The following is a 48,919-nucleotide window of genomic DNA, read 5'->3' on the forward strand; positions in this document are numbered from 1 at the left end:
AACCGATGTTCTCGATCAAACCGATGTAGGTGATCGAACCAATGTAGGTAGCATCAGCGTTAGCGAGGAAATATAAAGAAACTCTTCAAGTTTCTTACTTTAAGATCGAGAGATAGTAGAAAGTGTAGTCAAGGACATCAGCAATCGGTGAAGTTGGCCCTTCCCGATCGACTAAAACAAGTCTGGTGTGTAGATAAGCGGACATTTTTGATGACAGGCGCACTCTAAACACAGGCGGTATCTTAGGCTCTCGTTTTCATGAGAAAGCCTGCATTTACAAGGTTAGTTCTATTGCCTGTTTTGTTCTTTCACACTCAGCGCAGAGCATCCGCAAACCATGACATCCAAAGTTTTAGGCATAGACATCAGTAAAAAAGACTTTCATGTCGTTTTACTGAAAGAAAGTGGTGGCACCAGACTCAAAAAATTCACCAATAATAGCGCAGGTTTTGAGAGTTTACATTCTTGGCTCAAACAACTTGGTGTTGAGGAAGTTCATGCTTGCATGGAAGCCACCAGCATCTATGGAGAAGCCTTGGCAGAATTTCTCTACCAAGCCGGATATCAGGTCAGTATAGTCAATCCAGCTCGGATTAAAGGGTTTGCTAAAAGCGAACTCCTGCGTACCAAAACAGACTCCGTAGATGCAGCACTGATTGCCCGTTTTTGTGCGGCTGTTAAACCCTCATTCTGGACGCCTACGGCACCAGAAGTTAAAGAATTACAAGCCCTGTTGCGACGACTAGATTCCTTAATGGAAATGTTTACTGCCGAACAAAACCGTCTGGAAACAGCCACAGCAACTGTTGCTTCCCTTACCCAGGAACATTTGGAGTACCTCAAACAACAACAAGCACAGATAAAACAATTAATTAGCGACCATTTTGACCGACATCCGCATTTGAAACAGCAGCGCGACCTTTTAACATCAATTCCCGGAATTGGAGATGTGACAGCTTCTGTATTTTTAGCTGAAATTGGTCGGATTGAGGATTATAAGAACGCCCGTCAGTTAGCTGCTCATGCAGGTTTAACTCCCTGTGAACGCAGTTCAGGAACGAGTGTTCGTGGCAAAACACGTTTATCTTGCACGGGCAATGTCCGACTGCGAAAAGCATTGTATATGCCGGCGGTAGTGGCAATGCGTCACAATCCGTTACTCAAAGCTATGAGCGAGAGATTATTGGGTCGTGTCCAGGTCAAAATGCAGGTGATTGGTGCTTTGATGCGGAAATTGGTGCATTTGGCTTTTGGTATTTTAAAGTCCCAAAAGCCTTTCGACCCCAATTATTTACTTGCTACCCCTTGACTTGTCTAGACAGTATCTACGTAATTACGCTCGATGCACCAATCCGAAAAGGTAGGTTTGTATTTATGGGTGGGTGGGGGCGGGTTTTCGAGATGGTCTGTTTCAGTCAGAAATTGTCTGTAAAACCCGCCCCTACAGAATTACGATCGATTCACAAAACACGATATAACTAATAACTAATGACTAACATAAAATTTCTGCAACCAGGAGATTTGCTCAAAGTAATTGCCCCTAGTGGCAGTTTGCGAGAATCAACCAACTTTGAACGGGGTGTAGAAATTTGGAAATCCCGTGGCTATCGACTTGAATTAACACCGGGTTTTGACGATCGCTGGGGCTATTTGGCCGGTTCCGATGAAAACCGCGTCCGACAGTTGGCAGATGCCCTCAATGACCCGGATTGTCGCGGTATTCTGTGTGTTCGAGGCGGTTTCGGCAGCACTCGACTTTTGGAAAAAGGAAATGTGGGAGATTGGGCAAATTCCCAATTTCCAACTCCCAATTCCCATTCCCCGAAATGGTTAATCGGCTTTTCCGACATTACTGCTTTGCTGTGGAATCACGACAAATTGGGCATTTGGGGCGTTCACGGGCCGATGCTGACAACTTTGGCGGATGAACCGGATTGGTCTGTCGATCGACTTTTTGACTGCATAGAAGGTCGTCCCTTACAATCTTTGCAAGGTAAAGGATGGGGCAGATCAAAAGCCACCGGGCGGCTGTTTCCTGCGAATCTGACTGTGGCTTCTCATTTGCTCGGAACCCCGTATCAACCGGATTTGACCGGGGTTATTCTCGCATTTGAGGATGTTTCCGAGGCTCCTTACAGGGTCGATCGAATGTTGACTTTGTGGCGGATGGCGGGGGCTTTCGCTGGGGTGCGGGGCATTGCTTTGGGGCGCTTCAGTCGCTGCGAGATTGAGCCGAGTATTCCCAGTTTTAGCATTGAAGAGGTTTTGCGCGATCGGCTGGGGGACTTGAATATTCCGATTGTCTCGGATTTGCCCTTCGGGCACGAGGGAGTTAACGCTGCTTTGCCAATGGGAATTATGGCGAGTCTCGACGCTGAATCGGGATTGCTGATTTGTGGCGATCGATCGCAACTTTAGATTAGGGCTCAACGTCTATAACTTTAACATGAGATTTTGCACCCGCTAAATAGCCGGGTTGGGTGAGGTTGACACGGTTGGCAGAAATTACATTTAAAATGGATTGTGTATGCAAATGTCGGCACAAAAAAAGCAAAAAGATTTTAAAATTTTCCAGAGGTTGATATGAAAGCACACAACTTGTTAAACAGTATTGCTGCCGCAGTCCTAGTTACGGGATTGGCACTTACCGGAATTTCCTCAAGTGCGGTTGGCGAACAGATAGGTAATAACGATCGCATTGACGGAGTAATTCGTCGCACTTCCCCGATTTACCGTTTCCGAAATATGTGGACACCCGGAACTCCGACGGAAGAATTGCGCGGTCAAGAATACACATTCAGCGCAAGGGAAGGCGACAACATTGAAGTTTTTTTAGATACAGATAGAAGTCGCGGTTTTACTCCCGTCATGGTGCTGTTTTACGGGAACAACAAACAAGTCGCTTTTACGCTAGACCGTTCTTTTAATTATCAAATTCCCCGTACTGGCGATTATAAGCTTTTAGTGTTAGCAAAAGATGCAGCCAGGGGCGGTAGCTACACGCTGGAAGTTTCGGGAATTGATGGGGGCAACAGACGATCTCGCAATTCGCGGGACGATTGGTACACGAGGCGAGATGACGGCCGAAATGACGGTCGATATGACAGAGCACAGCTTCTGGAAGATGATTTTGGCTTGCGGTCTGTTGATTGTCGCGAGAGACGTTCTATGGTGAGAGTCAGATTTGACGATGGAAATCAAGACTCGACTTACTGCGCTGTCCCGACTAGAAACTTTCCGGCGGGAGATTATTACTACAATTCGCGGAGTAGAAATTTAGATTCGGCGAGGCGGAATGATAGTAGATTTGATGCGGACCGCGATCAATGTCGGGTAGTGGTGGGCGGAGTCTGCGTGACGAGATAGTAGGGTGCGTCCCTATTTACAATCTAGAAATAAACTCGAAAATGTCACAGCGACGCACCCTAAAAAATACCGTGGGTACGTCGCTATTTACAATCTAGAAATAAACTCGAAAATCTCGCAGCGGCCCACCATACTTACGGCTGCGTCGCTCTGTATAATCTACAACTAACCTTCATAACCGGGTTTTTCACGCTCATCTGTAAGCTGCAACGCGTCTTTCGGAAAAAACCTGGTTTATGACTACCCGTGCGTTCAGGATTATTGGTATATTAATAATATTAATGATGTGGCAAAATGTATGAGCGTTAAAGAACTTGAAACAGCAATTATGAACTTGTCAGTTAAGGAACTATCCGAACTCACTACTTGGCTGATAGAGTATCGCCAACAGGTTTGGGATAGGCAAATTGAAAACGATTTGGAGGATGGGCGGTTAGATGCGCTACTTGATGAAGTCGATGCAGAGTATGAAGCGGGATTGGCTAAAGTGTGTCGATAATCACCATTTTACCAATATTGTTTTCTGACTCTACTTTTTCGCGGATGCTGCTCTCATAAATTTGCTTCGCAAGCTTTGCGACTTCTTCGTGACTTAGGAATGAAAAATCAATAATATCATGTCCGATCGATTGACCATAATATCCCGGTCGGGCGGGTTTTTGAGATTGTCAATTATTGGCAGATATTGTTGGTGAGGGGAACCCCTACCTGATGTCGGGCGAAGCGAAGCGGAGGGAATCGACCGGACATAATATAAGTTGTACAATTAAACCCCAGAAGCCTTGCTCCAAGGTAAACTATTGCTCTATTAGTCACCTTATTTATTTTTAATTCCTTAATAGGATTGTTTGCCTAAATAACTTCCTAGCGCTAATTTTCATTATAGAACTTTCTTCATTATATCTTATGCCAATACTCCCGACAGTTTTTAAGCAGCCAGAGTAAGCTGTTACGCATTTAAACAACTAACGAACCAGGTAAGGTGCGTCAGCTAGAACACTTACGCTTACAAGGGAAACGCTTATGTACTGACGCACCCTACAATTGTCCTTTAAATGTCGAACAGCTTACCATAAGACAAGACTGAAGAAAGATTAGGATGATTTAAAATCAAATCTGGGTCTAAATCTAACTTGTCAATCAAGGTACAAAGTAGGTGTTTATTGAATTCCAGACGTTTATAAGAGGTTATTGAAAACACAAAAGACTTGGCAGATGAATGACAAGTAGAGAGTTGATGTTTAGCTAAATTGAAGGCAATAAGACTGGCATTAAAATGAAAATTAAGTCGCGGTAAATGACGAGCTTGGCAATCAGACAATCCCGTAAATTGCTTGACATCACGAAGAATAAATTCGATATGAAAACGAGCCTGATAATATTCAACAATTTGCTCAGGCAGCAGGTGAATATCAGTGCTAAACAATAACGCATTTTTGATATTTCCCTTGGCTTGAACCTCAGAAATACAAGCCAAACTCATCTGGCAATTTAAACAACAACTCGCCTAGTACCAATGTATATAATGAAACTCCCGCTTTTATTTTTTTAATAAATTTAAGACGACTCAAATCACTAGAGTTAAATTTACCATCATATTTGTGAGGTGCTCCCAGTTTTTTTGTTCACCTTTATAGAGATAGCGTAAGTTAGCATCAACTCGCTCGCTTGCCAATAAAGTTTAAATTTAACTCCCGCACAGCATCCCAGAATTTAGAGCGATATTAATAGCCATCAGCGACCATTTGTACGTACAGAACTAGGGAAGAAATAACGAGTATTATTCAAATGTTTTGCATAGTCATCAACTCTTGTGATGTCAGGCTTTGAACTTGAAAATTCCGGTTTTTTTCGACTTTTTTTCGACCAGCAATTCTTCGGATTTTGGGGCATTTTTTCGCGGGCTTTATTTGAGGGCGTGATGGAGTTTGCTGTAGGCTTAAGCTATAAGATAAACGACTATCTATTTCGACAATAGAAATTACAGGAATTTCCAACCCCTGTTCCGATTTACCAGCTACACCCTTATAAAAATAAGCTTTACCGTCAGTCTTTTGGCCAGTTTTTATAAAAAAAAACACTCAATACCAGCAATGACTGTGTGTTCAGGATTTAAGGCAGATTCGAGCAAATATTGATTAAATGGTGGAAAGTTAAAGCTTTTGAGAAAGAGAGGACGGTAGGTTTTTTCGCTCAAACAACTATAACGACTGAGATTCGTGAAGTTGACAAAACAAAAGGATCAGCAAAATATTTTAGAATAAAGTGATTAAAAACTTCTTTTGGGGTTGACTAATCCTCGGCATTTGTTGTAAGATGGATTCCATAATTTTCCTAATGGAATCTGTTAAGATTGTGTGATTTTATAGCTTAACCTAAAAGAGCGCCTTTTTTTCTGTTCATTTTGGGTTCAGATTGCACTCACTTTTTTCGCTTCTGTGCTTTATTGCGTAAGCGTTGCTTGCCGAAGGCATCGCATCCCTATTTAAAAATAGTCCGGAGTATTGTTACAAACCACTCAATTTTGGATAATTGAGCAATTGCATAAATGTAGATAAACTTTGAAATCAGAGAAAATCCAAATGAAATCTTTCAGCAGAAAACTTGGTTTGGTAGAAATGTGGATGGCGCTCGGCCATGACGTGGGAGGTGGACTAATTGTAAATGTTGTCTATCTGGAAGGGATTTTAACACCGGATGTTGTTCAACAAGCTCTTAAATTAGTCCAACAGCGTCATCCCATGCTCCAAGTTTACATTGTTGAGTCTGAGGATGGATTATATTTTCAATCGTCAGGAATAACGGAAATTCCAGTCCAAATTATATACAAAAAAGATGAAAATGAAGCAATTAAACTTGCCGAGAAAGAAATACATACAAAATTTACACTAGGGAAAAATCCTCTGTGTCGCCTAACTCTTTTGTATTCTCCTCAGAATCAAAATACCTGTGAAATGATTATTACCTTTCATCATGGAATTGTAGATGGCATATCATGTATGCGCTTTATTGATGACCTGTTATTTTATTGTCAAAAAATCAAGGATGGAGAGAATATATCTCAAGTAGACTCCCTAGAATTTATTCAGCCCATAGAAAATTTAGTTACTTATAATATTACCAGTAAAGAACCAAGGGAAAATCATCCACTCGCAACTGAACAACCCTCTCTACCACCCCAATTAATTATTGAACATCAAGCATCCGCTAACGAACGTTTAACTCGGATGTTACCGCGAATGCTTAGTCAAGAAAAGACTAAGATACTAATTGATAAATGCAAACAACAAAAAACCACAGTGCATGGTGCTATGTGTGCGGCAATGCTATTTGCTGCTGGTAAATTACTATCAATAGATACACAGGCAAATTTCTCCTATGGTTTACCTGTAGATTTGAGAAAATATTGTGAGCCTGAAATCACAGACCAAAATCTAGGTTGTTTTATATCTGTGCTGGGTTTTAATCAGTTAGTTGAGCCAAATACATCTTTTGGGGATTTAGCTAGAGAATGTAAATCCCAAATACATGATTCTTTAATTAGCGGTGTCCATATAACTAGACTACAACAAGGTAAATTACGTAATCTTGACATGGATTCCATGAAGGAACTCGTGATTAAGTCTATCTTGAGTAAAGAAGATACTATGGGAAGAAATAATCTTTTTGCAATTTCTAATAGAGGCAAATTTCAATTTCGGCATCAAGCCGATAAGCTAAAGGTTAAGGAATTCTACTTTGCTACTCCTCACCATATTAGTGGTGATTGTTTTTGGTTAGGTGTTCTCACGCTAAACGAGCAGTTATTTTGCAATTTTATTTATGTAGAACCTGTAATCAGCGCTCGAACAGCACAGTTATTTGCTGATGATGTGATGACAGTCATAGAAAAAGTGTGTATCAATCCAAATTCGACGTTAACCATGTTGTGTGAGTCAGTGACACAAAATTAAATCCTCTTGATTTTGGGGACTTATTTGACAAACGTATAATTTTATTATAAAATATTAATGTTATTTATTTGTGAATTCCAATAATATGAACTGGGACAATAACTCAATTGTAATTTATTCCAATTTTCCCTTTCATCTAGAAGATTGGTCTCCTCTATCTGTGAAGAAAGGTATTGGCGGAAGTGAAGAAGCGATCATTTACTTAAGCCAAGAATTATTGAAATTAGGCTACCAGGTTACTGTTTTTAATCGCTGCGGTGATATGGAAGGGGAATATAATGGAGTAATTTATCAGTCAGTTGATAACTTCAATACCCAAGATAACTTTAATGTCTTAATCTTTCATCGTGTTTGGACACAACCTATGCGTATGAAAGTGAAAGCCCGAAAAACTGCTGTCTGGATGCACGATAACCCGCAATTATTTCCTCCTTTAGAAGAGTCTCAGCGTGTGGAATTTCTGGCAAGTTTTGACAAACTTTTTATGTTGTCAACTTTTCATAAATCTCTGCTGCCAGACTGGATTCCTGAAGACAAGATTTTTTTAACAACCAATGGGATTAATCTCGAAGATTTCAATTTAACAGGAATTGCTAGAAATCCCAAAAGGCTAATTTCGATTAGTGATTATGGAAGAGGTATTGAAAATTTACTGACTCAATGGGATCAAGTTCTCAAAGAAGTGCCCGATGTTGAATTACATATTTTTTATGGTTGGCAAGGAATTGATGCTTTAATTAATTCACCTTATCTTGAGAGATTTCCATACTTGCCAGATAAAAAGCAAAAACTTTTACAACTTTTCGAGCAGGAAAATGTCTATGAACATGGCAGGATTGGACACAAGGAGTTAGTGGAAGAATTATTCAAATCAGGCATCTGGGTTTATCCTTGTCATACTGCTGTGGAGATTTTCTGTATTAGCGCTTGGAAAGCACAAGCCGCTGGTTGTGTTCCTGTGGTGACAACTTATGCAGGTTTAGATGATACTGTAAAATCAGGTATCAGAATTAAGGGGCCTGCGGGCGATGAGGAAACTAATAATGCTTTTGTTGCAGCAGTGATTGACTTGTTAAAAAATCCTGAGAAACAAGACTCTTTAAGACAGGAAGCATTAGAACTTAAAGATTCATTTGGCTGGGATAGAGTCGCTCAACAATGGCATCAGGAGTTTATATCGGCTGAAATTAAGTAGAAAATAATGAATCCACAACCCGCATTTTGAATGTGGTTCAGGGTTCAGGTGATTCAGCCGACCCACCATACAACCGCTATCTTTAAGCCGTCCAGATAGTAAAAAAGTCCTGCTTATTTATCATTTTTTTGACGTAATGGCTCGAAACCAGCCACTTCTGCCAGCGTATAAAGTGGCCGATCCTTCACCTCCTCGTAAATCCGCCCCACATACTGACCCAAAATCCCAATACTGACCAACTGCACCGCACCCAAAAAGAAAACCGCCATAATCACAATTGTCAAACCAGTTAATGCCGAACCCACAGAGAAAAGACGCCAATACAAAACCAAAAAAGCCATCAAAACAGACACGAAAGCCGAAAATAAACCCAAATAAATCGACAGTTGCAGAGGAACTTTTGAAAAAGACACTAAACCGTTCATCGCCAAAGCAAAAGATTTACTGAAGGTATACTTAACATCGCCAGCAAAACGCGGATCACGTTCAAACTTAACCGCCGTTTGTTTAAAACCAATCCAAGCGCGCAATCCCCGAATGTAGCGGTTGCGTTCAGGCATCGCATTGAGTACGTCCACCACGCACCTATCCATCAAACAAAAATCTCCCGTATCTGTGGGAATATCAACATCAGCAAGATTCCGCAAAATGCGATAATACATATAAGCTGGCAACCGCTTAAGCCAACCTTCTTGACGGCGTTGAGTGCGCTGAGCGTAAACCACTTGATAGCCCTGCCGCCACTGTTCTACCATATCCATAATTAGCTCTGGCGGGTCTTGCAAATCGCCGTCCATGATGACTACAACTTGACCTCTAGAAAAGTTTAAACCAGCAGTTACAGCTATTTGATGACCGAAATTGCGGGCAAAACTGAGGTAACAAATTCGCGAGTCTTTTTCGTGCAATTCTCGCAAAAGTTCGAGAGAGCGATCGCGACTGCCATCATTGATTAAAATTAATTCTACTGGGCCGTCCATTCGAGCCATCACGGCACTAATTCGCCGGTAAAGTTCAGCTAAATTTTCTTCCTCGTTATAGATGGGAATTATCAAGGAATACTTAGGTCTATCGTTCATCGCAGTTTATTTAGGGGAATCAGGTTTTCAACTGTTAAATCAAATAAATCCAAAGGTTATTTTTTCACAAATACACTTAGTGGCTCCATTGACCATTTTTGTAGGTAACTTTGATTTTTTACAACCATCTCTTTTCCTTGTCGGTCGTCATTTTTTGTAGCTGAGTAAATTATGGCACAAGGGGTAAAACTTTTGTAAGGTTCCGAGTTGAGCTTTTGCTGGACAACAGGATCGATAGTGGAAATGTGCTCGATGCGAGGTGCTGGTTTTCCCGACTCTGCAAACATTACCCACAAGGGATATTCCCAGACATTTTTAGCCCAAAATGACAGTCCTATATTCGTGCAGTTTTTAGATTTAACAAAATCTACTGCTGTATTGTAAGCAACCTCGATGTTCGGCCGACTTGCAAAGTAAAGCTCGTGTCTGCTGCTATTAAAAATGTTACTATCTCCCAGGAGAGGTCGAAAGTTGTTGTGAAAAATCCAAGGTAGCGACATGACAATCAGAATGGCGACCAGATAATTCGCTATTTTATGATTTGATAATTCCGATGCGGCTAATCCAAATAGTGGGGAAAATAATACAAATATTGACATGTGATGTCGGCTGTGCCAAGGCTGCAATTTCAGCAGAAGACACAGCAGTAAAAATGCCATTATTACAGCACTTAAATAGGTTAATACTATTTTTGTTTTTCTCCAACTTGGGGTGTTAAGTATAAGTGGGATCGTGGCAAGTGTCAGCCAGAAGTGGATGGGATTTGTAGCTGTGTTTTCATTAAATGACGGTGTAGCGATCGCAAATACTTGTCCGGGAGGCCAAGTGATGCGCGGGTCGTTTGTAGCTACGCCCAATATTCTGTGCAGGATGTTGATCACTCCAACAATTATACCATTAATGCGGGAAATCCTCGTACCGGCTTGCATACCTAAATTTCTAATTACATTTGACAGAAAAGTTGGCAGGGTAAATACTTCTATTTTATATTCTTTAGTAAAACTTTGAGGTGCTCCGATCGCATAACCGAATAAATCGTAATTTCGCCAAAAGTGACCGATATTCAAAACTAAAGTCACCGTGGCTATTATCAAAATTGGTGGCAGCATTTTCGCCCGAAAACTTTTAATTCCTCCTACAATAAACCAAACAATAAAAGGCAAACAAAATATATAAGCTGTCGTTTTTGTCAAGAGAGCTAGACCCAAACTAGCACCAATTTTAAAAGTATTAAACCCGGTAATTCCTGCGGAGAGTCCTGCTAAACCGCAGCCAACAAAACAAACTACCCAGAAACATACAGCATAATCGTTTTGAGTGCTAGAACCCTGGAGGATACCCATTGGCAAAGTCGCAGCAAAAACAGCAGCAAAAACTTGACCGCGTAAATTAGCGCCCAGTTGCTTAGCAATTAAAGAAACTGCGATCGCGCTTCCCACCATACTCAACCACTGTACCAAATTAGCAAAGCGATCGCCCCCGCTTAAAATCTGAAAGTGCATAATCGCAAACTCAGCCCAAGGCGGGTGATACAACTGTGGCACATAAGAAGTAGGATAATGCTCGACACTACGGTTTTGCATCCAGTGCACAACCCGGCTCATGTGATAAGTCATAGAATCCCAATTGTTAGGCGGTGCAACTACAGCAATCAAGCCCACCGCAGCAAAAATAAATAATACACCGCCTAGCAACCCCAGTAAGAAATTCGGAAATTTCTCATCTTGATTTTTCTCCACAATTGGCTGGACAATTTTAAATTTTAGATAAAAAATCAACAACAGAATATCTACTACCAACCACAGCCCGAACACCCACTCAAAAGTCAGCAACCTAAATAAACTAAAAATTTCAGTAGATAAAGCAACAATAACTCCCGCCACAATTGCTGCGGACAAAATAGCGCTGCGCCAACAATTATCTATTTTATGAAATATGAGAAACAAAATGCCCAGAGCCACCAATGGAATCAAGCCGAATATATCTGTTATCATAGATTGGGAGCCTGAATTTAAGACAGGACGCTCAGCGCGGGAAGGCTAAAACCCAGGTTTTATTGTTAATTCCTGGTTGTCTTTCCCCACTGTTTTATAGTATAAACCATGTGGTTTGCGTAAGTCCTCTAACAATTACCATCATAACGGAGAGATAAACAAATCATGGCTAATTCTAACTATCTTTGGCAAGCCAATCAAGACTTAAGCGAAGCTTGTCTGCAACATCCCTTTGTCAGAGGCATTGCTGACGGCAGCCTGCCCCAAAATAGTTTTGCCTATTACGTTGCACAAGACGCATTTTTTCTGGGAGCATTCGCTCGCGCTTACAGTATCGCTGCGGCAAAAGCACCCGACTGGGAGGGGTTTGAAATTCTCCACAATCTCGGTAGCGGCGTTTTAGAAGAACTTCGTTTGCATCAAAAATATGCAGCCAAATGGGGTGTAAACTTGCAAGAGGCAAAACCGGGAATTGCTACCCGCCGCTACACAGATTTTTTATTAGCGACAGCCTGGGGGAGTGGTGTAGGTTTGACAGTAGCCGCCATGACTCCTTGCTTGCGGTTGTATGCTTTTTTGGGACAGCAGCTAGCTAAACCTAATATACCGGAACACGCCTTTAGGGACTGGATTTCCACCTATAGCAGCCCGGATTTTGAGATTTTAGCAAAGCGGCTGGAAAGTTTGGTCGATCGCTACGCCGAAGCGACGCCGGAAGTAGAAGCAACCTATCACTACGCCATGCTGTGCGAAAGAGACTTTTTTCAGGCAGCTTGGGAAATAGAGTAAATTAAGTTTGGGCAAAAGATATTAAGAGCGATCGCCCCTAAGCTACCCACAGCCAACTAGCAAATCTCACGGAAAAGCGCAGCAGATATATACCAAACAATCCCATCAACCCGTAACCCCAACGAGGCCTATCCGCCAATAACAAGCCAACACCTATTGACAGTGGCACAATACCGTAAGCGTAGCGCTCTACCGAGTGTAAAGCTCCCGAAGTAACCAGCAGGGCCAAAGAGCAAAAACCGAAGCAAATGATTGTAATGCTCAACCTTTTTCGTAAATACCACAACAAAAAGCCACCGCCAAAAACCATCCCAACTTTAGTAGCACCGGACAAGCTGAAACTGAACAAGTCCTTAAATATCTCCCACCAAGTAGGCTGAGGCCAGTGTTTTTGGATGTGAATAAATGCTAAAGGATCTCCCAAATTAATAGCACAATATAAAATAAATGAAAAAAACCCGATCGCGCTACCAAAACCCGCAGCATAAGCCAGGGGAGGTCTTTTTTCCCTCCAAGCTGTCAGCAAAAAAGTAGGTATCAGGGCTACTCCTGGCCCTCTAGTAGCAGTCGTCAAAGCTCCCCAAAAAGCCGCCCAAATATACTCGCCCCTTTCAAAAGCTCGTAAAGCCGATGCTGTCAGGAACAAAAACAATCCTTCTGTGTATATGACAGTGCAAAATAGTGAGAACGGACACCAAGCTAGCACAGCAGTTGTCCACTTGGCTGCACCAGTATCGTATCGCTCTTCCACCCAAAAGTAGACCACGGCTAAGGCACCCAGAAAGGCCAAACTATTGATGAGTACCCCTGCTACTTCCACTTGCATTCCCAGAGTCGTCAACCCACGCATCAGCAAAGGAAACAGGGGATAAAAAGCCACAGAATAGTTCGGCCCGTCATCTGCATAGGTGTAGCCTAAATTAGCGATTTGGACGTACCATTTACCGTCCCAGTGCGAAAACAGTTCCCAGCCACTTTTGGGAAGGAAGCCACTGGCAAAACTTAGAGGGGCCCAATCCTCTGGCGGGAGGGAGGCTAAAGGAGCAATTATCTGCATCCCGATCGCAATTACCGATCGGCTCAGAAACCACATAGCAATTACAAAAATTAGCCCGTCCCTGCTTTTGGAGCGCGGACGGTGCCCAATTACTTCTAACCCTAAATCAGTATTTGTCATCCCTAAAACAGCGCAAGACTGTAGATTGAGAATTCAAGTATAGTCCGCTGCCAGCGAGATCGCCAAATATATACGCAAGTACAGCCGTACTGCTAATTTTAACGTCCCAGTTTATTGGGAATCCCTTCGCAGCCGCCGGGAATAGTCTCTCTCGACTTCGAGCCGCACCAAGCGCAGCAGTAATAGCGCTGCTCCTCCGACAGCCGCTTGACACCGGTGAAATCAACACGTTCAACCACAGCGCCAGTATGTTCCCCCGTTTGATAGTTGGGAAATTCGGTACGGCTGCGGGGAGATGCAGTTTGTGCCGAGCCGTAGAATAATGCGGCTGCTCTCATGTCGGCGCGAGCGAGATTGGCGTCGTACAAGACAGCGCGCGAGAGGTTGGCTTTCACTAAATCGCACTTGCTGAGATTGGCGCGGACGAGGTTGGCTTCGCTCAAATCCGTCCACCGCAAATCGGTGCCAGCCAGGTCAGCACCCGCTAACATGACATTGAGATCGATAACGCGGATACCGTGCTCTCTATCTTCAGCGTAGCCGCCGTCGCCGTCAAAGATGGGGCGGCCTAAAAGCCGATCGCGCTTCAGAGGAGTAACCAATCTAGACTGCGACAAAAACCGCAGAATTTTAGCTTTACCTTCAGCATCTACACTGCTCATAATCGCAGCCGTGCGGCCTTCTGCGATCGCCCTTTCCTGCGGCCAGTCTTCCAAAAACCCTTGTTCGTCAAGGGCTAAGTCCGAAACCCCTTGAAAATAAGCATCGATCGTTTGCTGCTGCGTAATTCGATTTTGCTGAATCGTCAAATCTTTCGAGATCACGTACTGCCGCCAAGCCACGTAAACGCCCAAAATTGCGATCAAAATTTGGCCCAAAGCGCCGATCAACTCGCCGAGAGCCCCGATGGCGTCCCAGTTGATTTGGATGTTGCGGCTTCCCGGTTCAGTATTACTACCGCTGAGCATCAGCAAGCCAACAATCCCAGCTAAAAGCCCGAAGCAGGCGACGATCAGAGTGCGCCAAGTCGGCGGAATTACCTGCGCCCAGATTTTGCCCCAACTCGGCCACATCAGTCGCAGCGATATGCCGATCGCACCGACAGCGCCAATTAAGCCCAGCCAAATGTTGTCATTGGCCAGCCCAAAAATCATCGCTGCGATCAACCCCAGCGTCAGCGCCGCCCCCGACTTCTCAGCAGTCGTTTGTTCCGGCTGCTGGGGCAGAAAAACCTTGCGAGTTGGAGGCGGCGGCACCGGTTTTTCCGGTTCAGCAGTAGCGACGATTGTCCCTGATTCTGGTGGCACAGTAGGGTTCGCACCGTTCTGACTTTCTACAGTCACGTTAGATTCAGGGCGATTGGGTTGAGAAGAGTTGTTTTCTGGTGTCATGCGTTGAGGCAAATTCTAATTTTAGCCGATCACTAAAACGATTTTAACTAACCTAGCAGTATTCTAGATAATATTACAATAGAAATCTCCACTAATTACACTCAAAAGAGGTAACGTACTATGACCCTCGTACTCCCCAATCTGCAAGAAAAACAAATGGGTCAAGTTCTTACAACAATCACCGTAACGAATCGCATCGATCAAGTCCTAGCTGAGCGGGGGTTCATTCCTGCGGGTGAAATTCGTTCATTAACTCTCGATAAAGTTTTAGTAGATACCGGAGCCACTCTGCTTGCCTTACCAGCTTTCATTATCAGCCAGTTGGGTTTAAGCCAGCTTGGAGAAACCTATGTAGAAACTGCTGCGGGAATCAGAAAAGGGCGGATTTTTCAAGATATAATGCTGGAAGTTGAAGGGCGACAAGCAGTGTTTGACTGCCTGGAAATGCCCGAAGGAGTTGATGCGGTTTTGCTGGGCCTGATTCCGATGGAAAGGCTAGGCTTAGAACCAGATTTAAAAAATCAACGGCTGCGAGTATTGCCGATGAATGAAGAACAAACATATCTGATGGTTTAATATTCTAGCGGACGAAACAGCCCAAAGATGTACCATAAAATCCACTCAAAGAGGTAACATAATTATGACACTCGTACTCCCCAATCTGCAAGAAAAACAAATGGGTCAAGTTCTTACAACAATCGCCGTCACGAATTTCATCGATCTAGTTATGGCTGAACGGGGATTCATTTCTGCTGAGGAAGTTCGCTCTGTGACGATCGATAAGGTGATTGTCGATACCGGAGCGACACTGCTTTCCCTGCCAGCTCTCATTATTAGCCAAATCGGTTTAAAACAAGTAGGAGAAAGAGATGTAGAAACATCGGCTGGCATCACAACAGGTCGAATTTTTGCCGGCGCTCAAATTATTGTAGAAGGGAGAGAAGGGAGATTTGATTGTTTAGAATTGCCCGAAGGCGTTTCTGCTGTTTTGCTGGGCGTGATTCCAATGGAAGAACTAGGATTAGAACCCGATTTGAAAAATCAACGGCTGCGAGTATTGCCGATGAACAATCAGCAAACATATCTGATGGGTTAGTCGATCGGCGTTTACCGCACCACAAACCTCTGGGCTGTGATTCCTCTCATGTCCAGTCAATCGATTTTAGATTTTAGATTTTAGATTTTGGATTGACCCCACGGATAAATTCGGGGGCTTGAGGATTTTAGATTTTAGATTTTGGATTGATTCCACGGATACATCACGTGGCGGGTACCATCAAGAAATTCTTGGTCAATTACCCGCCCTCAAAAATGTTTGTAGTGAGGACTAAACTCCTCAGAAAAAAATTGAGTAATTTATTCCTCATTCTTAAAAAAATATTGATTTTGAGAGGTTATATATTATTAACTGCGGTTTAAAAAATGCTCAAAAAACTTAGTTTTTGGGTATATGTAATAAGTTTTTTGCCCTACATCTAGCGAGCCGAATAAGCCTTGAGTAAATACAGGTCAACCGTCCCTAAAATCAAAACAATTATCCCTAAAAGCAACTCCATACTAAACCTTTGAGCATTGCCCAAAGCGACAAGAATTTGCTGTCGCACCACAAACGCCAACAGCCAGCAAATCTCCGCCTTCAGCCAAACCAAAAGGCCTCGCCCCAACAGATATTGCCGGCGAGCGTTCTCAGAATTAATCGGTACCGGATAATTAAAAGTATGCCGATAGCGCGATACCGCAGTTAAAACCGCAAAAATAATCGCAGCCACAGCCGGCACGATCCAAATCGTCACCTTGTCGCCCCAAGCATCAGCCACCCCCCCCAAGCCGAAATGAATCGGAATTCGATCGGGCAAAACCGCCCAAAACTTGACGATGAGCAAAACAGCCAGCAAAATCGCGATCGCACCTAAAAGCTCTACCGCCACTAAAACAGGCGAAAGCCCCAGAGAAATAACCGGCCGTTGGTTTGGTGCGTTTCCAGTCATGGCTACTTAACTAACAAGCGGGAAGTCCCGCACTCTAATGGTAGTCCGTTGAGTGCCGGGATGAAAGCGTACAGAACAAGTGGGTTCGATGCCCACTTGTTCGCTTTGCGATCTTTGCAGATCGGCAAAACCTTTGATATAATATTTACTATTAATAGCAATTACCAGTAAGTAAATGCTACGCAAAGTTGTCAAAGTTCGTTTATACCCTACCGATCGGCAGTCCCAGCATCTGGCACAGAGTTTTGGTTGCGCTCGTTGGTGGTGGAATTACGCGCTTAATAAGTCCATTGAAGTCTATCAAGAGACTGGCAAAGGGCTGGGACAATCTGCATTAAATGCTTTACTGCCAGCACTAAAAAAGGAATATGAATGGTTAAGTAACTGCTACAGTCAAGTGCTACAGGCGGCTACGCTTAATCTCACGACTGCCTATAAAAACTTTTTTGACAAAAGAGCTCAGTTTCCTAAGTTCAAGTCAAAAAAGCATAAGCAGTCGATTCAATACCCCCAAAATGTTCAAGTCGTTTCTGACTCTGAACTCAAGTTCCCTAAACTTGGAGTAGTCAAAGCAAAATTACATAGACCGATTGACGGAAAAATCAAAACTGTCACAGTTAGCCAAAACCCTTCGGGTAAATACTTTGCTGCAATTTTATTTGAGATTGAAGGTGAAAATCCAGAAATTTCTACCTCTGGGAAAATCGTTGGGATTGACTTAGGATTAAAACACTTTGCGATCGTTGCCGACGGCACTAAGATTTCTCAGTTTGAGAATCCTCAACATTTTGTAAAATATCAACAAAATCTCAAGCGTAAGCAGCAAAAATTAGCGCGTAAAAAGGATGGTAGTAATTCTCGCAAAAAAGCTAAAAAATCAGTGGCTAAGGTACACGAACGGGTAGCCAATAGTCGGCATGATTTTCTGCATAAACTCAGCGCAAATCTGGTCAACAAAAACCAAGTTGTCATAGTAGAAAATCTTCATGTTAAAGGCATGGTTCGTAATCATTGCTTAGCTAAAGCTATATCTGATGCTGGCTGGGGAATGTTTGTCAATTTCCTGAGCTACAAATTAGACCGCACAGGCGGTAAGTTAGTAGAAATTGATCGATGGTTCCCTAGCTCCAAAACCTGTTCAGTTTGTTTGCATCAAGTCTCGGAAATGTCTCTAGATGTGCGCGAGTGGACTTGCTCTCACTGTGGCACTCATCACGACAGAGATGGCAATGCTGCAACAAATATCAGGAATGAAGGTATCAGAATGCTAAAGACGGATGGAACGGCCGTTTCTGCTGTTGGAGGGGAGGTAAGTCCAAAGGTGGGGCGTAAGTCCAATCTGAGGCACTCCCCTACGAAGACAGAAGCCCACGCTGTATGCGATAGCATCAGCGCTGGGTAGTTCACAATTAGATTAATATTGGAAATAATAGTATTGGTTCCAATTTCCTCCCCCAACAGCTTTCGTTGGGGGTTTCCAAACATCCCGCGAGGTTCTATGACGGCTCAGGTCTTGATTGAAAAGAAAAAGTTAGAAAAACCGCCCCTAACAATACACACATTAGGCGATCGCGTCCTGCGGCAGCCAGCTAAGCGCGTCAAAAGCGTCGATGCAGAAATTCGGCAGCTAGTCCGAGAAATGCTGCAAACCATGTACAGTGCGGATGGCATCGGTTTGGCAGCCCCCCAAGTCGGAGTCCACAAACAAGTAATCGTCCTCGACTGCGACCCGGAAAACCCCGCCACACCCCCAATGGTTTTGATCAATCCCACCATCAAAAGTAGCAGCAGCGATATCTGCATCTTGCAAGAAGGGTGTTTGAGCATTCCGGGAGTTTATTTAGAAGTCAAACGCCCAGAAGTCATTGAAGTCTCCTACCGCGACGAATACGGCCGCCCACAAACCCTGATAGCAACAGATTTACTGTCGAGGGCAATTCAGCACGAAATGGATCACCTCAACGGAGTGCTGTTTGTAGACAGAGTAGAAAACAAGCTGGCACTGAATGAAGCATTAGTCAAGCAGAAATTTTCGCCAAAGGCAGTAAAATCAGTATGATGGCAGGAACTCCGAAAAGTGGTTTACTATTAGCTCTTTCGTGCATCACTGCGATCGCGGCAGTCGGCTCCATCTTTGAGCTGTCATCGGGAGAAGCTCAACTTGGCAATTTAGTCACGGGCATCATCCTCGCCCTGAGCGTACCGCTAACTGGCATATTTTTCTATGCTGCCGTTCAGGATGCCAGGGCAAATCTATAAGCAGAGTTATTAGTCATTAGTCATTAGTCAGCAGTAATTAGTAATTAGTAATTAGTAATTAGTCAGCAGCTAACAACCAATAACTGTGGAATAAAGATTGCTCAAAAATAACATCAGCTAACAGCTCGTGAGCTCATGACCAATGACTAATGACTAATGACTAATGACTCATAACTCATGACTAATGAAATCGGATTTCTGCGACAAGTGCCAGCCAAAGATGCTCTGGAAACCCCAGTATCCAAGTACCAACTTTCTGAAGAAGGGGAATGGGTCATCGGACGCGATCGCAATTGTCAAATAGCTTTAGAGTCGATCGCCCACGGCATGGTTTCCCGTCGCCACGCCCTGATCCGTCCCCTAACTCAGGGTACTTTGACGAGATGGGAAATTTGCGACCTCAACAGCGCTAACGGAACTTATATCAACGGAAAAAAGCTCTCTGGCTGCCAAACTTTAGAAACAGGCGATCGCATCAGTCTCGGTATTGACGGCCCTGAATTTATATTTGAATCTCCCGTAATCCCTTACCAAAATCAACCCGGATTAAGAGCACCACAAACGGGCAATTTTGCTGGTAGCGAAAAAGACGCTCTCACTTTAACTCAATTATTCCCGATCGCCTCCACTGGCAAACAATTAAGCCAAAAAGCTTACTTATATCCAGGTATCGCCACAGTTATTGTTGTCGTGTCGATGTTTGTCGCCGTTGGAAATTCCGCAGCATTCAACTTGCTGCTGTCAGCTTACCTCGCCGGTGCGGCTTACTACTTTATCTATCAACTATGCGGCAAACACAAGCCTTGGTGGGTATTGCTTGGTTCGGCTTTAGCTACAGTCCTGATTCTGAGCAGCCCCTTATTAATTGGATTTATATTCGTATTTAGAGAAATTTTGCCCGGTCGCCTGCCAATCGAAGGCGAAACAATCAGTTTTTTGCCTTTTTTGACCAGAATGTTTTTCGGGGCGGGTCTGATGGAAGAATTGCTGAAAGCCCTGCCCGTTTTGGGAGCCATGTTGCTGGGAAATTGGCTGAAAAATCCCTGGCGCGATCGAGTCGGCGTTTGGGAACCTTTAGACGGAATTCTGTTAGGAAGTGCCTCGGCAGTCGGGTTTACACTGTTAGAAACTCTGGGACAGTACGTTCCCAATGTCATCCAAAATGTCACCCTGCAAGCAGGGCCGGACGCCGGACAATTAGTAGGATTGCAGTTGCTAATTCCCCGCATTTTGGGTTCCGCCGCCGGACACATGGCTTACAGCGGCTATTTGGGATATTTTATCGGTTTGAGCGCCCTCAAACCCAGGAAGCGCTGGCAAATTTTGGGCGTAGGTTATTTCAGCGCTTCGGCACTTCACGCTTTGTGGAATGCGTCGGGAGCCGCCAGCGTACTTTTGTTGGCGTTGGTGGGAGTTTTGTCCTATGCGTTTTTGGTAGCCGCGATTTTGAAAGCCAGAGCTCTGTCTCCGAATCGAGAGCAAAATTTTGCAACTCGAATATTTTCTGAAAAGTGACTTCTGACCATTGGTAACAATTTAAGCTAAGAAAGCATTTGTCAATCAGCAATTATGCTCAACATTTACTCGGATTTGGGCATAAAACTGAGATTTGGGCGGTTGAGGAATCATGCCTCCCATGATATTTATACGTACTTTCTCTCAAATCGTGAATTTTCCACTCTTAAAAAAGCAGTTTTTTGAGTAATATTACTGATTGACAAATGCAATTAAGTCTTAACTTGTTACCAATGCTTCTGACTGCTTAATTGTTAAGGTGCGATCGCACTTCAAGCTGCCATTTTTTTCTTGTGTTTTAACCAGCTTAAACCTGCCAATGCTAAAGCAGTCCCTGCAGCGGTGATTGGTTCGGGAACTGGTTCGGCTTCGGTCTTCATTAGGTCGTAGGAAACAGAGATATCTGAAGCTATCACTTTGTCAACTAGATTTACACTGCCTGGGTTTATGCCTATACTATATAGCTCCCTATACCCCGTGAAAACAGATATCCACCTATAAGAGAACTCCTCGACCGAAGCTATAGACCAAGATGCGTTACCCTGATACTTGACGTAAAAAGGTCCATATGGTTCGTCTGGAGGAATAATTATTTCTCTCGTCGCAGTGTCCTCACCGCGTGCTTGCAGTCCGCGAAAATCGCCTTGATAAAATAAAGCTGTAGCCCCTGCCAAATTGTAGTAGTTTTTGCCTTCTAGTCCCAGATAGTTAACAATGAGAGAAGGGTTGAATCTTCCCTCGGAAACTGCAACTTGTTCCAATCCTATCCCTGTAAGCGAGGAGTTATTCACCTTGAAAAAACCGTTACCTAGACTATGTGCCATATTGAAAGAGTAGGTGAGGACGGCTGCTTGTGCTTGGTCTACTCCTGCTAATGACAGCGCTGCACAACTTAAAATTGTGCTAGCGATCGCACTTCCTAATCTGAGCCTTTGTTTTTGACACATTGTTTTTTATTAAGCTTTACGTAAGTCTAGTTTATTTGAGTGAGCGATCGCCCGTAATTATCCGCATTCTTAAAGTAAATTTTTTTGAATTCCAAGATTGCGGAATGTAAATAACCGAAGTAATACGGATAAGTCATCTGTTGTATTTGTATAATTTATTACTTTCACTATTACTTTTGAACAGAAACCAGAAAAATGTTTGATCGTAATCGCCAAATATTTCGACGGGTTTGTGTTGTTGCGATGCTGCGGACGATCGTCCCAAGGCTGATACACATTTAATAGATTTTGTCAATACGCAATTTCCAGACCTTTTGTCCCAGTATTCGGCCCTTGTGTATGATTCGCTTCTGCTTAATGGCCTGATGCGATAATCGCAACTGAACTTAGAAATTCTTCACAAATAGTTTGACTGTGGTACTATCTGGATGGCTGTGAGTAGCTGAGGGAAGCCAAGGGGCTTGATTCCTGTGGTGGTGGAGGAGAATCCAGGAGTGCTAGATAGGATGTCATTGGGATACGCAAACGTTTTCGCCCAGCGAAGTCAACCCGAACCCCTCCGCATTGGGGTGATTGGGGTTGGCAATATGGGCCAGCATCACACGCGAGTTCTGAGCTTGCTAAAAGATATCGAACTCGTCGGTGTTGCAGACATAAATGTAGAGCGGGGAATAGATGTAGCAAGCAAATACCGGGTTCGCTTCTTTGAAGACTACCGAGATTTGCTCGCCCACGTAGATGCAGTTTGCGTCGCCGTTCCAACTCGCCTGCATCACCCTGTGGGGATGTCTTGTCTCCAAGCGGGTGTTCACGTTTTAATTGAAAAGCCGATCGCGGCTAGCATTGCCGAAGCCGAATCTTTGGTCAACGCGGCTGCTGAGGCCCACCGGATTTTACAAGTGGGTCACATCGAGCGCTTCAATCCAGCTTTTCAGGAACTTGGCAAAGTGCTGAAAACTGAAGAGTTACTGGCATTGGAAGCTCACCGGATGAGTCCCTATTCCCAGCGGGCTAACGACGTATCGGTAGTTTTGGATTTAATGATCCACGACATCGACTTGCTTTTGGAATTGGCAGATTCCCAAGTGGTGAAGCTGACCGCCAGCGGCAGCAGGGCCTCAGATTCAGGTTATTTAGACTACGTGACAGCGACGTTGAACTTTGCTAACGGCATTGTCGCCACCCTGACTGCCAGTAAGGTGACGCACCGCAAACTCCGTTCAATCGTGGCTCACTGCAAGAATTCTCTGACAGAGGCAGATTTTCTCAACAACGAAATCTTGATTCACCGGCAAACAACCGCCAATTACGTGACGGATTACGGTCAGGTGCTTTACCGTCAAGATGGGTTGATCGAGAAAGTTTACACCAGCAATATTGAACCGCTCCACGCAGAATTGGAGCATTTTATTAATTGCGTGCGGGGTGGAAATCAGCCTTCTGTGGGAGGAGAACAAGCTCTCAAAGCTCTGCGGCTTGCGAGTTTGATTGAGCAAATGGCTCTCGACGGTCAAGCTTGGTATCCGAAAGAGCTAGAGTCTACTTTGCAAGTTAGCTAAATCCAGACAAATCGTGTCGTTTCCGGGTGCTTTTACAGTTTGGGTTTGTTGTTCGTTGAAGAGGGTAACTGTTCCCATGCAACCGGATTCGATGTCAGCCGATTTGAGATTGGACAATTCGGCGTCAGGAACCCCATAGCTAAAGCTAGGGGCTTATAGACTGTCCGGCTCTTCGAGCGGGATGGAACAAGCCAAACCTTCCCCTGGCTAAGTCCTTTGAGGACTCCGTTTTGTGAGTCATGACACCAACGAATGCGTAGCCAGTTCGTTGCCCTGTCGCTAAAAGTTAAACAGTTCTAACGGGTTAAGACAGTGCTTTTAGCCGAACAAGCTCATTAAACATTGCCGAGGCTAACATTACACGCAAGTAGAAGAGACGCAAAAATGTCTAATTTTATTTTTGTTCTAGACACTAAAGGGCGACCGCTATCACCCTGTCAACCAGGAGTAGGGCGCTCATTACTTAACGCAGGTAAAGCATCTGTTTTCAGGCGATTTCCCTTTACGATAATTTTGAACAAAGAGGTTGACGCAAGTCCTAAGCCGTTAGAACTCAAACTCGATCCAGGTTCTAAAACTACTGGTATTGCCCTCAAGCAGAGCGACAAGATAATCTTTGGAGCCGAACTACAACATCGAGGACAACAAATTAAAGAAGCATTGCTGTCTCGTCGCCAACTCAGGCGAGGAAGACGCAATCGCAAAACTCGGTATCGTCAGGCACGATTCCTCAATCGCACCCGTCCTGATGGTTGGCTAGCTCCATCCTTACAGCATCGGGTCGAAACAACACTCACATGGGTTCGCAAGTTGATTCGATTTGCACCCATTGCCAGCATTGTTCAAGAGCTAGTGCGATTCGATTTGCAACTAATGCAAAACCCTGAAATCTCAGGTGTTATGTATCAGCAAGGAGTGCGATTCGTTTCTCCGAAAATGGAAGGTTTAGCCGCCTGAAGTGTATGGAGAGCAAGGCTCTCAGTCTATTGTATTGACTGAAACTAAGAACCTTGACAACTTAATGACCATGTAGGTGAGTCCCTGCTGAGCCAAAAGCAAAGATAGCAGGTTGGAGATAAGCCATAACAAGTTGACCTCCATAATAACAAGTCCTACCGCTTAGGTGCTGAGTTGAAAGCGCTACCCAAGCCCATCAGACTAGCAATCCGACAGGTAATTCGTGCAAGGGGTAGTAAAAATGAGGGTAAGCCAGGAGTCTGCCTGATAATCCCCTCTAGCAAGAGATTATGAGCAGCGTACAGCGAAGGTGCTACTAACCATCGTTAGGTATAACCAGTGAAAACAGACTGAAGCCATGAGGCAACACTGGGAGTGACAAAAGTCCATAGGTTTAAGGGAGCTAAACGGGTACCTTGTCGTTTAGCAAGCACTTCCCACAACCTCGGTGGATAGCACCGCTCTAAAATCTCAAACAAATGGTCATTAGGAACGAAGTAACTTTTATATATCTCTCAGTGAGGTCGATACCTGAGCAGGTTGCTAACCGCATGATATGTAAAAGTGGGATTGTGAAAGAAGCTAAAGCCCTCGCGTAATAGGAGGGATACGCAGACGTTCACACATTGATTTGGAAGATAGAGTTGTGATTCAGAGTTCAAATGTCTAATACAGAGTCAATCAAGACAACTGTGGAATGGGAGATAACCGACTGGCGAAAGCTAGAGCGGACAGTCTTCAAGCTCCAAAAGCGAATCTATCAAGCCTCTCAACGTGGAGAGAATCGAACAGTCCGCAGGCTGCAAAAAACGTTGATGAAGTCGAAGTCGGCTAGAATGCTAGCCGTGCGAAGGGTGACTCAGGAAAATCAGGGCAAGAAAACGGCAGGCGTAGACGGGGTAAGTAGTCTAACCCCCAAGCAACGTATGGCACTTGCAAACCAACTGAGGCAATTAAATTACTCCTACAAAGCAAAACCAGTCCGAAGAGTTTGGATTGACAAACCTGGAAGGACAGAAAAACGCCCATTAGGAATCCCTACAATGCACGATAGGGCATCCCAAGCCTTAGTAAAAGCTGCTCTAGAGCCAGAATGGGAAGCTAAGTTTGAACCTAATAGCTACGGCTTCCGACCAGGGCGCTCATGTCATGATGCGATAGAAGCAATATATGCCAGCATCAACAAAAAACCAAAATGGGTACTTGATGCTGATATAGCTAAATGCTTCGACCGAATCAACCACGAGGCACTGCTGAAAAAACTGAATACATCCCCCACCATAAGACGCCTAATCAAGTGCTGGTTGAAAGCGGGGGTGATTGACTGGAGCGGATACGCTAACCGCAAGCAAAAGAAAGTAACCAGCCAAACACTTGAGGGAACACCACAAGGAGGCGTGATATCGCCACTACTGGCAAATATTGCCCTACACGGGTTAGAGAAGAGGCTACTCCAATACATAGAAACCATCACTCTCAGATATCCCAATGGTAAAACAATGGGTAAAAAGGATAAAAGGTCATCCCTTGGAGTAGTCAGATATGCCGATGATTTTGTGGTTTTACATGAAGATATAGCAATCGTCCAAAAGTGTCAGCAGATTACAGTAGACTGGCTAAAAGACATGAGTTTGGAATTAAAACCCGAAAAGACGCCAATCACACATACCCTGAACACAACAACAGGGTTTAATTTCCTTGGGTTTAATATCAGACAATTCGAGGTAGGAAGAAATGCGTCAAAGCGCGGTTATAAAACCATCATCACCCCATCCAAAGAGGCGCTAAAGTTGCAGACATCAAAAATAGGCATCATCATAGAAGGACATAAGAATGCTCCCAAAGCAGCCTTAATATCTAGACTAAACCCGGTCATAAGGGGGTGGTGTAACTATTACAGAGGACAGTCAAGCAAAGATACATTCCAAAAAGCTGACTTCATCACTTACAAGCAACTCAGAGGATGGGCTAGTTGCCGTCATAAACGTCATAGTGGTAAATCCTCAAAAGAATGGAAGTCAATAGATAACAGGAAGTGGGTATTTGCTACTCAAGAGGGTTTATTCCTCATAAATCACTCAGACACAAAGGTTGTCCGCCACACAAAAGTTGAGGGCGTTAAGAGTCCATACGACGGTGACTGGATATATTGGAGCGCCCGAAAGGGAGACTACCCTGGAGTGAAAAAGCAACTATCCGAGTTGCTAAAAATACAGGGCGGAAAATGCGAATATTGCGGATTATACTTCAGTCCTGACTCGCTTGCCGAAATTCATCACAAAGATAGCAATCACAAAAACAACAAGCGGGATAATCTGGGCTTAGTACATAAACACTGTCACGACCAACTCCACGCCAAATCTCGGCTAACCAAAGCCGATAGGGATATAAGTATTATCGAGGAATGGATTGATGACCACCCTTTTTAATCCCCTAACCCCCCAACAGAAGGGAACGAGGTTCACATGACAAGTGCCAAATCAGTGAGGAGCTGGATGAGGCGAAAGTCTCACGTCCAGTTTTGCAAGAGAGTTCGGGGAAGTGATTCCCCGTTCGACTCTAACGAATTGCAGGGTTACGAAGTCCGGCAGTATCTCTTGGCAAAATGGAATCGGCAGTGCGCTTATTGCTCGGTTGAAAATGTACCGTTTGAGATTGAACACATTCAAGCTAAGTCAAGAGGTGGTTCTGACAGAGTTTCCAATTTGACGCTTGCTTGTCACGATTGCAATCAAAAGAAAGGTAATCAGGATGTTCGGGCATTTCTAGCGACTAAACCCGACGTGCTAAACCGCATCCTCAAACAGGCAAAACTACCACTCAAAGATGCTGCAGCAGTCAACTCAACCCGATGGGGGTTGTTCAATGCACTTAAAGAGACGGGATTACCTGTCACTACTGGTACGGGCGGGCAAACTAAGTTCAATCGCAATCGATTAGGGTTGCCCAAATCGCACTGGCTTGATGCTGCGTGTGTAGCTAACTTTGACACACTCGAAGTCTTAACCTCAAAGCCGTTACTGATTACAGCAAAAGGGCATGGGACACGACAGATGTGCGGTACCAATAGGTATGGCTTTCCTACTCGGCACAAATCCAGAGTGCAAATCCACAAAGGGTTTCAGACTGGCGATATTGTCAGTGCAACCGTTACCGCAGGGAAGAAAATCGGCTGCTATGTAGGGCGGGTTCTCTGCGGTGCTTCAGGTAGTTTTGATATCGCAACCAAGTCTGAAAGAGTCGCAGGTATTGGTTATAAATATTGCAGTCCAATTCACAAAAAAGATGGCTATAGCTACGCATTTTGAAGAAAGTAACTTCAAGGCGACTGAAGTCGCTACCGCTTTCCTACCCAAGTCGGTCGCCAGGGGCTTCTCGCTCGTTTTTTGGTGAGAAGTTCGGCGAGCGCGTGCGTCGAGTTGCGCTCAGTCGAACGATTTTAGACTTTAGATCGACCAAAAGCATCCAGGATATAAGCCCCCGGATTCATTCCGAAAGCAGACTCAGGACCGGTGAAATAAACAACCTGTATCCGATGAAACTTGCCCCCGAATTTATCTCGCGCAAGTCAATGCTTCAATTCTAAAATCTAAAATCTAAAATCTAAAATCTAAAATCGATTGACTCTGCAGATGAGTCTGGGGGCTTGAACTAAGGTTTCAACTTTTTTGCTCTCGACAACAGGAGTCGTGGGCAAGTATCCGTCTTTAGGTGAAGTCACGATTTATGCCAAAAAAGAGCGGCTATTTGATGACTGATGATTTTGCTAACTAGCTGATTTCCTTGAGGACTCAGGTGAATGCTGTCTCGATACAAAGTTGGAAATTCGGCCGCACAATTGAAAATGGGAAGAAAATCTATGTAAGTAATTTTCTCTGTTTCTACGAGTTCGGCGAGACGCGCTCTAGCTTTGACTTCCCAGTCGCGAGGGCCTGGGCCGCCGAGTTCGCCCCGCTTGGGCGTGACGGCTAGCAAAAACTCGATGTTGGCGGATACAGCTATTTTATGGATTTGGCGAATAGCCTCTAAGTTGCAGCCTACTACATCGCCGCTTGTGGCTTCGGGTGCTGCCAATTGAGGAGTCGGCACAGCAGGTAGCAGGTAGCGGCTCAATAACTCTAGCGTAGCCGATCGGGGTTTGTGATCCGGGTAAGATCGATCGCGCCCCACAACCAGATCACAAGGAGCCGATGCAAACAAATCGTCCGTATTGAGCAGCAAAACCAAAGCCTTTGCCCCAAAAACACCGAACCGCTTGGCGTAAGCAAGTTGATTCCTCGGCCCCCAAGAATTGGCTGAGGCATTGAGAACTTCAAAATTTAAATAGTTGACTTTTGAACCTAATTGTGCATCGCTCGCCAGATGCTGTACTTGCAGTCTCAAATTCCGAGCCATAATTTCCGAGATCGTATCTGTCTGATGTGTCCACCAACCGCCGTTGGCGACAGAATCTCCCAACAGCAAGACGCGCAGAGTTTCAGGAGGGGCGATCGGGGCGATCGCTCCTGTACGCATCGAATACTCGTTAATCTCAATCCGGTTGCCCAAGCGGCGCACCTTTTGGTTGGGCGCCAACAAATAGCCGCACTCGGCATCGGCAATGTAAATCAAGGGATTGCCAAAACCCAGCAGCACCCGCAGCAGCACTTCGATTGCCGCCCCCAATCCTGCGGTGACAGCCAAAATTATGAGAACAACTTTCACCACTTAACCTCGATAGAGAAGGAAAAACCCCTGCCGACACCAAGGTATAAAAAAGAATGCAACTGCAGTCAAGCTTTCAACCCCGATTGTAGTCAGTCGATTTGAGATTAAAGATTAAAGATTAAAGCATTGACTCCACAGATGAATCTGGGACAGATCCGTGATGTCTAAAATTTTTTGCTGTCGGCGACTTTTGTCTTCTAGCTGTTTATCCGTCTTTGAGTCAGGTAAGTAGTAGGTGGCAATTGCAAAATCTAAAATCTAAAATCTAAAATCTAAAATGGCATGGCTTCGGGCTTTTACCGACCTGACCGCGCGATCGAGTCATCCGAATCGCCCCCGTGGATTTGACGTACTCCCCGGCAGACCAGCGCGGGGATTCTTAAAGGCTGCTTGAGGGTGGGCCGGGGCCACACCCTCAAGCTTTCTTCTTCTTGCTTCCGCGACTCTTAACTAGACCGTTGCCAGTCCCCGTCAGACCGTCTCCACAAGCATTTTCTTTAATAGACCTCTTGCAAAAGTCCTTTTCATAAATTTATTGGACGGGCTCTTCGGCCCATCCCACAAGAAAAAATAACTCTTGTGGGATGGACCGAAGAGCCCGTCCTAGTTATTTTTGCAAGAGGTCTAATGTCCAAGAAGCGTCCCTCCTCAGACAATCCTTGAAAAGCGGATAACTTGAGCTGCTGCTACGTCTCTATGCGTCGTGTAACCACACTCAGGGCATTGGTGGAGTCTTTCTTTAAGCTCCTTTTTACCGAAAAATTGGGTTTAAAGCCCCGTCCTTGGCTTGACGGCTTTCTCTTTAAATACTATAGCTTAAGAAGCGATGCAACGTTTTTTAAGCTATAGTAAATAGAGGAGGTGATGCAAGTGTTTAGTCTGACATACGAATACAAACTCAAACCCACATCAGCCCAAGTTGCCCGATTTGAAGACTGGCTCGAACAATGTCGGCGCGTCTACAACTATGCATTAGCCGAACGCAAAGATTGGTTTAAATCTCGTAGCTGTCAGATAAATGCTTGTTCTCTCCAGTCCGAATACATCATTCCAGCAGAAACCAAACGCCCTACTTATGCCAGTCAATGCAAGACATTAACAGCCTATAGGAAAACTTCTGGCAACCTACAGCGAGTGCAATCTCAAGTTCTACAACAGACGCTTCGTCGGTTAGAACAAGCATTCGTCAGTATGTGGGAGCAAGGACATGGTTTCCCTCGATTCAAGAAGAGTGGAACCATGCGCTCTTTCGTTTTTCCTCAAGTTGGGATAGATGCCGTAAGAGATGGCGCTATCAAGCTACCTGTAATTGGCTGGCTCAAGTTGCGCCAATCGCGTTCTATTCCTGATAGCGCCAAGCTAAAACAGGTTCGGATAGTCAGACGTGCTAGCGGATGGTTTGCCATGTTGACATTGCAGTGGGATGTATCCGTTCCAGATGTCATGCCACATGGCGAAGCGCTTGGAGTAGACGTTGGAATCAGTCACTTTGCTGCGGTTTCTAACGGTAAGTTGTTCCCCAATCCCAGACCTTTCAATTCGCTCGAACGCAAGCTTAGATTACTGCAACAGAGAGTACCCTTGAAAAGTTAAGGGGTCGAATAACCGCAAGAAAGCGCAAGTTAAAGTCAGCAAACTGCACGAACGAATTGCAAATACTCGGAAAAACTACTACTGGCTCGTAGCTCACAATCTCTGCGATTGGGCGGGGATGATATTTGTGGAAGATTTGAAACTTAAAGGTCTAGTGCGAGGCTTCTTAGGGAAGCACTGCTTAGACGCTGGATGGGGACAATTTTTTCAAGTATTAGAGCAGTGCTGTCGCAAACGCGGAGTGTTCTTTCTTAATGTTGACAGCAAGAAAACCAGTCAGATATGTCCTAACTGCTTAGTCGAGACGGGCAAGAAAGCGCTATCCGAGCGTATTCATTCGTGCCAACATTGTGGCTATAGGACGGATAGAGACGTTGCAGCCGCTCAAGTAGTTCTCATTCGAGGACTTGCAGCCGTGGGACACACGGTCAAGATGCTTTCTGAGGGTAAAGCGATTGCGCTCCCGGCGATGAAAGAATCCCCGTCCTTATAGGGCGGGGAGTGTCAAGAGAGTTGATCCAGTCCTTGCGTTCCCGCAAAGCGTAGTTCCAAACCTTGCGACAAACCATTAGAACCCGCTCAATTTCTTGAGCTTGCTCTGCAGTTGGCTTCAATTTGTACTCGTAATTAAGGTTTAACATTGCTCGTTTTCCCTGGATCTACAAAATAGAGTAGGCTTTTGTAGAGTCAACGACAAGCAAAGCAATGCAAGGTAACTTGCAGGCTAAAGCCTGCCTCTAGCTTTCATCCCCGGTCTAAAGACACGGGGTTCTCAGCATATTTGCTATAGAATTCTAGAATATACCGTCAAAATCCGCCGTCAGCCGTCAGTGAACTTGGTGGTTTCAGGAAAATCCGTGGACTTAAAACAAATATTCAAAACGCCGAATCCCATAATCGGTGTCGTACATTTACAGCCTTTGCCAACTTCTCCCCGCTGGGGCGGAAACCTCAAAGCTATTATCGGAAGAGCCGAGCAAGAGGCTACAGCGCTGGCTTCTGGTGGCGCAAACGGTATCATTGTCGAGAACTTTTTCGACGCTCCTTTTGCCAAAGACAGCGTAGATCCGGCTGTGGTAAGTGCCATGACTCTGGTAGTCGAGAGGCTAACAAATCTCGTGACGCTGCCGATCGGCGTTAACGTGCTGCGAAACGACGCCCACAGCGCGATCGCCATCGCCTCCTGCACAGGAGCTCAATTCATCCGCGTCAACGTCCTCAACGGCATCATGGCTACAGACCAAGGCTTAATTGAAGGCCAAGCTCACCAGCTACTGCGCTACCGCCGGGAATTGGGCAGCGATGTCAAAATATTAGCAGACGTGTTAGTCAAGCACGGGCGACCCCTAGGCAGCCCCAACTTGACCACAGCCGTCCAAGAGACGATCGGGCGAGCTTTAGCCGACGCCGTAATCCTTTCCGGCTGGACAACTGGTAGCCCTCCCAATCTCGAAGACTTAGAACTCGCGAGTGCTGCTGCTGCAGGAATTCCAGTTTTCATCGGCAGCGGCGCCTCGTGGGAAAACATTTCCACCCTCATGCAGGCCGCTGACGGCGTAATCGTATCGAGTTCCCTGAAGCGAAACGGCCGCATCGAGCAGCCTATAGATCCGATCCGCGTCAGTCAGTTTGTAGAAGCCGCCCGCCGCAGCTTGTCACAGAAAGATCCCGAACAGGAAAATAGAGATGCTAATGGCTCAAGAGGGCCAACACCGGAACCGGGCAAAGTCACAAGTAAAACGTAAAATAGGAATTGTTGACTGTTGACTCTTGGCAGTAGTCAGTTGGCAGTTGGCAGTAGTCAGTAGTCATCAGTTATCAGTCATCAGTCATTAGTTAACAATTAACAGTCATTAGTCAACAGTCAACAGTCAACAGTCAACAGTCAACAGTCAACAGTCATTAGTCAAGAGTCAACAGTCAACAATTCCCAATTCCCAAATTACCAAATCAAAAAATGATTCGCCGACGTTCAACCCCTTGGATTCATCGCTGGTCTAGGACTGTGATGGCAGCGATCGCAGCCATAGGCGTCGTAGAAACGGCCTATCTCACGATCGCTAAATTCACGAATGGCTCGGTCATTTGTCCCACCAGCGGCTGCGACAAAGTTCTCAACAGTCCCTACGCCACAGTCTTTGGCACAGTGCCTTTAAGTTTGTTAGGCTGTCTGGCTTACCTGAGCATAGCAATCCTGGCATTGGCTCCCAAAGCTGTAAATCCCGCCACCAATAAAGGACTGCACTCTCAACTCGAAAAAAACACTTGGCAAGCGCTATTTATCATCACCGCTGCGATGGTAATTTTCAGCAGCTATTTGATGTATTTGATGGCTTTTGAAATTCAGGATCTGTGCATTTACTGCGTCACTTCTGCCTTATTTGCGCTGTCGCTGTTTGTCCTGGTGCTAGTCGGGCGCGAGTGGGAAGATATCGGACAGTTGGTGTTTACAGGCATTTTGGTGGCAATGGTGAGTTCTATCGGCGCCTTGGGACTTTATAACAGCGTCAAGTCACCTCCTCCTATTGTCTCTACCCCCGGAATTGCACCCCCTGCCGTCACTACCACCTCCGGCCCGGCACAAATTGCTTTGGCCCGCCACCTCCGACAAATCGGCGCTAAAGAGTACGGCGCTTACTGGTGTCCCCACTGCCACGACCAAAAAATGCTGTTCGGCAAAGAAGCAGCCAAAATAATAGATTATTTTGAATGCGATCCCAGGGGACAAAATTCCCGCGCTGAAATTTGCCAAGCTGCTGCGGCGAATGTTAAAGGTTTCCCGACTTGGGAGATTAATGGTCAGTTTTACGCGGGGACACAATCTTTGGATAAACTCGCTGATTTATCGGGTTACACGGGTTCCCGCAACTTTCCAAACTAACAGGAAAGTTTGAGATTATAGATGACAGATTTTAGATTAATGGGCAGGAAATATCCTGGTTTTTAACCTAGTTTATAGGTGGCTCGTGCGGCGAAATTAATCTAAAATCTCGCATCTATAATCAATAAAAAAATAGTAAAAATTAGTGAGAACGAAAAAGTTTAAAACAATTTGTGGGTCTCTAGTATTTAGAGCAGCGAATAAATACTAGAACTTTTACATAAAAATGCAAGAAACCGGGTTTCTGCTTCCAGAGTGATTGTTGAAATGACATATTTTGGTTGCGAGACCCGGTTTCTGCTGTTGCATCCCGATCGCACCGAAAAACCAAAAAATTGGATATTCTAAAATCTAAAATCTAAAATCTAAAATCGACTCGCCCGCACCGAAAAACCAAAAAATTGGATATTCTAAAATCTAAAATCTAAAATCGACTGGCCCCGAAGATGTAAAACCTATAGGTAGTAGTAGTTTAGATGCTCAAAGGGCGAGGCCCAAATCCCCAAAATATGCTAAAAACTATCAAAAAATGGGTCGATCGAGAACGCCGAGTATTGATTACTGCGAGTGCCGTTGCTAGTACGGTGATTGTAATGCGCTGGTTCGGATTTTTGCAGGTGTGGGAATGGGCTGCTTTCGACCACTTTGTGCGCTGGCGGCCGGCCGAACCCATTGACTCGCGCATCGTCATTGTAGAAATTAAGGAAGCTGACTTGCAAAAATACGGCTACCCAATTTCGGATGCTGCCTTGGCCCAATTGCTGCAAAAATTGCACGCTGGCAAGCCGCGGGCGATCGGCCTCGACATTTACCGAGATTTGCCAACTCAACCGGGTAACGCCGAATTGCTCAAAACTTTTAAAACTATTCCCAACTTAATCGGCATTGAGTTGATGCCAGACGAAACTAGGTTAGGAGTTCGCCCGCCTCCGGTACTTGACAAGCTCGATCGAATCGGTTTCAACAACGTTGTTATCGATGCTGACTCAAAAGTGCGGCGAACTTTGCTCTACGCTTGGCCCGGAGACGGCAAAACTCATCAAAGTTTCGCACTCAGACTGGCTTTGCTTTACCTCAAAAGCGAAGGGATTTCCCCTCAACGAGCAAGAGTCAATCCTAAATACTTGCAGTTAGGCAAGGGGGTTTTTCGGCCTTTTCAACCGAATGACGGTGCTTACGTTCGATCGGACAGCCGTGGGTATCAAATTTTGACCAACCTGCGCGGCCCGCGAGGCAGTTTTCGCACTGCATCGATGGGCGATGTGCTTTCTGGCAAAGTACCTGCTGATTTTGTACGATCGCGCATTGTCTTGATCGGCTCAAATGCCCCCAGCCTCAAAGACTTTTACCACAATTCTTACAGTTCCGGTTGGTTTGGTCCTCCCCAGCAAATACCGGGAGTCGAGCTTCAGGCTCATTTCTTGAGCCAAATTTTGAGTGCAGCCCTCGACGGGCGCGGGGGTATCAATGTCTGGCCAGAGGCTGCGGAGTTGCTGTGGATTTTACTGTGGTCTTGGGCGGGAGCAAATGTGAGTTGGAATTTGCGATCGCTTGGTCGATCGGCTTACTGTTTATTAAGTATTTGTCTAGGTCTGAGTGCCAGTTTATACTTAGTATTTTTAGCAGGTTGGTGGCTACCGTTAATTCCTCCAATCCTCAGTGTTGTGGGTTCTGGTGCTGCTGTTGTGGGTTATCTGGCTCACTTGCAAGAAGAATTAAAACGGTCTAAAGAATTTTTACAATCGCTAATCGATACAATTCCTGACCCCATTTTTGTCAAAGATCGAAATCACCGCTGCGTAGTTTTGAATCAGGCATATTGTCGGTTTATTGGCTATCCTTTAGAAATTTTAACTTGCCGAACCGATTACGATTTATTTCCCCAAGCCGAAGCCGAGATATTTTGGCAGCAAAACGAATTAGTATTTCAAACTCACCAGCCGCGAGAAAATGAAGAATATTTTACTGACGCTCACGGAATTACGCATCTAATTGCGACTAAAAGATCCCTGCATAAAGATGCTGCCGGCAACCTATTTTTAGTCGGAGCAATTAGAGATATTACCGAGCGCCAACTTCGGCAAAATGCCCTAGAACAAAAAAATGCTGAGCTCAGCCACCAAGCTTATCACGATGCTCTTACCGGTTTGCCCAACCGCCAAATGTTCTACGAATGCTTGCATTCCTCTCTAGAAATAGCCTCCAGCAATCAGGAATTGGTAGCTTTACTGTTTTTAGATTTAGATGGATTTAAATCAATCAACGACACTCTCGGACACAATGTGGGCGATTTACTCTTAAAAACAGTTGCCAGTCGGCTCAAAAAATGCTTGCGGGGCAGCGATACCATCTCGCGGTTGGGCGGCGACGAGTTCACAGTCATTTTGCCCGCAATTCCAGGTCGCGAGGAAGCTGCCAAAGTAGCGGAAAAAATTTGCGACGCCATCATGCAGCCTTTTATTTTAGAAGAACATACAGTTTCTGTAACTACAAGTATTGGCATTGGTTTATATCCCATTGACGGTCAAGAGCCAGATATTTTAGTTAAGAATGCCGATGTTGCGATGTATCGTGCTAAGGAACGCGGGAAAAATCAATATCACTTTTATTAATTAAGATTAGTTAAAAACATAATACAACTGTAGGTAAAGTCCCCACCCCGATATTGATAACTCATTTGTAATTATTCAATTTTTTTATTTAAAATCTCAATTATTTCAGACAAAATTTGAGCAATTTTTAGACATCAAACCCTAATTGGGCCGTGAGGGAGATATTATTTCAGGCGTCCCCTGTGCAGATCACTTCAAAAAATAGCTCGCTCCTTAGACTGTAAGCCCTCTAAGCTTTTTGAAACCGTTCCAAAAAATGTCCAAAGTAGTGAAATCTAAAATCACATAATTTAAAAGCCTCTCATCTGTCATCTGTCATTAGATAGATTTAGCAAAAGATAAAACTTATGAGAGCAACTTGCCGTCTCATCTAAATGTTACAAAATATTAAAATAAATCACAACCTGAAACCAAATTCAAGTCGCCAAAAAGCCTTAATATAAAAAAAATTATGTAAACTTACGAAAGTTAATTAAAGTAAATGTAAAGATATCAGTGGAAATACGGAAATTGACAGATATAATAGGTGGTACAGACGTGGATCTATTGCGATGATTTGAATAAGGCTGTGAATACTATGCGTACTTTGATTCAGCTCACAACAACGGCAACCCTGGCGGCCTGCCTGCAAGTGAATATAGTCGGCACCGCAAATGCGGCCCGATTTGCCAGCAACTCAACTAGCAACTTAACAAAAACCCGTAGCGCGGGCCAGATCCCGACGCCATCGACCCCCAGAGTTGGGACAGTTACACCAACCTCTAGGTTTGGAAATCCCCAACAATACGAACCAGACCCGAACGGGAACCCTAAAAGTGACGGTACGGGAACGCGCTGACCCCAAATTTTCAATCTTCTATTCGCCCAGATTTGTACCAATTGCAGTAGTGAATTAATGTGTGGGCGCACCAATCCGGATCGGTGAGGGGATAGTCCACTCGGTAATGACCGCCACGGCTTTCAGTGCGAAACGCAGCACTTTTGACAATTAAATAGCCGATATCCAATAAATTCCCAACTTCTCCCCAATTTCGCAAAATTGAGCTATTCTCCGTCTCAGCAGGGGAAAAATCAATAATTTGTCCGGGCCGTAAATTATCAAGCGTTTGACTCAAAGGCAACGAAGCAAATTCTTGCCGCCAAATCTCAAGTTGGACGATCGCACTTTCCAAATCCCGCTGTCCCCGGCAAATTCCCGCACTCTGCCACACCAAATTCGGCAATTCGACGCGCAACTTTTCGATCGCCTCAATGTCCTTTTCAGAAATCGATTTTTCCAAGATTTCCCCTGCCTCGAACCGATCGGCGAATGCCTCGGGTCTTCCACCTTCTAGCTGCAAAAGTCCCATCTGCGCCCCAAAAACCAGACATTCCAGCAGCGAATTGCTCGCCAACCGATTAGCGCCGTGTACCCCCGTGCTCGCAGTTTCTCCCACCGCGTACAAACCCGGAATCGAAGTTTGGTTAAACTTGTCAGCGACAATCCCTCCCATCCAGTAATGGGCTGCGGGCGTCACCGGCACCGGTTCGGAAAAAATATCAATTCCCCAATCAGCGCACACTTGAATAATATTCGGAAACCTGTAGCGCAGTCGATCGACCGCAATCGGGCGCAAATCCAGCCAAACATGAGGTTCCCCCGTTTTTTGTAAGTGGCGGAAAATAGCGCGACTGACAACATCCCTAGGGGCGAGTTCCCCGCTGGGGTGAGAGTCAAAAGCAAAGCGATATCCCTTACTGTCAACCAAATGAGCTCCTTCTCCCCGCACCGCTTCGCTAATGAGAAACCGAGGCGCGCCCGCTGTGCTCAGCGCCGTCGGGTGAAACTGCACAAATTCTAAATCTCGCAGCAGCGCCCCGGCGCGCCACGCAATTGCCACCCCGTCCCCGGTACTTACCGACGGATTGGTCGTTTGAGCAAAAACCTGTCCGCCGCCGCCTGTCGCCAGCACCACCGCTTTGGCCTGCAGCCACTTGACTTGTGAACCGCAAATCGAGCTAATGCCCTGACAGCGCCCGGTTTCGTCTAGCCACAGACTCAAAGCAAAGGCAGGAGATACGAGTTGAATGTTTTTGCGGCTCAATACTTTTGCTGTCAGCGTACTGATAACGGCTTTGCCCGTAGTGTCGGCGGCGTGGAGAACTCGGCGGCGGGAGTGGGCGGCTTCTAGGGTGAGGGCTAAATCTGGGCCGGTGCGATCGAATGCAACGCCCATTTTCACCAGGGAGTCAATGCAAGCACCAGCTTCCTCGACTAAAAATTTCACCGCATCTAAATCGCAAAGACCGGCTCCCGCAGCCAGTGTATCCTGAACGTGCAGCGCTGCGGAATCTTCAGGGGCGATCACTGCGGCAATCCCTCCTTGAGCCCAATCGCTGGCAGAAACAGGCAGGGTATTTTTATTGATCAAGCCCACCTGCAAATGTTCTGGCAGGCAAAGTGCCGTGTACAAACCGGCCGCGCCAGCACCTATTACCAATACGTCAAATTTGTCAGTCATAAGTCTGCCGCCAGTCGATTTTAGATTTTAGATTTTAGATTTTAGATTTTAGAATTGAGTCTACAGATGAATCTGGGGACTTGAACTAATGTCAGTCAAGGGATTTTAGATTTTAGATTTTAGATTTTAGATTTTAGATGAATCAGGGGAACCCGCTGATTTCAATCTAGCGAATTTTGGTCGGCTTTTGCCGAATGGTGGTTGAAAGTAAGTCTTGATAAATTAAAGGCAGAAGTCATCAGCCTAAGAGAAAAAAAATCTTTTCTTTCGGCCGTTTGCCTTCTGCCCAATGACTTCTGCCTTCAAATGAGGCCCGCTGCTACCTAGTCGTAGAGACCGTTATTCAACCTGGTGTCTCCTTCAATAAAGACTGATTCGACATCAGTTACGGTGAATTTGTCCAAGTTAGCTTGCAGCACTTTTTTCTGAGCTTCCGTCAAACCTGAAATGTTGAGTACGTCCTCAACTTTTTCGTAAGGAGCGTTCTTAATAATTAGTCCAGCTAAAGTGGGATACAACCCTCGATATTGGCGAAAGTCCCGGACGGCGCTGTTGTTCAAATCAAGTTTTTTGCCGTATTCTGTGGCAAGCTTCTCATCGGCGCGATTGGTTCTAGCCGGAGCTTCAACAGCTAGGAGCGAGGATGATGGCAAGACGATACGGCTTAATGACGCCGCGATCGCGCTTTGGTCTCCAGCCCATGCAAAGCAGCCCAGCACTAAGCCCAATACTGCCAATAGACGACCCAATCGTTTCATGAAGTTTTGTCTCCCAATTTCATACACAGCATTTATGTAGAGACTACCATTTTGCTTATGCAGTTTTTCAGACAAATCCGCAGCAGGCAGATATCTGTTATAAAATTTACCTTTAGGTATTGACAAATCTGAGGATATATGATATAATCGGCTTTTTAAGCATCGCAGGCAAGTTTATCAAAGGCACTCCAAATTAAAAACTCGGACTGCCATTTTAAAGGGTTAATTTTTGCCCTGCACCCAATTTTCTAGCTATCGAGAACTCTTTCCTTTGCTTTTGAGAAAAGCGTTCAAGTCAGCATAAGTACCGCCGTAAGCCACGCTGGGATTCTCGTAACCCTTCAAAGAAACAGTGTGCTGCTCGAAAGCGCCCTGGGCCCCCAATTGCGTCAGGTATTTGTAGGTAGTTTGTCCCACAGCGATATCCTTGCCGAGTTGCTTGGTGCAAGATTCCAGGCGAAATGCTGCGTTTACAGTATCTCCCAAGGCGGTATAGTCCGAGCGGTCGCTGCTGCCAGAATTTCCCACCATTGCATAACCGGTATTGATGCCGGCGCCGACTCGCAAAGGAAAAGGCAGGGGGTAACGGCTGCTGAGTTCGTCTGTTGCCTTGTGCAGTTCGCTCAAAGCTTGGCAAATCCGCATCATTTCCTCGCTGCTGACATCGCTGGTTTTGTGGAACCAGACGGCCATGATGGCATCACCGATGTATTTGTCCACCCAACTGCCGTGTTCGCGAATGATCTGTCCTGCTTTGCGGAACCAATTGCCGATAACTTCCGAGAGGAGGGTTTCGTCTAGCTGCCTAGTCAAAACTGTAAAGTCTCGGATGTCCATTACCATGACGCTAATCAGGCTACGCACCGTCAAAGTCGCCGTAAAATCTTCAGAGTCTGTCTCGTGTATTGGCTCGTGTCGGTGGCCAGCGGTTGGGTTGTAGAAGTCCAATTCGGTTTGACCGAAAATAATCCGATCGCCATTTCTGAGAGTGACAGGAATACTGACCCGCCGCCCGTTGACAAAGGAACCATTGCGGCTGCCCAAGTCGATCAGGTAGAACTCTCCTGTCTCCATTTGCTGTAACATCGCGTGATTACGGGAAATCCAGCGATCTGTCAGTACAAAATTATTGTCATCGCTCCGCCCTACTGTCCAGCAATTGCTGCCGGAGAGCGGCAAGTAGCGATTGCCGCCTTCTGTGCGAAGTACCATATGTGGATTGGGTTGCACTCGTCACAACAGTCCTAGAAACGACACAAAATTAACCGATTTGAGATTTGAGACTTCAGATTTTAGATTTTTTAGTCCATCGTCGATGCACCTAGCCCCTCCAGGAGTGGTCAACCATAAATTCGATCGAGCGAGCGAAGGTATTTATGATTCCATCTACCAAAGCAGCCCGTAAAAACAGACTGTCTACCAAGATTGTACCTGATAATACTGCCTGCCCCGGAGCGAAGACAACTTTTATTTATTTTGATGGGCCAGAAAAAAGAGGGAAAATGGCTCTCTGGCTAGGCGGCTAGCCTGTACACACAAGTCCGAAATCTTTTAACACCATTCCTGAAACCCAAGTTTCGCATGAATCTCAGAAAGGAAGCTTATTTTCCTGAATTTTAAGTTATTGATTCGGCCAAACGAGAAATCAAGATTTTAGGAAACAGCGTTTCTCCAATATGGGTCAGCGAGCAACTTGTCTGTACAGGGTAGAGCTAGGCGGGGGGGTAGGGGGTGTAGCCTGGTATGCAGAGCCAGAGTTCTGTGCACTACTCCCTATGGTCTAGGCTTCCAATTTCAACCGGAACAGCCGATCGTACCGAAGACATCCTTAATAACTGATTCTCTCAGTATTTTTACTTAATAATCCGAGATTGAGCCACCGCCATCAACTCGAAATAACCCATGTGACTGTTGAGGCTGCGGAAGGGGAGTGATAAATTCACCTAAATTGACCTTTTGTTCCTGATGAACATAGTTAGGTCTAGTAAATTATGTAAGCCTATGCCACGACCAAAAGTTGGGTGTCATTGATTACCGCCTTTGCGACCAAAATAAAGACGGTAAAGCACCAGCAATGGCTACCTAATCAATGCTTAAAATCCTACAGAGCGTCGTGAGCTAGGTTCGTAATAACTTATTTATCAAGCTTTGTAATTAGAGCCATCGAAAAATTCTGCCTTCATAAGTTAGTAGAATCCCAAGTAAGGCAAACACCAAACGCTATTGCTGCTATTTTTAAAACCGAGCAAATAACTTATCAAGAATTAAATAATAAAGCCAATCAATTAGCACATTGTCTGAACAGCTTAGGGGTTAATTCAGAGACGCTTATTGGAGTATGCGTTTCAGTAATACGATTTGTTTGATAATCAAGGGCTTGATTCAATTAGGGTATGGCCCTGAATTAGATATCAAGATGAGTCTCGCTCCTGTGGATTATATAGTTCAGGCGATTCGGTATTTATCGCATCAACCCGAGTCTCTTAACAAGACATTTCATGTATTAAGCCCCCATGTATTATCGATGAACCAACTTATCTTGAATCTTAACACCCTTGGTTATGCCCTCCCTTCTATTCCTTACCCGCAGTGGCAGGCAAAACTACTCAATATGTCTCCCGATAATGCTTTAACTCCGATGGCTTCTCTCTTTGTCAAAAAAATATCTAATAGCCCAAAAACTTTTATCGAGACAACATCTTTTGTCTGTCAAAAGTTTGATGACCGCAACACTCAAGATGGACTTGTCGGTACTGATATTCTCTGTCCTCCCATTAATGATTCCGTATTAAAGGCTTATTTATCCTATTTCCATCGTCAAGGTTTTTTGTGATATAGTAAAACTAAATGATTTGTCCCACTCTTGTAGGGTAGTGATCCGTGCGTAGCCCATCGATCGGGTTAACTACAGGGGAATTACCCTACCAAAACTTACAGAATTAATTGAAAAATGCTATATAATAGTTATTTTACCTGGTTTAATTTTTGGTTATGTAGAGGATAATAATGAAGAGAAATTGGCTCGCGAACTTAAAATTGTCTGACTCTCTCCTCTCCCCAACTCGCCACAACAGAAATAGACCCCCAGAGTCGCTGACCAAACAAACACTCTTGAAGATAGCCTTGGGTATGGGGATGGTTGTTATCGCCTCCACAGCTATTAGCTATTTTCAAATAATCTCACGGATTACTGCTAATTCACTCACGCAGTTAGAGCAATACATGGAATTACGATCCAAACGCGAAAGAGCAATATTTACCTTAGCGGAAGACAACCATAAGTTGCTCAAACAAGCTTTATTAGAGCAACTAAAAGCAGAAGCAAATCGCGATCCTCAAGCTGAATTCGATGAAAACTTTGTCAGATATCCAGATGGCTCAATTCGGAATCGCCCTGAACTATTTCAAAAAGAAAAAACTGCGGGATTATTCTTAGGAAAAAATGTCATTTTTGATACTGAAATGCAGCGACGAATAGTTGCTTTCTATAAAACAATAAATGCTTATGGCCCAGCATGGCGCAATCGCTTAGCTAACACCTATACGCAAATTCCTGAGAATGGTATTATCATATATATGCACCAGTATCCCTGGGTCCTCAAAGCACCTTCTAATGAATCTTTCCGCGTCACAGATGATGAGTCATTCCAAATTACCCGCCCTATCTATAATCCAGAACGCAAAACAGTCTGGACAGGCATTTATTACGACCAAGTAGCTGTAGCTTGGATGGCATCCTGTGTGACACCATTAGATGTAGATGGCAAGCATATTGCTACAATCGGGCATGATATTTTAATAGATGATTTGCAGAAACGGACTATTAATGAAGGACTCAAAGGCACATACAACATGATTTTTCGAGCCGATGGGCGGCTAGTAGCTCACCCAGAACTTATGCAAAGTATTCAAAAAGGAAATGGACAATTCTCCATCGCCCAATCTGGAGATGCTCATCTGCGACGAATTTATGATTTAGTCACCAGTCATAAACAGGAAAATATGATTATTGACAATCCTGACTATGATGAATACTTGGGTATTACTAGAATTGATGAGCCAAATTGGTACTTAGTCACAGTTTTCCCCAAATCTCTGCTAACCCAAGAAGCCTTAGCTACTGCTCGCATGATTCTAGTGCTAGGGCTCAGTGCATTACTGATTGAAATTATTATTGTGTTCTTAATTTTACGTCGAGAAATTTCTACACCACTCAATAAATTAATGGCTGCAACGGAGAGTATTGCTGCGGGAAATCTTGATGTTCAAGTTAATGTAAACCGCCAAAATGAATTGGGTCGTTTGGGATATTTATTTAACAAAATGGCTCAGCAAGTCCGCGAATCTTTTGCCGCGCTTGCGAAAACTAATGAGGAATTGGAACTGCGAGTTGAAGATAGAACTGTAGAGCTTAAACAAGCGAAAGAAGTTGCCGATACAGCTAACCGTGCTAAGAGCGAGTTTCTGGCTAATATGAGCCACGAACTGCGGACACCTCTCAATGGTATCTTAGGATATGCCCAAATTCTCCAGCGCTCGAAACACATAGTTGAGTCAGATCAAAAAGGAATTAATATTATTAACCAATGTGGATCTCACCTACTGACTCTGATTAACGATATCCTTGATTTTTCTAAAATCGAGGCCCGAAAAATGGAAATATATCCTACAGATTTTCATTTTCCCGCTTTTCTGCAAGCAGTCGTTGAAATTTGTCGAATTAGGGCAGATCAAAAGGGAATTGATTTTATCTATACCATCGAAGGTCAACTCCCAGTTTGCATTTTTGCGGATGAAAAACGCTTGCGACAGGTATTGATTAACTTATTAGGCAATGCTATTAAGTTTACGGCTCAAGGTAGCGTGCAATTTATAATTAAATCAAAACTCTTGGAAGATGAGGTCAGGGAACGACCTTTATATCGAGTTATGTTTCAAGTGGAAGATACTGGAATTGGGATAGCGAGCGATCATGTTAAAAATATCTTTTTGCCCTTTGAGCAGTCTGGTAATATGAAGAAGCAATCAGAAGGGACTGGACTAGGATTAGCTATCAGCAAAAACATTGTTGATATGATGGGCAGTACCTTGGAAGTTGAAAGTGAATTAGGCAAAGGTAGTGTTTTCTGGTTTGAGATAGATTTACCCGAAGCTAAGGAATGGGCAAAAAATTCTAAAACTTCAGAGCAGGGCGTTATTATTGGTTTTAAGGGCGATAAGCCCAAAGTTATAGTAGTAGATGACCGTTGGGAAAACCGTTCTGTTATTGTCAATTTACTCAGCCCTATTGGATTTATACTTTATGAGGCTGAAAATGGCCAGGAAGGACTTGATAAAATTGCTGAGGTTCAACCAAATCTGGTGATTACTGATATTGTTATGCCGATTATGGATGGCTATGAAATGGTTAAAACTTTGCGAAAATTACCATCATTTGCTAATTTATCAGTGATCGTGTCTTCAGCCAGTGTATTCGAGTCCGATCTGCAAAAAAGTATAGAGATTGGAGCTAATGAATTTTTGCCCAAACCTATCGAAGCTCATAGCCTGTTAAATACGATCAAATCCCTCCTGAAATTAGAATGGATATATGAAGAGAAATTACAACCGCCAAGCACAAGAGAATTGACCAAAGAAGTGGTTGAGATTGTGCCACCTTCGCATGAGGACTTGCTAATATTGTATAATCTTAGTCGTAAGGGATTGATTAACGATTTACTACAAGAGTTGACGAGGATTGAACTGATAGACAAGCAGTTTATCCCTTTTATTCAACATCTGCGCGAATTTGCTAAAGCTTTCAAGCTAAAACAGGTGCGAACTTACATAGAGCAATACCTAAATACTCCCTAGCCCCAAAAAAGTTGTAAATTTATGTATCCCATCCCCAGTAAGTTATGTATGACTGAAAACTCAGAAAATCAATCTATTTTGATTGTAGATGATAATCCCAATAACCTAGAAGTTCTAGCCCACATATTGACCGACGTGGGTTATCAAGTTTCCGTTGCTCTTGATGGTGAAACTGCGATTGAACAAGTAGAATATCATCCGCCCGAACTAATTTTATTAGATATAATGATGCCGCCCGGTATTGATGGCTTTGAGACTTGCCGGCGATTGAAAGCCAATCCCTTAACCTGCGAAATTCCCATAATATTTTTAAGTGCTTTATCGGATTCACATAATAAAGTCAATGGATTATCTGTAGGAGCCGTAGATTATATTTCTAAGCCTTTCCAAAGTGAAGAAGTTTTAGCGAGGATTAGAATTCATTTAAAATTATATCATCTAACTAAAAAACTCGAACAACAGAAGCAACTGCTAGAAGAAAAAGTGGAATTACGCACTGTAGAATTATTAGCAGCTAAAGAAGCAGCCGAAGCAGCCAACATTGCCAAAAGCCAGTTTCTCGCTAACATGAGCCATGAGCTCCGCACCCCTCTCAATGCGATTATTGGCTATAGCGAAATGTTGCAAGAAGAAGCCGAAGATTTAGATCAAAAATTTTTTATCCCTGACCTGAAAAAAATCAACGGTGCAGGCACACATTTACTTGGACTAATTAACGACATTCTTGACTTGTCGAAAATTGAATCGGGGAAGGTTGAAATTTACTTAGAAACCGTTGATATCTCAGATTTAATTAGGGAAGTCATCACCATGATTAAGCCACTGGTGGAGAAGAATGCTAATGTATTGGTAGTTAACTGTGAACCCAATTTGGGAGATATGAAGACCGACTTAACTAAGGTACGTCAGAGCTTATTTAATCTGCTTAGTAATGCCAGCAAATTTACAAAAAAAGGCATAATTACTATTAAGGTAGAAAAAAGATATAGAAAATCTGGAATAGCCGATGGAGAAGAACAGAAATCAGCCATTCCCTATATTTTATTTAAGATAAGTGATACTGGCGTTGGCATAGCTCCAGAACGAATGGAAAAACTGTTTCAACCATTCACCCAGGCTGATCCTTCAACTACACGAGAGTATGGGGGGACTGGATTAGGATTAGCAATTACTAGAAATTTGTCTCGGATTATGGGTGGAGATACGTTGGTTGAAAGCGAGGTGGGTAAGGGTTCTACTTTTACTCTTATACTGCCTGCAGAAGTGATACTCCCAAAGTAAAACCAGTGAGCATAATTGCACTGTAAAAAACTATTTTTAGAAAAGTGCCTATTTTACATCGCCATTCTTATGACGAGCAGCGATTTTTAAGAAATCGGGCAAAACAGCAAGAAGCTGTGGCGTGTCAAAGTTTATTCCAGCAGAAACGTTTTGAATAATATTAATAATTTTTTAGCAGACCCCGAATCGGACTGATTAAGTTCTGTTGTTCTGAGATTAAGTGGTGGTAAGGAGCCGAGGGAACCACTAAGAGTAAAAATCCTCTATGCTAGAGTAAGCTGCTAAATGGCCTATATCTCGCTTTTGACCGAAAGCATCCAGGATACAAGCCCCCGGATTCATTCCGAAAGCAGACTCAGGACCCAGAAATAAAAAATCTGTATCCGATGAAACTTGCCCCCCGAATTTCTCCGTGGGGTTAATGCTTCAATTCTAAAATCTAAAATCTAAAATCTAAAATCTAAAATCGATTGACGGCTTGGTTGTGGCAATCGTTGCGACATTTATGATGATTTATCAAATTTTTAAAACGAATTTTATTTATTGTTACCGTCTTGTGATAGCTGAGAGATTGGTTATTTCTTGCCTGTCTAACTCGTTTTCCAGCTAGGAGTCAAGACCGCAAACAGGACGGCAAAAAATAACCCTGGCTTTCATTCCACCGCTAAGATGAGTACAGTTATAGCGGGGGACTTCCCGCCGAGTAAGTTAAATTGGAAGAGAATTGTATGTTGTCGAAAAGAATTTTACCTTGTCTGGATGTGAAAGCCGGTCGCGTGGTCAAAGGTGTCAATTTTGTCAATCTTCAGGATGCTGGCGATCCAGTAGAAATGGCTCAGGTTTACAATGATGCGGGTGCTGATGAGTTGGTGTTTCTGGACATTACGGCGACTCACGAAGACCGGAATATTATGATCGATGTGGTGTACCGCACGGCCGATCGAGTATTTATCCCTTTGACGGTGGGCGGCGGCATCCAATCCTTAGACACCATTAAAAGTTTGTTGAGGGCGGGCGCGGATAAGGTGAGTATTAATTCGGCGGCGGTGCGCGATCCGAGTTTAATTGACAAAGCGAGCGATCGATTTGGTAATCAGTGCATTGTAGTGGCGATCGACGCTCGCAAACGGCAAGACGCAGATAATCCTGGTTGGGACGTGTACGTGCGCGGAGGGCGAGAAAATACCGGCAAAGATGCGATCGCCTGGGCCAAAGAAGCCGAACAGCGCGGCGCCGGCGAAATTCTGGTGACAAGCATGGACTCGGACGGCACTCAAGCCGGTTACGATTTGGCATTAACCCGAAGCATTGCCGAAATTGTCGAAATTCCCGTCATTGCTTCCGGCGGCGCCGGCAACTGTCACCACATCTACGAAGCCGTGACTGAGGGCAAAGCAGAAGCTGCACTGCTGGCTTCCCTGCTGCATTACGGGCAACTCAGTGTAGGAGAAATTAAAACTTATCTAGCAAAATGTCAAGTTCCCGTGCGACAGCAGCAGCCATTAGTCATTAGTCATTAGTCATTAGTCATTAGTCATTAGTCATTAGTCAGTGGATAGTCGGGCGCATCTTAATATCTTGCAACATTTTCAACAAATCGCTCTGCGGGTTGACTCAAGCGCCCTCTCACATTGCAAACAGGCTAAATAAACCCGCCGCCACCCCACGATCAAACCAGTTACTGAGATTTATACCGCTATGTGAGGCGCATCCGAAGGCACTTATGTAGAATTTTTTTGATTCTACACAAGTGCCTTTTACATAAATTTCTTGGGGCGACCCACGCCCGTCATCTAGAAATATTCCCTGAGAAGGATTTCAACTACCAGCTTTTTCAGCTAAATATTATATGTTAGCTCAATTTGAAAAAAAGCAACGGTTGCTTTTATCAAACTTGAGTAAAAGATTGTGCAGAATTTGAGTGAGCTTCAGCCTGTTAACAATCTCAGCAATTAAAAATTGTAAAAACGGAGAAATTGTGTATGTCTTTTATCAGCTTTAACCTCCCTGCCAAGCGTTTAGTTCGCACTTTAATAGCTGTTTGTTTTTGTGCCTTGATGTTTGTGTCTAATGCTTTCCCGGCTTTTGCCATTACCAGCAGCCCCACCAAAGGTGAAGACCAACTTTTGGGTATCGAAAAAGAATCTCAAGAAGTTGTCCTGAAAAAACCGATGTCCTTGGAAGAAACTCAAGAAAAAGCCAGCAAAGGGCCCAACGAAGTTCAGGGAGACGCTGACATTGAAAAAATGAAAAATCCTTCCAATACACAAGCTACATCCTTTGAGCAACAAGTCAAAAAAGCTGTCAGCAAAGTTAAAGACTAACTCAGCGCGCAGTAGTCAGCGGACAGTTGTTAGTAGAAAAGATTAGGGACACGGCGCGGTGCGGTGTCCCTAGAATTTTTTTTGTAGAGACACCGCACCACGCCACCTCCTTTGAAAGGCCGTATCCAATCTAAATTTAGCTTTAGTTTTCAGACTTGCTCTTAGGAATGAGAATTAAATAACTTAGAATTTTGATGGTTCTTGTGGGATGGGCGTCCCGCCCGTCCAGAAAGGGCGGGC

General features: G+C 44.4%; 40 protein-coding genes and 4 pseudogenes. 30 read left to right on the forward strand and 14 right to left on the reverse strand.

Going from position 1 to position 48,919, the window contains the following annotated elements; genetic code table 11:
* Nucleotides 1-337: 337 nt before the first annotated feature.
* The 4 genes from QUB35_RS22840 to QUB35_RS22855 all read left to right on the forward strand — a co-directional run bounded on the left by QUB35_RS22840 (nt 338) and on the right by QUB35_RS22855 (nt 3,865).
* Complete coding sequence (locus tag QUB35_RS22840) at nt 338-1,309, forward strand: transposase (RefSeq protein ID WP_333143994.1); 972 nt, start codon at nt 338-340, stop codon at nt 1,307-1,309.
* Nucleotides 1,310-1,488: 179 nt separating this feature from the next.
* The gene (locus QUB35_RS22845; RefSeq protein WP_333143995.1) at nt 1,489-2,418 is read left to right on the forward strand and encodes an LD-carboxypeptidase; all 930 of its coding nucleotides are present in this window, start codon (nt 1,489-1,491) and stop codon (nt 2,416-2,418) included.
* Between the two features lie 165 nt (nt 2,419-2,583).
* Nucleotides 2,584-3,366: a hypothetical protein gene (locus QUB35_RS22850; RefSeq protein ID WP_333143996.1), complete on the forward strand. Its 783-nt coding sequence runs from the start codon at nt 2,584-2,586 to the stop codon at nt 3,364-3,366.
* A gap of 298 nt (nt 3,367-3,664) precedes the next feature.
* Nucleotides 3,665-3,865 (forward strand): hypothetical protein, encoded by a 201-nt coding sequence (locus QUB35_RS22855; protein ID WP_333143997.1) that lies wholly within the window; start codon nt 3,665-3,667, stop codon nt 3,863-3,865.
* A gap of 552 nt (nt 3,866-4,417) precedes the next feature.
* On the opposite strand, the gene QUB35_RS22860 is transcribed toward QUB35_RS22855, so the two are convergent.
* Together QUB35_RS22860 and QUB35_RS22865 are read right to left on the reverse strand one after the other, a co-directional pair.
* On the reverse strand, nt 4,418-4,849 hold the full coding sequence (locus QUB35_RS22860) for a hypothetical protein (protein WP_333143998.1): 432 nt from the start codon (nt 4,847-4,849) through the stop codon (nt 4,418-4,420).
* A gap of 301 nt (nt 4,850-5,150) precedes the next feature.
* A complete protein-coding gene (locus tag QUB35_RS22865) occupies nt 5,151-5,447 on the reverse strand; it encodes a hypothetical protein (protein WP_333143999.1) in 297 nt (98 codons plus the stop codon).
* Nucleotides 5,448-5,948: 501 nt separating this feature from the next.
* Between QUB35_RS22865 and QUB35_RS22870 the strand changes: the two genes are divergently transcribed.
* The gene (locus QUB35_RS22870) at nt 5,949-7,319 is read left to right on the forward strand and encodes a condensation domain-containing protein (protein ID WP_333144000.1); all 1,371 of its coding nucleotides are present in this window, start codon (nt 5,949-5,951) and stop codon (nt 7,317-7,319) included.
* Nucleotides 7,320-7,389: 70 nt separating this feature from the next.
* Entirely contained in the window at nt 7,390-8,514 is a 1,125-nt protein-coding gene (locus tag QUB35_RS22875; protein WP_333144001.1) for a glycosyltransferase family 4 protein, read from the forward strand.
* A 113-nt stretch (nt 8,515-8,627) separates the two neighbouring features.
* Here the strand turns inward: QUB35_RS22875 and QUB35_RS22880 are convergent, their stop codons facing one another.
* Complete coding sequence (locus QUB35_RS22880) at nt 8,628-9,593, reverse strand: glycosyltransferase family 2 protein (protein WP_333144002.1); 966 nt, start codon at nt 9,591-9,593, stop codon at nt 8,628-8,630.
* 56 nt (nt 9,594-9,649) lie between these two features.
* The gene (locus QUB35_RS22885) at nt 9,650-11,587 is read right to left on the reverse strand and encodes a hypothetical protein (RefSeq protein ID WP_333144003.1); all 1,938 of its coding nucleotides are present in this window, start codon (nt 11,585-11,587) and stop codon (nt 9,650-9,652) included.
* A gap of 165 nt (nt 11,588-11,752) precedes the next feature.
* Between QUB35_RS22885 and QUB35_RS22890 the strand changes: the two genes are divergently transcribed.
* Nucleotides 11,753-12,376, forward strand: coding sequence for a TenA family protein (locus QUB35_RS22890; RefSeq protein WP_333144004.1), 624 nt, complete (start codon nt 11,753-11,755; stop codon nt 12,374-12,376).
* Nucleotides 12,377-12,413: 37 nt separating this feature from the next.
* Here the strand turns inward: QUB35_RS22890 and QUB35_RS22895 are convergent, their stop codons facing one another.
* Entirely contained in the window at nt 12,414-13,469 is a 1,056-nt protein-coding gene (locus tag QUB35_RS22895; RefSeq protein WP_333144005.1) for a mannosyltransferase family protein, read from the reverse strand.
* A 182-nt stretch (nt 13,470-13,651) separates the two neighbouring features.
* Entirely contained in the window at nt 13,652-14,944 is a 1,293-nt protein-coding gene (locus tag QUB35_RS22900) for a pentapeptide repeat-containing protein (protein WP_333144006.1), read from the reverse strand.
* A gap of 120 nt (nt 14,945-15,064) precedes the next feature.
* Here QUB35_RS22900 and QUB35_RS22905 point away from each other — a divergent pair, with 120 nt between their 5' ends.
* Nucleotides 15,065-15,520 (forward strand): aspartyl protease, encoded by a 456-nt coding sequence (locus tag QUB35_RS22905; protein WP_333144007.1) that lies wholly within the window; start codon nt 15,065-15,067, stop codon nt 15,518-15,520.
* Between the two features lie 64 nt (nt 15,521-15,584).
* Nucleotides 15,585-16,040, forward strand: coding sequence for an aspartyl protease (locus QUB35_RS22910; protein WP_333107888.1), 456 nt, complete (start codon nt 15,585-15,587; stop codon nt 16,038-16,040).
* 379 nt (nt 16,041-16,419) lie between these two features.
* Here QUB35_RS22910 and QUB35_RS22915 read toward each other — a convergent pair whose 3' ends face one another.
* Nucleotides 16,420-16,932: a DUF1648 domain-containing protein gene (locus tag QUB35_RS22915; protein ID WP_333144008.1), complete on the reverse strand. Its 513-nt coding sequence runs from the start codon at nt 16,930-16,932 to the stop codon at nt 16,420-16,422.
* Between the two features lie 175 nt (nt 16,933-17,107).
* Between QUB35_RS22915 and QUB35_RS22920 the strand changes: the two genes are divergently transcribed.
* From QUB35_RS22920 to QUB35_RS22935, 4 genes are all read left to right on the forward strand, one after another.
* Nucleotides 17,108-18,334, forward strand: a complete 1,227-nt coding sequence (locus tag QUB35_RS22920) for an RNA-guided endonuclease TnpB family protein (protein ID WP_333144009.1) — start codon at nt 17,108-17,110, stop codon at nt 18,332-18,334.
* Nucleotides 18,335-18,430: 96 nt separating this feature from the next.
* The gene (gene def / locus QUB35_RS22925; protein WP_333144010.1) at nt 18,431-18,991 is read left to right on the forward strand and encodes a peptide deformylase; all 561 of its coding nucleotides are present in this window, start codon (nt 18,431-18,433) and stop codon (nt 18,989-18,991) included.
* The gene (locus QUB35_RS22930; RefSeq protein ID WP_199292547.1) at nt 18,991-19,191 is read left to right on the forward strand and encodes a hypothetical protein; all 201 of its coding nucleotides are present in this window, start codon (nt 18,991-18,993) and stop codon (nt 19,189-19,191) included. Before def ends, QUB35_RS22930 begins: the two co-directional genes overlap by 1 nt.
* Nucleotides 19,192-19,368: 177 nt before the next feature.
* Nucleotides 19,369-20,706 (forward strand): PrsW family glutamic-type intramembrane protease, encoded by a 1,338-nt coding sequence (locus QUB35_RS22935; RefSeq protein WP_333144011.1) that lies wholly within the window; start codon nt 19,369-19,371, stop codon nt 20,704-20,706.
* Between the two features lie 272 nt (nt 20,707-20,978).
* On the opposite strand, the gene QUB35_RS22940 is transcribed toward QUB35_RS22935, so the two are convergent.
* Nucleotides 20,979-21,653: a PEP-CTERM sorting domain-containing protein gene (locus QUB35_RS22940; protein ID WP_333144012.1), complete on the reverse strand. Its 675-nt coding sequence runs from the start codon at nt 21,651-21,653 to the stop codon at nt 20,979-20,981.
* Between the two features lie 506 nt (nt 21,654-22,159).
* Between QUB35_RS22940 and QUB35_RS22945 the strand changes: the two genes are divergently transcribed.
* The 4 genes and pseudogenes from QUB35_RS22945 to iscB (QUB35_RS22960) all read left to right on the forward strand — a co-directional run.
* Nucleotides 22,160-23,212, forward strand: a complete 1,053-nt coding sequence (locus QUB35_RS22945) for a Gfo/Idh/MocA family protein (RefSeq protein WP_006635844.1) — start codon at nt 22,160-22,162, stop codon at nt 23,210-23,212.
* A gap of 384 nt (nt 23,213-23,596) precedes the next feature.
* Nucleotides 23,597-24,127, forward strand: a pseudogene (iscB, locus tag QUB35_RS22950) (RNA-guided endonuclease IscB); the annotation flags it as partial.
* Between the two features lie 704 nt (nt 24,128-24,831).
* A complete protein-coding gene (gene ltrA / locus QUB35_RS22955; protein ID WP_333144013.1) occupies nt 24,832-26,598 on the forward strand; it encodes a group II intron reverse transcriptase/maturase in 1,767 nt (588 codons plus the stop codon).
* A gap of 135 nt (nt 26,599-26,733) precedes the next feature.
* Nucleotides 26,734-27,477, forward strand: a pseudogene (gene iscB / locus QUB35_RS22960) (RNA-guided endonuclease IscB); the annotation flags it as partial.
* A gap of 409 nt (nt 27,478-27,886) precedes the next feature.
* Here the strand turns inward: iscB (QUB35_RS22960) and QUB35_RS22965 are convergent.
* Together QUB35_RS22965 and QUB35_RS22970 are read right to left on the reverse strand one after the other, a co-directional pair.
* Complete coding sequence (locus QUB35_RS22965) at nt 27,887-28,873, reverse strand: GDSL-type esterase/lipase family protein (RefSeq protein WP_333144014.1); 987 nt, start codon at nt 28,871-28,873, stop codon at nt 27,887-27,889.
* A gap of 651 nt (nt 28,874-29,524) precedes the next feature.
* Nucleotides 29,525-29,632, reverse strand: a pseudogene (locus QUB35_RS22970) (zinc ribbon domain-containing protein); the annotation flags it as partial.
* A gap of 114 nt (nt 29,633-29,746) precedes the next feature.
* Here QUB35_RS22970 and QUB35_RS22975 point away from each other — a divergent pair.
* Nucleotides 29,747-30,469, forward strand: coding sequence for a transposase (locus QUB35_RS22975; protein ID WP_333144015.1), 723 nt, complete (start codon nt 29,747-29,749; stop codon nt 30,467-30,469).
* 43 nt (nt 30,470-30,512) lie between these two features.
* Entirely contained in the window at nt 30,513-30,962 is a 450-nt protein-coding gene (locus QUB35_RS22980; RefSeq protein WP_333144028.1) for a transposase, read from the forward strand.
* Nucleotides 30,963-30,978: 16 nt separating this feature from the next.
* Here the strand turns inward: QUB35_RS22980 and QUB35_RS22985 are convergent.
* Nucleotides 30,979-31,110, reverse strand: a pseudogene (locus QUB35_RS22985) (helix-turn-helix domain-containing protein); the annotation flags it as partial.
* Nucleotides 31,111-31,326: 216 nt separating this feature from the next.
* Between QUB35_RS22985 and btpA the strand changes: the two are divergent.
* The 4 genes from btpA (at nt 31,327) to QUB35_RS23005 (ending at nt 36,800) form a co-directional block, all read left to right on the forward strand.
* Nucleotides 31,327-32,214, forward strand: a complete 888-nt coding sequence (gene btpA / locus QUB35_RS22990) for a photosystem I biogenesis protein BtpA (protein ID WP_333104508.1) — start codon at nt 31,327-31,329, stop codon at nt 32,212-32,214.
* A 212-nt stretch (nt 32,215-32,426) separates the two neighbouring features.
* Entirely contained in the window at nt 32,427-33,350 is a 924-nt protein-coding gene (locus tag QUB35_RS22995) for a vitamin K epoxide reductase family protein (protein WP_333144016.1), read from the forward strand.
* A gap of 476 nt (nt 33,351-33,826) precedes the next feature.
* Complete coding sequence (locus tag QUB35_RS23000; protein WP_445252059.1) at nt 33,827-35,962, forward strand: CHASE2 domain-containing protein; 2,136 nt, start codon at nt 33,827-33,829, stop codon at nt 35,960-35,962.
* Nucleotides 35,963-36,539: 577 nt separating this feature from the next.
* Complete coding sequence (locus QUB35_RS23005) at nt 36,540-36,800, forward strand: hypothetical protein (RefSeq protein ID WP_333144018.1); 261 nt, start codon at nt 36,540-36,542, stop codon at nt 36,798-36,800.
* 10 nt (nt 36,801-36,810) lie between these two features.
* Here QUB35_RS23005 and nadB read toward each other — a convergent pair whose 3' ends face one another.
* The 3 genes from nadB to QUB35_RS23020 form a co-directional block, all read right to left on the reverse strand.
* Nucleotides 36,811-38,463 (reverse strand): L-aspartate oxidase, encoded by a 1,653-nt coding sequence (gene nadB / locus QUB35_RS23010; protein ID WP_333144019.1) that lies wholly within the window; start codon nt 38,461-38,463, stop codon nt 36,811-36,813.
* A 323-nt stretch (nt 38,464-38,786) separates the two neighbouring features.
* Nucleotides 38,787-39,221 (reverse strand): photosystem II complex extrinsic protein PsbU, encoded by a 435-nt coding sequence (gene psbU, locus QUB35_RS23015; RefSeq protein ID WP_333144020.1) that lies wholly within the window; start codon nt 39,219-39,221, stop codon nt 38,787-38,789.
* Nucleotides 39,222-39,473: 252 nt separating this feature from the next.
* Nucleotides 39,474-40,433, reverse strand: a complete 960-nt coding sequence (locus QUB35_RS23020) for an adenylate/guanylate cyclase domain-containing protein (RefSeq protein ID WP_333144021.1) — start codon at nt 40,431-40,433, stop codon at nt 39,474-39,476.
* Between the two features lie 164 nt (nt 40,434-40,597).
* Between QUB35_RS23020 and QUB35_RS23025 the strand changes: the two genes are divergently transcribed.
* The 7 genes from QUB35_RS23025 to QUB35_RS23050 all read left to right on the forward strand — a co-directional run bounded on the left by QUB35_RS23025 (nt 40,598) and on the right by QUB35_RS23050 (nt 48,679).
* Entirely contained in the window at nt 40,598-40,747 is a 150-nt protein-coding gene (locus QUB35_RS23025) for a hypothetical protein (protein ID WP_333144022.1), read from the forward strand.
* 636 nt (nt 40,748-41,383) lie between these two features.
* Nucleotides 41,384-41,587 carry an AMP-binding protein gene (locus tag QUB35_RS39235; protein WP_445252126.1) on the forward strand — a complete coding sequence of 68 codons (204 nt, stop codon included), beginning with the start codon at nt 41,384-41,386 and terminating at the stop codon, nt 41,585-41,587.
* Between the two features lie 158 nt (nt 41,588-41,745).
* Nucleotides 41,746-42,054, forward strand: coding sequence for a hypothetical protein (locus QUB35_RS23030; protein WP_333144023.1), 309 nt, complete (start codon nt 41,746-41,748; stop codon nt 42,052-42,054).
* Between the two features lie 278 nt (nt 42,055-42,332).
* Complete coding sequence (locus QUB35_RS23035) at nt 42,333-45,074, forward strand: ATP-binding protein (RefSeq protein WP_333144024.1); 2,742 nt, start codon at nt 42,333-42,335, stop codon at nt 45,072-45,074.
* Between the two features lie 48 nt (nt 45,075-45,122).
* Nucleotides 45,123-46,355, forward strand: a complete 1,233-nt coding sequence (locus QUB35_RS23040) for a response regulator (RefSeq protein ID WP_333144025.1) — start codon at nt 45,123-45,125, stop codon at nt 46,353-46,355.
* 728 nt (nt 46,356-47,083) lie between these two features.
* Nucleotides 47,084-47,875 (forward strand): imidazole glycerol phosphate synthase subunit HisF, encoded by a 792-nt coding sequence (gene hisF / locus QUB35_RS23045; RefSeq protein ID WP_333144026.1) that lies wholly within the window; start codon nt 47,084-47,086, stop codon nt 47,873-47,875.
* Between the two features lie 462 nt (nt 47,876-48,337).
* Nucleotides 48,338-48,679, forward strand: a complete 342-nt coding sequence (locus QUB35_RS23050) for a low temperature-induced protein (protein ID WP_333144027.1) — start codon at nt 48,338-48,340, stop codon at nt 48,677-48,679.
* Nucleotides 48,680-48,919 lie beyond the last annotated feature (240 nt).

Origin of the sequence: Microcoleus sp. B13-B6, assembly GCF_036705405.1 — a bacterium.
GTDB lineage: Bacteria > Cyanobacteriota > Cyanobacteriia > Cyanobacteriales > Microcoleaceae > Microcoleus.

Coding starts and splice junctions, on each gene's coding strand:
- QUB35_RS22840 (WP_333143994.1), top strand. CDS start 338: ATGACATCCAAAGTTTTAGGCATAGACATCAGTAAAAAAGACTTTCAT.
- QUB35_RS22845 (WP_333143995.1), top strand. CDS start 1,489: ATGACTAACATAAAATTTCTGCAACCAGGAGATTTGCTCAAAGTAATT.
- QUB35_RS22850 (WP_333143996.1), top strand. CDS start 2,584: ATGAAAGCACACAACTTGTTAAACAGTATTGCTGCCGCAGTCCTAGTT.
- QUB35_RS22855 (WP_333143997.1), top strand. CDS start 3,665: ATGAGCGTTAAAGAACTTGAAACAGCAATTATGAACTTGTCAGTTAAG.
- QUB35_RS22860 (WP_333143998.1), bottom strand. CDS start 4,849: ATGAGTTTGGCTTGTATTTCTGAGGTTCAAGCCAAGGGAAATATCAAA.
- QUB35_RS22870 (WP_333144000.1), top strand. CDS start 5,949: ATGAAATCTTTCAGCAGAAAACTTGGTTTGGTAGAAATGTGGATGGCG.
- QUB35_RS22880 (WP_333144002.1), bottom strand. CDS start 9,593: ATGAACGATAGACCTAAGTATTCCTTGATAATTCCCATCTATAACGAG.
- QUB35_RS22885 (WP_333144003.1), bottom strand. CDS start 11,587: ATGATAACAGATATATTCGGCTTGATTCCATTGGTGGCTCTGGGCATT.
- QUB35_RS22890 (WP_333144004.1), top strand. CDS start 11,753: ATGGCTAATTCTAACTATCTTTGGCAAGCCAATCAAGACTTAAGCGAA.
- QUB35_RS22895 (WP_333144005.1), bottom strand. CDS start 13,469: ATGTGGTTTCTGAGCCGATCGGTAATTGCGATCGGGATGCAGATAATT.
- QUB35_RS22900 (WP_333144006.1), bottom strand. CDS start 14,944: ATGACACCAGAAAACAACTCTTCTCAACCCAATCGCCCTGAATCTAAC.
- QUB35_RS22905 (WP_333144007.1), top strand. CDS start 15,065: ATGACCCTCGTACTCCCCAATCTGCAAGAAAAACAAATGGGTCAAGTT.
- QUB35_RS22910 (WP_333107888.1), top strand. CDS start 15,585: ATGACACTCGTACTCCCCAATCTGCAAGAAAAACAAATGGGTCAAGTT.
- QUB35_RS22915 (WP_333144008.1), bottom strand. CDS start 16,932: ATGACTGGAAACGCACCAAACCAACGGCCGGTTATTTCTCTGGGGCTT.
- QUB35_RS22920 (WP_333144009.1), top strand. CDS start 17,108: ATGCTACGCAAAGTTGTCAAAGTTCGTTTATACCCTACCGATCGGCAG.
- def (WP_333144010.1), top strand. CDS start 18,431: ATGACGGCTCAGGTCTTGATTGAAAAGAAAAAGTTAGAAAAACCGCCC.
- QUB35_RS22930 (WP_199292547.1), top strand. CDS start 18,991: ATGGCAGGAACTCCGAAAAGTGGTTTACTATTAGCTCTTTCGTGCATC.
- QUB35_RS22935 (WP_333144011.1), top strand. CDS start 19,369: ATGACTAATGAAATCGGATTTCTGCGACAAGTGCCAGCCAAAGATGCT.
- QUB35_RS22940 (WP_333144012.1), bottom strand. CDS start 21,653: ATGTGTCAAAAACAAAGGCTCAGATTAGGAAGTGCGATCGCTAGCACA.
- QUB35_RS22945 (WP_006635844.1), top strand. CDS start 22,160: ATGTCATTGGGATACGCAAACGTTTTCGCCCAGCGAAGTCAACCCGAA.
- ltrA (WP_333144013.1), top strand. CDS start 24,832: ATGTCTAATACAGAGTCAATCAAGACAACTGTGGAATGGGAGATAACC.
- QUB35_RS22995 (WP_333144016.1), top strand. CDS start 32,427: ATGATTCGCCGACGTTCAACCCCTTGGATTCATCGCTGGTCTAGGACT.
- QUB35_RS23000 (WP_445252059.1), top strand. CDS start 33,827: ATGCTCAAAGGGCGAGGCCCAAATCCCCAAAATATGCTAAAAACTATC.
- QUB35_RS23005 (WP_333144018.1), top strand. CDS start 36,540: ATGCGTACTTTGATTCAGCTCACAACAACGGCAACCCTGGCGGCCTGC.
- nadB (WP_333144019.1), bottom strand. CDS start 38,463: ATGACTGACAAATTTGACGTATTGGTAATAGGTGCTGGCGCGGCCGGT.
- psbU (WP_333144020.1), bottom strand. CDS start 39,221: ATGAAACGATTGGGTCGTCTATTGGCAGTATTGGGCTTAGTGCTGGGC.
- QUB35_RS23020 (WP_333144021.1), bottom strand. CDS start 40,433: ATGGTACTTCGCACAGAAGGCGGCAATCGCTACTTGCCGCTCTCCGGC.
- QUB35_RS23025 (WP_333144022.1), top strand. CDS start 40,598: ATGATTCCATCTACCAAAGCAGCCCGTAAAAACAGACTGTCTACCAAG.
- QUB35_RS23030 (WP_333144023.1), top strand. CDS start 41,746: ATGAACCAACTTATCTTGAATCTTAACACCCTTGGTTATGCCCTCCCT.
- QUB35_RS23040 (WP_333144025.1), top strand. CDS start 45,123: ATGACTGAAAACTCAGAAAATCAATCTATTTTGATTGTAGATGATAAT.
- hisF (WP_333144026.1), top strand. CDS start 47,084: ATGTTGTCGAAAAGAATTTTACCTTGTCTGGATGTGAAAGCCGGTCGC.
- QUB35_RS23050 (WP_333144027.1), top strand. CDS start 48,338: ATGTCTTTTATCAGCTTTAACCTCCCTGCCAAGCGTTTAGTTCGCACT.